At 41.0% G+C, this 57,671-nt stretch carries 61 protein-coding genes (1 of these 61 only partly in view); 46 read left to right on the forward strand and 15 right to left on the reverse strand.

The features are described 5' to 3' along the window. Window positions 1–456, reverse strand: the 5' portion of a protein-coding gene (gene speE, locus ACVIJU_RS02710) for a polyamine aminopropyltransferase (protein ID WP_063389065.1). 393 nt of this gene lie to the left of the window's left edge; 456 of the gene's 849 nt are visible here — the first part of the coding sequence; the start codon lies at window positions 454–456; its stop codon lies beyond the left edge, outside the window. Between the two features lie 150 nt (window positions 457–606). Between speE (ACVIJU_RS02710) and ACVIJU_RS02715 the strand changes: the two genes are divergently transcribed. The 5 genes from ACVIJU_RS02715 to ACVIJU_RS02735 all read left to right on the forward strand — a co-directional run bounded on the left by ACVIJU_RS02715 (window position 607) and on the right by ACVIJU_RS02735 (window position 3,931). Further along, on the forward strand, window positions 607–912 hold the full coding sequence (locus tag ACVIJU_RS02715; RefSeq protein WP_063389064.1) for a YwdI family protein: 306 nt from the start codon (window positions 607–609) through the stop codon (window positions 910–912). A gap of 80 nt (window positions 913–992) precedes the next feature. Further along, window positions 993–1,364, forward strand: a complete 372-nt coding sequence (locus ACVIJU_RS02720) for a DUF423 domain-containing protein (protein ID WP_063389063.1) — start codon at window positions 993–995, stop codon at window positions 1,362–1,364. A gap of 285 nt (window positions 1,365–1,649) precedes the next feature. Then, window positions 1,650–1,805, forward strand: coding sequence for a cytochrome c oxidase subunit 2A (locus tag ACVIJU_RS02725; RefSeq protein WP_117016867.1), 156 nt, complete (start codon window positions 1,650–1,652; stop codon window positions 1,803–1,805). Between the two features lie 15 nt (window positions 1,806–1,820). Beyond that, window positions 1,821–2,294 carry a cytochrome c oxidase subunit II gene (locus ACVIJU_RS02730; RefSeq protein ID WP_063389062.1) on the forward strand — a complete coding sequence of 158 codons (474 nt, stop codon included), beginning with the start codon at window positions 1,821–1,823 and terminating at the stop codon, window positions 2,292–2,294. Further along, window positions 2,291–3,931: a b(o/a)3-type cytochrome-c oxidase subunit 1 gene (locus tag ACVIJU_RS02735; RefSeq protein WP_063389061.1), complete on the forward strand. Its 1,641-nt coding sequence runs from the start codon at window positions 2,291–2,293 to the stop codon at window positions 3,929–3,931. The genes ACVIJU_RS02730 and ACVIJU_RS02735 overlap by 4 nt, the downstream gene beginning before the upstream one ends. A 383-nt stretch (window positions 3,932–4,314) precedes the next feature. On the opposite strand, the gene gerQ is transcribed toward ACVIJU_RS02735, so the two are convergent. The 3 genes from gerQ to hemQ form a co-directional block, all read right to left on the reverse strand. After that, on the reverse strand, window positions 4,315–4,758 hold the full coding sequence (gene gerQ, locus ACVIJU_RS02740; protein ID WP_063389060.1) for a spore coat protein GerQ: 444 nt from the start codon (window positions 4,756–4,758) through the stop codon (window positions 4,315–4,317). A 10-nt stretch (window positions 4,759–4,768) separates the two neighbouring features. Next, complete coding sequence (locus ACVIJU_RS02745; RefSeq protein ID WP_063389130.1) at window positions 4,769–5,146, reverse strand: cell wall hydrolase; 378 nt, start codon at window positions 5,144–5,146, stop codon at window positions 4,769–4,771. A 605-nt stretch (window positions 5,147–5,751) separates the two neighbouring features. Beyond that, window positions 5,752–6,519, reverse strand: coding sequence for a hydrogen peroxide-dependent heme synthase (hemQ, locus tag ACVIJU_RS02750; RefSeq protein ID WP_063389059.1), 768 nt, complete (start codon window positions 6,517–6,519; stop codon window positions 5,752–5,754). Between the two features lie 225 nt (window positions 6,520–6,744). Here hemQ and pta point away from each other — a divergent pair, with 225 nt between their 5' ends. Then, window positions 6,745–7,719, forward strand: coding sequence for a phosphate acetyltransferase (gene pta / locus ACVIJU_RS02755; RefSeq protein WP_311066666.1), 975 nt, complete (start codon window positions 6,745–6,747; stop codon window positions 7,717–7,719). 76 nt (window positions 7,720–7,795) lie between these two features. Here the strand turns inward: pta and ACVIJU_RS02760 are convergent, their stop codons facing one another. The 5 genes from ACVIJU_RS02760 to ACVIJU_RS02780 form a co-directional block, all read right to left on the reverse strand. Beyond that, the gene (locus ACVIJU_RS02760; protein WP_063389058.1) at window positions 7,796–8,302 is read right to left on the reverse strand and encodes a YwhD family protein; all 507 of its coding nucleotides are present in this window, start codon (window positions 8,300–8,302) and stop codon (window positions 7,796–7,798) included. A gap of 15 nt (window positions 8,303–8,317) precedes the next feature. Then, the gene (locus ACVIJU_RS02765) at window positions 8,318–8,980 is read right to left on the reverse strand and encodes a site-2 protease family protein (RefSeq protein WP_144597598.1); all 663 of its coding nucleotides are present in this window, start codon (window positions 8,978–8,980) and stop codon (window positions 8,318–8,320) included. Window positions 8,981–9,080: 100 nt separating this feature from the next. Further along, window positions 9,081–9,599 (reverse strand): YwgA family protein, encoded by a 519-nt coding sequence (locus tag ACVIJU_RS02770; protein ID WP_063389056.1) that lies wholly within the window; start codon window positions 9,597–9,599, stop codon window positions 9,081–9,083. A gap of 17 nt (window positions 9,600–9,616) precedes the next feature. Beyond that, window positions 9,617–10,942, reverse strand: coding sequence for an HD domain-containing protein (locus ACVIJU_RS02775; RefSeq protein ID WP_063389055.1), 1,326 nt, complete (start codon window positions 10,940–10,942; stop codon window positions 9,617–9,619). Window positions 10,943–11,119: 177 nt separating this feature from the next. Further along, a complete protein-coding gene (locus ACVIJU_RS02780) occupies window positions 11,120–11,344 on the reverse strand; it encodes a DUF1450 domain-containing protein (RefSeq protein WP_063389054.1) in 225 nt (74 codons plus the stop codon). Between the two features lie 182 nt (window positions 11,345–11,526). Between ACVIJU_RS02780 and ACVIJU_RS02785 the strand changes: the two genes are divergently transcribed. Further along, complete coding sequence (locus tag ACVIJU_RS02785; protein ID WP_066251351.1) at window positions 11,527–12,204, forward strand: RsfA family transcriptional regulator; 678 nt, start codon at window positions 11,527–11,529, stop codon at window positions 12,202–12,204. A 230-nt stretch (window positions 12,205–12,434) separates the two neighbouring features. Here ACVIJU_RS02785 and ACVIJU_RS02790 read toward each other — a convergent pair whose 3' ends face one another. The 3 genes from ACVIJU_RS02790 to ACVIJU_RS02800 all read right to left on the reverse strand — a co-directional run bounded on the left by ACVIJU_RS02790 (window position 12,435) and on the right by ACVIJU_RS02800 (window position 16,247). After that, window positions 12,435–13,049: a PH domain-containing protein gene (locus ACVIJU_RS02790; protein WP_456687213.1), complete on the reverse strand. Its 615-nt coding sequence runs from the start codon at window positions 13,047–13,049 to the stop codon at window positions 12,435–12,437. 19 nt (window positions 13,050–13,068) lie between these two features. Next, window positions 13,069–13,902 carry a lipoate--protein ligase family protein gene (locus tag ACVIJU_RS02795; protein ID WP_456687214.1) on the reverse strand — a complete coding sequence of 278 codons (834 nt, stop codon included), beginning with the start codon at window positions 13,900–13,902 and terminating at the stop codon, window positions 13,069–13,071. A 284-nt stretch (window positions 13,903–14,186) separates the two neighbouring features. Beyond that, entirely contained in the window at window positions 14,187–16,247 is a 2,061-nt protein-coding gene (locus ACVIJU_RS02800) for a transglycosylase domain-containing protein (RefSeq protein ID WP_456687215.1), read from the reverse strand. A gap of 197 nt (window positions 16,248–16,444) precedes the next feature. Here ACVIJU_RS02800 and speE (ACVIJU_RS02805) point away from each other — a divergent pair, with 197 nt between their 5' ends. The 4 genes from speE (ACVIJU_RS02805) (at window position 16,445) to argS (ending at window position 20,517) form a co-directional block, all read left to right on the forward strand. Next, window positions 16,445–17,275, forward strand: a complete 831-nt coding sequence (speE, locus tag ACVIJU_RS02805) for a polyamine aminopropyltransferase (RefSeq protein ID WP_082829608.1) — start codon at window positions 16,445–16,447, stop codon at window positions 17,273–17,275. A gap of 93 nt (window positions 17,276–17,368) precedes the next feature. Beyond that, window positions 17,369–18,250 (forward strand): agmatinase, encoded by an 882-nt coding sequence (gene speB / locus ACVIJU_RS02810; protein ID WP_063389049.1) that lies wholly within the window; start codon window positions 17,369–17,371, stop codon window positions 18,248–18,250. A gap of 164 nt (window positions 18,251–18,414) precedes the next feature. Beyond that, complete coding sequence (locus ACVIJU_RS02815) at window positions 18,415–18,840, forward strand: DUF1934 domain-containing protein (protein WP_063389048.1); 426 nt, start codon at window positions 18,415–18,417, stop codon at window positions 18,838–18,840. Then, window positions 18,841–20,517, forward strand: a complete 1,677-nt coding sequence (argS, locus tag ACVIJU_RS02820; protein ID WP_066251345.1) for an arginine--tRNA ligase — start codon at window positions 18,841–18,843, stop codon at window positions 20,515–20,517. 518 nt (window positions 20,518–21,035) lie between these two features. On the opposite strand, the gene ACVIJU_RS02825 is transcribed toward argS, so the two are convergent. Further along, on the reverse strand, window positions 21,036–21,560 hold the full coding sequence (locus ACVIJU_RS02825; RefSeq protein ID WP_063389046.1) for an RNA polymerase sigma factor: 525 nt from the start codon (window positions 21,558–21,560) through the stop codon (window positions 21,036–21,038). A gap of 222 nt (window positions 21,561–21,782) precedes the next feature. Here ACVIJU_RS02825 and ACVIJU_RS02830 point away from each other — a divergent pair, with 222 nt between their 5' ends. The 3 genes from ACVIJU_RS02830 (at window position 21,783) to ACVIJU_RS02840 (ending at window position 26,554) form a co-directional block, all read left to right on the forward strand. Next, window positions 21,783–23,900 carry a (Fe-S)-binding protein gene (locus ACVIJU_RS02830; RefSeq protein WP_456687216.1) on the forward strand — a complete coding sequence of 706 codons (2,118 nt, stop codon included), beginning with the start codon at window positions 21,783–21,785 and terminating at the stop codon, window positions 23,898–23,900. A gap of 291 nt (window positions 23,901–24,191) precedes the next feature. Then, complete coding sequence (gene rpoE, locus ACVIJU_RS02835; RefSeq protein WP_063389044.1) at window positions 24,192–24,746, forward strand: DNA-directed RNA polymerase subunit delta; 555 nt, start codon at window positions 24,192–24,194, stop codon at window positions 24,744–24,746. A 203-nt stretch (window positions 24,747–24,949) separates the two neighbouring features. Then, complete coding sequence (locus tag ACVIJU_RS02840; RefSeq protein WP_063389043.1) at window positions 24,950–26,554, forward strand: CTP synthase; 1,605 nt, start codon at window positions 24,950–24,952, stop codon at window positions 26,552–26,554. A 444-nt stretch (window positions 26,555–26,998) separates the two neighbouring features. On the opposite strand, the gene ACVIJU_RS02845 is transcribed toward ACVIJU_RS02840, so the two are convergent. Further along, window positions 26,999–27,517: a DUF2529 domain-containing protein gene (locus ACVIJU_RS02845; RefSeq protein ID WP_456687217.1), complete on the reverse strand. Its 519-nt coding sequence runs from the start codon at window positions 27,515–27,517 to the stop codon at window positions 26,999–27,001. Between the two features lie 178 nt (window positions 27,518–27,695). On the opposite strand from ACVIJU_RS02845, the gene ACVIJU_RS02850 reads away from it, so the two are divergent. The 9 genes from ACVIJU_RS02850 to ACVIJU_RS02890 all read left to right on the forward strand — a co-directional run bounded on the left by ACVIJU_RS02850 (window position 27,696) and on the right by ACVIJU_RS02890 (window position 35,564). Further along, complete coding sequence (locus tag ACVIJU_RS02850) at window positions 27,696–28,067, forward strand: response regulator (RefSeq protein ID WP_063389041.1); 372 nt, start codon at window positions 27,696–27,698, stop codon at window positions 28,065–28,067. A 177-nt stretch (window positions 28,068–28,244) separates the two neighbouring features. Then, window positions 28,245–29,105: a class II fructose-bisphosphate aldolase gene (locus tag ACVIJU_RS02855; RefSeq protein ID WP_063389040.1), complete on the forward strand. Its 861-nt coding sequence runs from the start codon at window positions 28,245–28,247 to the stop codon at window positions 29,103–29,105. Window positions 29,106–29,218: 113 nt separating this feature from the next. After that, on the forward strand, window positions 29,219–29,860 hold the full coding sequence (fsa, locus tag ACVIJU_RS02860) for a fructose-6-phosphate aldolase (protein ID WP_063389039.1): 642 nt from the start codon (window positions 29,219–29,221) through the stop codon (window positions 29,858–29,860). Between the two features lie 286 nt (window positions 29,861–30,146). Further along, window positions 30,147–31,436 carry a UDP-N-acetylglucosamine 1-carboxyvinyltransferase gene (locus ACVIJU_RS02865; RefSeq protein WP_063389038.1) on the forward strand — a complete coding sequence of 430 codons (1,290 nt, stop codon included), beginning with the start codon at window positions 30,147–30,149 and terminating at the stop codon, window positions 31,434–31,436. Between the two features lie 48 nt (window positions 31,437–31,484). Then, window positions 31,485–32,450: a class II fructose-bisphosphatase gene (gene glpX / locus ACVIJU_RS02870; RefSeq protein ID WP_117016861.1), complete on the forward strand. Its 966-nt coding sequence runs from the start codon at window positions 31,485–31,487 to the stop codon at window positions 32,448–32,450. A gap of 273 nt (window positions 32,451–32,723) precedes the next feature. Further along, window positions 32,724–34,001, forward strand: a complete 1,278-nt coding sequence (gene rho, locus ACVIJU_RS02875; protein WP_063389036.1) for a transcription termination factor Rho — start codon at window positions 32,724–32,726, stop codon at window positions 33,999–34,001. A gap of 138 nt (window positions 34,002–34,139) precedes the next feature. Then, the gene (rpmE, locus tag ACVIJU_RS02880) at window positions 34,140–34,340 is read left to right on the forward strand and encodes a 50S ribosomal protein L31 (RefSeq protein WP_063389035.1); all 201 of its coding nucleotides are present in this window, start codon (window positions 34,140–34,142) and stop codon (window positions 34,338–34,340) included. A gap of 85 nt (window positions 34,341–34,425) precedes the next feature. After that, on the forward strand, window positions 34,426–34,998 hold the full coding sequence (locus ACVIJU_RS02885; protein ID WP_063389034.1) for a thymidine kinase: 573 nt from the start codon (window positions 34,426–34,428) through the stop codon (window positions 34,996–34,998). 134 nt (window positions 34,999–35,132) lie between these two features. Continuing rightward, on the forward strand, window positions 35,133–35,564 hold the full coding sequence (locus ACVIJU_RS02890; RefSeq protein WP_066251326.1) for a hypothetical protein: 432 nt from the start codon (window positions 35,133–35,135) through the stop codon (window positions 35,562–35,564). Window positions 35,565–35,652: 88 nt separating this feature from the next. Here ACVIJU_RS02890 and ACVIJU_RS02895 read toward each other — a convergent pair whose 3' ends face one another. Beyond that, on the reverse strand, window positions 35,653–36,147 hold the full coding sequence (locus tag ACVIJU_RS02895; protein WP_066251323.1) for a MerR family transcriptional regulator: 495 nt from the start codon (window positions 36,145–36,147) through the stop codon (window positions 35,653–35,655). A gap of 564 nt (window positions 36,148–36,711) precedes the next feature. Between ACVIJU_RS02895 and prfA the strand changes: the two genes are divergently transcribed. From prfA to ACVIJU_RS03010, 23 genes are all read left to right on the forward strand, one after another. Next, the gene (gene prfA / locus ACVIJU_RS02900; RefSeq protein WP_063389031.1) at window positions 36,712–37,782 is read left to right on the forward strand and encodes a peptide chain release factor 1; all 1,071 of its coding nucleotides are present in this window, start codon (window positions 36,712–36,714) and stop codon (window positions 37,780–37,782) included. A gap of 3 nt (window positions 37,783–37,785) precedes the next feature. Next, window positions 37,786–38,646, forward strand: coding sequence for a peptide chain release factor N(5)-glutamine methyltransferase (gene prmC / locus ACVIJU_RS02905; protein ID WP_117016860.1), 861 nt, complete (start codon window positions 37,786–37,788; stop codon window positions 38,644–38,646). Window positions 38,647–38,760: 114 nt separating this feature from the next. Continuing rightward, window positions 38,761–39,405, forward strand: coding sequence for a stage II sporulation protein R (gene spoIIR, locus ACVIJU_RS02910; RefSeq protein WP_456687218.1), 645 nt, complete (start codon window positions 38,761–38,763; stop codon window positions 39,403–39,405). A 64-nt stretch (window positions 39,406–39,469) separates the two neighbouring features. Beyond that, window positions 39,470–39,901, forward strand: a complete 432-nt coding sequence (locus ACVIJU_RS02915; protein ID WP_063389028.1) for a GNAT family N-acetyltransferase — start codon at window positions 39,470–39,472, stop codon at window positions 39,899–39,901. Window positions 39,902–40,075: 174 nt separating this feature from the next. After that, window positions 40,076–41,119 carry an L-threonylcarbamoyladenylate synthase gene (locus ACVIJU_RS02920; RefSeq protein ID WP_456687219.1) on the forward strand — a complete coding sequence of 348 codons (1,044 nt, stop codon included), beginning with the start codon at window positions 40,076–40,078 and terminating at the stop codon, window positions 41,117–41,119. A gap of 262 nt (window positions 41,120–41,381) precedes the next feature. Next, the gene (locus ACVIJU_RS02925; protein WP_063389026.1) at window positions 41,382–41,927 is read left to right on the forward strand and encodes a manganese efflux pump MntP; all 546 of its coding nucleotides are present in this window, start codon (window positions 41,382–41,384) and stop codon (window positions 41,925–41,927) included. 215 nt (window positions 41,928–42,142) lie between these two features. Further along, complete coding sequence (locus ACVIJU_RS02930) at window positions 42,143–42,595, forward strand: low molecular weight protein arginine phosphatase (protein WP_082829607.1); 453 nt, start codon at window positions 42,143–42,145, stop codon at window positions 42,593–42,595. 16 nt (window positions 42,596–42,611) lie between these two features. Further along, a complete protein-coding gene (locus ACVIJU_RS02935) occupies window positions 42,612–43,907 on the forward strand; it encodes a methyl-accepting chemotaxis protein (protein WP_066251307.1) in 1,296 nt (431 codons plus the stop codon). 16 nt (window positions 43,908–43,923) lie between these two features. After that, window positions 43,924–44,370: a ribose 5-phosphate isomerase B gene (rpiB, locus tag ACVIJU_RS02940; protein ID WP_327856149.1), complete on the forward strand. Its 447-nt coding sequence runs from the start codon at window positions 43,924–43,926 to the stop codon at window positions 44,368–44,370. 12 nt (window positions 44,371–44,382) lie between these two features. Beyond that, window positions 44,383–44,931: a TIGR01440 family protein gene (locus ACVIJU_RS02945; protein ID WP_340882360.1), complete on the forward strand. Its 549-nt coding sequence runs from the start codon at window positions 44,383–44,385 to the stop codon at window positions 44,929–44,931. 502 nt (window positions 44,932–45,433) lie between these two features. Next, entirely contained in the window at window positions 45,434–46,675 is a 1,242-nt protein-coding gene (gene glyA / locus ACVIJU_RS02950) for a serine hydroxymethyltransferase (RefSeq protein ID WP_456687220.1), read from the forward strand. A 188-nt stretch (window positions 46,676–46,863) separates the two neighbouring features. Further along, window positions 46,864–47,493: a uracil phosphoribosyltransferase gene (upp, locus tag ACVIJU_RS02955; protein ID WP_063389021.1), complete on the forward strand. Its 630-nt coding sequence runs from the start codon at window positions 46,864–46,866 to the stop codon at window positions 47,491–47,493. A gap of 175 nt (window positions 47,494–47,668) precedes the next feature. Next, on the forward strand, window positions 47,669–49,915 hold the full coding sequence (locus tag ACVIJU_RS02960; RefSeq protein ID WP_456687221.1) for a S8 family serine peptidase: 2,247 nt from the start codon (window positions 47,669–47,671) through the stop codon (window positions 49,913–49,915). A 182-nt stretch (window positions 49,916–50,097) separates the two neighbouring features. Continuing rightward, on the forward strand, window positions 50,098–50,325 hold the full coding sequence (locus ACVIJU_RS02965) for an AtpZ/AtpI family protein (protein WP_094244712.1): 228 nt from the start codon (window positions 50,098–50,100) through the stop codon (window positions 50,323–50,325). A gap of 2 nt (window positions 50,326–50,327) precedes the next feature. Then, window positions 50,328–50,711, forward strand: coding sequence for an ATP synthase subunit I (locus tag ACVIJU_RS02970; protein WP_063389019.1), 384 nt, complete (start codon window positions 50,328–50,330; stop codon window positions 50,709–50,711). A 6-nt stretch (window positions 50,712–50,717) separates the two neighbouring features. Then, window positions 50,718–51,428, forward strand: coding sequence for a F0F1 ATP synthase subunit A (gene atpB, locus ACVIJU_RS02975; protein WP_327873303.1), 711 nt, complete (start codon window positions 50,718–50,720; stop codon window positions 51,426–51,428). A 69-nt stretch (window positions 51,429–51,497) separates the two neighbouring features. Further along, entirely contained in the window at window positions 51,498–51,710 is a 213-nt protein-coding gene (gene atpE / locus ACVIJU_RS02980; protein WP_063389017.1) for a F0F1 ATP synthase subunit C, read from the forward strand. Between the two features lie 282 nt (window positions 51,711–51,992). Beyond that, window positions 51,993–52,457, forward strand: coding sequence for a F0F1 ATP synthase subunit B (atpF, locus tag ACVIJU_RS02985; RefSeq protein ID WP_082830384.1), 465 nt, complete (start codon window positions 51,993–51,995; stop codon window positions 52,455–52,457). Then, window positions 52,454–52,993 carry a F0F1 ATP synthase subunit delta gene (locus ACVIJU_RS02990; protein WP_117016857.1) on the forward strand — a complete coding sequence of 180 codons (540 nt, stop codon included), beginning with the start codon at window positions 52,454–52,456 and terminating at the stop codon, window positions 52,991–52,993. Before atpF ends, ACVIJU_RS02990 begins: the two co-directional genes overlap by 4 nt. A 15-nt stretch (window positions 52,994–53,008) precedes the next feature. Continuing rightward, the gene (gene atpA, locus ACVIJU_RS02995) at window positions 53,009–54,517 is read left to right on the forward strand and encodes a F0F1 ATP synthase subunit alpha (protein ID WP_063389014.1); all 1,509 of its coding nucleotides are present in this window, start codon (window positions 53,009–53,011) and stop codon (window positions 54,515–54,517) included. Window positions 54,518–54,607: 90 nt separating this feature from the next. Further along, window positions 54,608–55,465 carry an ATP synthase F1 subunit gamma gene (atpG, locus tag ACVIJU_RS03000; RefSeq protein ID WP_066251293.1) on the forward strand — a complete coding sequence of 286 codons (858 nt, stop codon included), beginning with the start codon at window positions 54,608–54,610 and terminating at the stop codon, window positions 55,463–55,465. Window positions 55,466–55,501: 36 nt separating this feature from the next. Further along, on the forward strand, window positions 55,502–56,920 hold the full coding sequence (gene atpD, locus ACVIJU_RS03005; protein WP_066251292.1) for a F0F1 ATP synthase subunit beta: 1,419 nt from the start codon (window positions 55,502–55,504) through the stop codon (window positions 56,918–56,920). 28 nt (window positions 56,921–56,948) lie between these two features. Further along, a complete protein-coding gene (locus tag ACVIJU_RS03010) occupies window positions 56,949–57,362 on the forward strand; it encodes a F0F1 ATP synthase subunit epsilon (protein WP_063389011.1) in 414 nt (137 codons plus the stop codon). The last annotated feature ends 309 nt before the right edge of the window (window positions 57,363–57,671 follow it).

The raw sequence follows: 57,671 nt of genomic DNA on the forward strand, positions 1-57,671 counted from the left end.
TACATATTTCACGCCGTCAATAAATAAGAAATTTACGCGCGGGTCGCTTAAGTTTCCTGACACTTCAGGCAGATGCTCCTTGCATGCGGAAACGACAAGCTCGTCAATTTCCACCATATCGATTTCCTTCACTGAATCATATTTGCATACTTCTCTGGCAACACCGCAGTCTCCGCCGCCGATGATCAGCACTTTTTCCGGATTTGGGTGGAGATTGAGCGGGATATGGGAAATCATTTCATTATATATATGCCCATCAATAGAAGTGGTTTGCACAACTCCATCTAGCACTAGCATGCGGCCAAAATCATATGAATCCAATACCATAACATGTTGAAAAGGGGATTGCTTTGAAAAAAGCACTTCTTTGATTCTATAGCTGATTTTTAAATTTTCTCTTTCATCTTCTGTTAACCATAAATCGCCGTTTATTGTTTGCAAATATTGATTGTCCATCTGCAGGCCCTCCTTGTGCTCAAAAATTCCTTACTTATTGTAACAAGTTTGTTATGAAAAGTGAATGAAGCAGACAAGTTTGTCAATAAGGAAAAAATCAAATATGATAAAAAAGCAAGATCATTATCTTTCAATAAGGAGCGATAGGAGTTGAATATACCGGTCTCAAGCATAATAGGAAAAATGGAGGAGGAACTGAAAAAGGCAAAGGCAGCAGGAACACCTCATGATCTAAAAGCCCGGCTTCTTGTCATCCGTTCTTTATGTGATGTTATTTTGGATCAACAAGAGGAAAATTATGATTTTTCAGCTATTCAAGAGCCAAAAAGCGAAAGTGAAATAACTCCATTAGAGCTGGAAAAAATGATCGGAAATGCAAACAGCAAAACGCTGACAATGAAAGAACGTTTGTTGGTCGAAGACGATGCAAATGGAGAATCTATTTTTGATTTCTAACAAAATCTTGTCATCTGTAAAATCTTCATTTAAAAAAAACGGACGATAAGGTAAGATGAAGGGAAAAAGGGGTGAAGATGATGAAAATATTTTTCATTCTTGGAGCCGTCGGTGCTTTTTTGTCTGTAGCTTTAGGAGCATTCGGCGCCCATGGTTTGGAAGGGAAAATTCCGCAAAAATATTTGGAGACATGGCAAACAGGTGTACAATATCAAATGTTCCATTCGATAGGCCTTTTTGTCACGGCTCTGTTTTTGCAGCAGCATCCGCAGGCAGGCTATGCAAATTGGGCCGGGTGGCTGATGCTCATCGGTATTCTCCTGTTTTCCGGAAGCCTGTATATATTAAGTGTGACGCAGATCAAAGTGTTAGGTGCAATTACGCCGCTTGGAGGCATTTCATTTTTAATTGCATGGGTTCTTCTTGCTGTTGCTGCAGTTAAATATATGTAAATATAAACGTCTGTCTACTATATCGGGACAGGCGTTTTTTGTGCAAAGAAATGAAAGGGTGACCTTCTTAACCGATTCAAAGGTCATAGCCAGAGCTTTATCCAAAAATGTGTCCCGTTCATTTTGGCTCCTAGCTTCCTAATGATAGAAGATTCAGTGTGAATGCAATGTTTTTTTGTTCAACATACTGTCAAAAAGTACTATGGAAAATGTGATTTTTTTCACAGATTGACTAACGTAAGCTAAACTACAATTTTTTTAAAAGAAGAAAAGGTGGTGTTATGGGTGGCAAAAGAATTCATCTCCGATAAAAAAGAGCAGGAAATTGCTCAAAAGAAAGAATATTCGTTATTTGGCACTTTTTTATCCGTTCTTATGCTGGCTCTTTTTTTAATACTTTCTTGGTTTGGAGTTTACTACTTATTTATTCAACGATTATAAAGGAGGGGGATCATCTTGCATTTGCACAGACTTGAAAAGGTTTGGCTATTAATAGGTATAGGTACGCTTGTGATGTTTTTAACAATCGTGGGCATCAGTGCATTTGCACAAGGTCATCATCCGCCGAGTGATCTGACCACATTGGATCCGCAAAAAGTAGACACGACAGAGCCGTTTAATCAACCAGGCTTAAAGAAAATTGGAGACAACGAATACGAACTTGTTATAGTTTCTCAAGCTTTTGCCTTTATGCCGAATGACATAAAAATACCGGAGGGAGCAAAAGTTCATATTATCGTGACAAGCAAAGATGTTGTTCATGGCCTTGAAATCGTTGGCACAAATGTAAACATGATGGTGACCCCGGGACATGTGAATTCGCTTACACATACATTTCATAAACCCGGCAGCTATTTAATAATTTGCAACGAATATTGCGGTACTGGGCACCAAATGATGAGCACGAAAATTGAGGTGACAAAAGCATGAAAAATACAGCGCTTCACCCAAACGATGGAAAGCTGGCGCTCGCCCATATTGCAGTTGGTTATATTGCATTGTTTTTAGGAGCGATTGCCGGGTTATTGCAGGCTTTTGTTAGAAGCGGAACGCTTGAGCTTCCGGCAGGGATCGGATATTATCAGCTTTTGACTGCTCATGGCGTTTTGTTGGCACTTGTTTTTACAACATTTTTTATCATTGGTTTTTTATATGCTTCCATGAGTCGGACGACAGGTGATTTAACTCCGTTTGCCAAAAAGTCGGCTTGGATCGGCTTTTGGCTTATGACGATTGGAACAGCGATTACAACGGTTATGATCTTATTAAATAAAGCGACCGTTCTATACACTTTTTATGCACCACTTAAAGCATCGCCATGGTTTTATATCGGTCTGACGCTTGTTGTAGTCGGCAGCTGGGTAAGCGGAGCTGGCATGTTTAGCCAATACGCTGTCTGGAAAAAGAAAAATGAAGGAAAGCCGTCTCCTCTATTAAGCTTTATGGCAGTTGCCACAATGATTTTATGGATCATAGCAACATTGGGCGTAGCAGTAACGGTATTATTCCAGTTTATTCCTTGGTCCTTCGGGTTAGTCGATAAAATCAATGTGCTGTTAAGCAGAACACTTTTTTGGTATTTCGGCCATCCATTAGTGTATTTCTGGTTATTGCCTGCCTATATGTGCTGGTACGTCATCATTCCAAAAATAATAGGCGGGAAAATTTTCAGCGATTCGCTTGCAAGACTGGCGTTTGTACTGTTTGTTCTTTTTTCCATCCCAGTCGGCTTCCATCATCAAATACTAGAGTCTGGGATCACTCCGTTTTGGAAGTTTTTGCAAATTGTGTTGACGTTTATGGTCATTGTTCCATCTTTAATGACAGCTTTCGCTTTGTTTGCAACATTTGAAATAAGCGGAAGAGAAAAAGGGGCCAGCGGACTGTTTGGCTGGGTGAAAAAGCTTCCGTGGACAGATGTTCGCTTTTTTGCACCGTTTATGGGAATGCTCGTTTTTATTCCTGGCGGAGCAGGCGGAATCATTAATGCAAGTAACCAAATGAACCAAGTCGTTCATAACACTTTATGGGTAACAGGACATTTCCATTTAACAGTGGCCACCACTGTAGCGTTGACGTTTTTTGGTATTTCCTATTGGTTGGTTCCTCATTTAACAGGCAGAACGTTAACACCGCGATTAAATAAATTAGGGATCATTCAAACCGTTTTCTGGTGCATCGGTATGTTCCTAATGTCAGGAGCCATGCATACAGTTGGTCTGTTTGGAGCTCCTCGGCGGACCGCTTATACAACATATGGAGACCATCCGCAGGCGTTGGAATGGATGTCTTATCAAACTATCATGGCGGTTGGCGGAGCCATCTTATTCGTTGCCATTTTGATGATTCTTTATATTGTTATAAATTTGGCAGTGGCTGCTCCAAAAGGAACGGAAGAATTTCCAGTTGGTGAAGTTCATGAAGATGCGGAAAAAACGCCATTGCTTCTAGAAAATTGGAAAATTTGGATCGGTCTGTCTGTTGTGCTAATTGTAATCGCTTATACAGTACCGGTCATCGATATCATTGAAAATGCACCAAGTTCACCGGGATTTAAATTCTGGTAGAAGAAACTGGGCGTGGAATTTTCACGCCCGGTTTTTTTTATTGCTATGGATGCGGAAAATGCCCTAGATGAAATGGGGGAGGTAATCGGAAATTTTTTCTGAATCTCGATTATACGTTTTAAGTCGAAGGGAAAAAAAGCTTTATTGGCCGTTTTTGAAATTTAAGTGCTTTTATTTATATAAGTAAGATCGAAATGAAAATAAAAGCTCATAGAAAAGCTGAATAACCTTGCTTCATTAAAGAAGCAAGGCTGCTTAGACTTCTGTCCTGCTTAGACTTCTGTCTATTTGACAAGGAAGCTAGACAAGGGCAGGGCGCTGTTCAAGAAATTATAAAGCGTCTTGCAGCATTCCTACCGGCCTCTCTCTGTCTAGCGTTTTTCTTATCTTGGTGGATAAGAAGCGAGACTTTGAGGGGATGTATATACGATTTCCTCATCGAAAGTGACGTAATTCAAAAAAACCATCAGCAATAAATATCGCCTTCCTGTTTGCGGGTCGCTTAAAATGAGATGATCTCTTCCGGCAGCTTCAATGACGCCGCGAAATACTTTCGCCGGCCATTCAGGATTGTTTTCAAAGGTCATGTATACGGTGGCCAATTTCCCTTTATTTAAGCGCAAAATGTTTTCGACATAGGATTCTTCAAGCGGAAGCATTCCGGGTACAGCTTGACCGCTGGTGCCGCTTGGTTGAGCTGAGGGAGGGGCGCCGATAACAGACCCGCTGGGCGCGTAAAATCCGTACGGATAGGTTGGCTGTACAGGAGTAACTGCAGGAACTGGATACCCCTGCTGCTGCCGTTGGTTCTGTTTTTTGTTGCTCATGTTCAACCTCCTAAAATCTATATACGCTTGGGCAAACAGATTGTGCAGGAATATAAAAACAATGGGATTTATATCGTCCTGAGTTATATTGGTTATACCATGTAGCAGGGCAATCGCCATATGGCTTAAAAAACCACAAAGCAGTTTCTGCAGGACTGTAGCGGTTTCCTTTCAAAACTTTTCTTGCTAAGTCTATTTCATTTTGCCTTGCAGCCTGATAAAAATATCCTTTCTGTGTGGCTTCGAAGCCTCCGGGGCTTTGAAACACCATACTGCGAACGGTGCGTATATCCTTAAAGTCTAAACAATCTGCAAGGACACGGTTGACACCGACATTGCCTACAAGAAGCATGCCTAAATCTCCGTCTCCTTCTGCTTCAGCTCTCATCAATCTGGCCAATAGCTTTACATCTTCTTCAGTATGTGGGAATTACAGCCATTTTTTCACCTGCCTTTTTCTTTAAAAAGACATTGCCTAAATAGTAATCTTTCATTCCAATGTATGACGATGAAACCTTTTTTATGACATTCGGAAAAATTCCCATTCCGACATCTTTGTTCTGTATAAAAGAAAAAAAGAAGCTTATAAAGTATGAGGGGCTGTCTAATAAGTCTATTTTCCGGCTTATAGACGCCCCTTTAATGTTTTAGAAACACTGATATATCAATGCTTATGATGTTTTATTTTCAGTGGATTTTGACTGGACAGCCCCATATTTTGAGAAGTGGCATATATGTATTCATCCATGGCGCTTGGCATGGTGCATGGTGTTGGGAAAAGTCACCCTCTCGCCCATTCTTTCCATTGAAATTTTTCTTCAAATCTCCCCGTACTTTTATTTTGTTGCACGTAAGAAAGAGATAAATCGTGATTTGTTACACTTCCTGCACAACATGACCTTTTTCCGTACACATTAAGCATGTCAGCTAGGATTTCTTACTCACTATGGGCGCCCTTCAGCAGAAAAAACCAGTACTGAAAGCAGTACTGGTTTATACATGTAAAAATGCTGCAATTTTTTCAGGATGCAAAATGTTGCCGACAAAGAAAGAGCCAAATTCGCCGTATCTGGCGCTTACTTCATCAAAACGCATTTCATATACGAGCTTTTTAAACTGCAAAACATCATCAGAGAAGAGCGTGACGCCCCATTCCCAGTCATCAAATCCGACAGAACCGGTAATAATTTGTTTTACTTTATCTCCGTACTTGCGGCCGATAAGTCCGTGGCTTCTCATGAGGCTCCGGCGCTCTTCCATCGGCAGCATATACCAATTGTCATTGCCTTGACGGCGTTTATCCATCGGATAGAAGCAAACATATTTTGATTTCGGCAAAATAGGATATAGTCTAGATCGGATATATGGATTTTGATACGGATCTTCATCATTTCCGCCGCCTACGTAGCTGCTCAATTCCACAACGGAAACATATGAATAGGCAGGGCTTGTATATTCAGCCAGTTTTGTTTTATTAAATTCCGTTTCAATTTCATTCAATTCTTCCATCGTTGGCCGGAGAATCATGATCATCAAATCTGCTTTTTGTCCAACGATCGTATATAAAGCGTGGCTGCCTTGTTGGTCTTTTTCCACTGCACTCCATTTTTCTAACAAATTCAGAAATTCATGAATAGCTTCCTGGCGTTCATCGCTAGATAAAGTTTTCCAAGCGCTCCAATCGATCGAGCGGAAATCGTGCAAACAATACCAACCATCGAGCGTTTCAACGGCTTCATTTGAACGAACTTCTTCACTCATTTTCGTCACCTCTCATATTGGCTATGTACAAGTTTACTATACCACAGTTTAGGGGAGAATATCCGGGTAAAACAGTATGACAATTATGTGACAGAAAAAAGTGCTGTTGAAAGCGCTATGATGAAATTTTTCATTTTAAATTTAAGAGCAGGTGGGGTATGCTAAAAGTGAATGGAACAATTCATGTTAAAAGAATGTTTTAAGATTAAGGAGGCTGACTTTGTTTTGGCAGACATTTTTGCAGCATTGAAAAATAAAATATCGGGAAAAAATATTAAAATTGTTTTTCCTGAAGGATTGGATGAGCGAATTTTAACAGCAGTTTCCCGATTAACAGAGGAAAATTTGTTACAGCCCATTTTAATTGGGGATGAAACAGAAATTGAAGAAAAAGCAAAGAGTTTAAATATTTCTGTTGCAGGTGCAAAAATATATAATCCTGCCAATTACAGTGGAATAGAAGAGCTTGTTCAAAGCTTTGTTGAACGCCGCAATGGAAAGGTGACAGAAGAAGAAGCACGGAAGCTTCTTTTGGATGAAAATTATTTTGGCACGATGCTTGTTTATAAAGGGGAAGCGGACGGGCTTGTGAGCGGTGCTGCACATTCAACCGCAGATACAGTGCGGCCGGCTCTTCAAATCATTAAAACGAAACAAAACGTGAAAAAAACATCAGGCGTATTCGTCATGGTTCGTGGTGAGGAAAAATATATATTTGCTGATTGCGCGATCAACATCGCTCCAACCAGTCAGGAGTTAGCAGAGATCGCTATTGAAAGCGCGAAAACGGCAAAAATGTTTGATATCGACCCTCGCGTTGCTATGCTCAGCTTCTCGACAAAAGGTTCAGCAACATCCCCGGAAACAGAAAAAGTGGCAAAAGCAGTTGAATTGGCAAAAGAAATGGCTCAGGACTTAATATTGGACGGAGAGTTTCAATTTGATGCAGCTTTCGTGCCGTCTGTTGCGGAAAAGAAAGCGCCGGGATCTGTAATTAAAGGCGATGCCAATGTATTTATATTCCCGAGCCTTGAAGCTGGAAACATCGGCTATAAAATTGCACAGAGACTTGGAAACTTTGAAGCGATCGGACCGATTCTCCAAGGATTGAATGCTCCAGTGAACGATCTTTCTCGCGGTTGCAACGCTGAAGATGTATATAAATTAGCGATAATCACAGCCCTTCAGGCGCTTGCATAAACAAAAAGCAGGGAATTTTCCATCAAAAATTCCCTGCTTTTCACATTTTTTGCTGAATCAACAACACCTTCCGCTTCTAAACAGAAAGGCTTTGCTTTAATTCATCGCTTGAGCGCTCCCACATGCCTTCATCATGGTTTCGAAGAAAATCGGAAAGAACTTTTTTCGAGCTTTCATCCATGTGGTCGACAATGATGTTCCGTTTTAGCGATTTATCCATGCGGTTTACGTGTTCAGGCAATGATTTATAACCTCGTCTTGCCTCGCGATCAACAGTCATATAACAGGCAGCAACCCCGGCATAATATGGCCCATCTTCTTTTCTGTCAATTGTTACCCATACAAGCCAATACGGTTTTCCGTTCGGAACGTCTTCTTTCACATGAGTAAATTTAATGCCGCGTTCTACCTGGCTCCTTGCATGCATTGCGCCGATATCTACAAATGCCGTTTTTTCCTCGATGTCAATGAAGACAGGGGAAACATTTTCCAGGCTAAGGGTGCCTGCTCCAAAGCCGCGATGGCCGTCAGTTGGATCGTTTTTAATAATTTGGAACTCGACCTTTTTCTTTTTTTCTGTCATGTAAACATCCCTCCTTTAAAAGAACGGTTGTAAAACGAAATGAAAAAGAGTGATAACGGCTCGGCTTCCCCAATTAAATATCGGATGAATAATATATTGATCCAAAGGGGTGATAACAATAATTAAAAAAATAAGCACTCCGTAATTTTCATATTGAGTAAGCTTGGCGCGGATGTCCGGCGGGGCTAAATCTTCAATGATGCGATAACCGTCAAGCGGCGGAAACGGCAATAAATTAAAGATAAACAACATAATATTTAATGATATAAGAATATTAAAAAATTGTTCAACCATTCTGGCTCCATCATAAGATAAGCCAGCAAATAATCCAAACGAAAAGAAAAAGTTCAGCAGCAAAAAAGCGAGAAAGGCAATGAATAAATTGCTCAATGGACCAGCTACAGATACTAATACCCCGGATAAGCGGGGATTTTTAAAATAGAAACGATTCACCGGAACGGGTTTTGCCCAACCAAACCCTGCCAAAAATATTAAAAGAGTACCGATCGGATCTAAATGGGAGATCGGATTAAGGGTCAGCCTCCCTTGATTTTTCGCTGTCGGATCTCCGAACTTATAGGCAACAAATGCATGTGAAAATTCATGGATAGTGAAGCCGACGATCAAAGCAATAATGACAAACGGTATAACTTCTAAATCGTAATATAAAAACGGCAAAAATGCGCCCTCCTATTCTAACGATTTCCTTTGCTTACAGTATACTATAAAAAGGTTGAAATACATAAAAAGGATTTTCTTCATTTTTTTAGGGGAAAATTCAGCTGATTTTTGCACTGAATTTGTGATCTTGCAATCGTTGAATAAATTGATAAGCTTCCTCCACTTCCTCATCCGTATAACGCTGCTTTTTTTTGAGCGTGAATACTTTTTCCTTCACTTCTTCCTTGTCCAAATGATCAAAATATAAAATGGTTGATACAAGTTCTAAAAAACGTGCTGATTGGGCGTTTAATTCATTTATGCAATTCTGCAGTTCGGGCATGTCCAAATCGTAATGGCTTAAAAATTCCTGCCCCGACTTTGTAAGGGAATATTTGTATTGATAATAGCCGCCTTTTTTTTCTTTTACTTCATTGATAAAGCCCATGTTGCAAAGCTCTTCAATGCGAAGCGTCAACTCTTCTGAATACGGCCCGTAAAAATGGAATTCGTATTTTTCATAAAAGGGATAATTAAGTTTTTTTGCTATAAATATAATTTTTTGCAGTTTTTTTCGTCCGATGATCTCTTTCGAAGCGGACAGCACTTTCATTAATTTTGCGTGTTCGGTTAACACACCCTTCATCTCCTCACCTACAGAATAAATCCATCTTTGTCAGTTAGCTGCAAAATTTCTAAAATTTGTTTTTTCAAGTTTCGTTTCTCCGAGAAATCTTTTAAAAAATCAAGAGGAAAATATAATTTATGATCCGTTCTCCGCTTTCCGGTAATGGCGTCCACAATTTCCGACTCTCTTGAAAGCTCCCGTATTTCCCCGTTTGGCATGAGCAAATGGATCGGCAGCCGTTCTTCTTCCTCGCCCGGTCGGTAAAAATCGTACGGAAGATCTGAAGACGAGTCGACAACAAGATAATATTCCGGATCAATGCCTGCTTTTTTGAACAAATTCGTTAGTTCAATCAGCTTCATCAATTGTTCATTGGACGGTTGAAACTCCACATATTTAAACAGGCGCCTGTTTATAAATCTGTTGCACAGATCGCTTAAAATCGGATCCTTTTCCTTTTGCCATTCTTGGAAATAATAAAGGATGATGGATTCGTCTAATTTTAAATAATCTTCGACTGTAACATCTCCTTTGAAAATCGAATAAAAATGGACTGGATCTGCTTGGAATGAATAATTATTTTCATACAGAGCTTTTGCTCGATGGAGAATTTTGGACAAAATGACTTCAGCGCTTCTCGTTACTGGATGAAAATATACTTGCCAGTACATTTGATATCGGCTCATAATATAATCTTCGACAGCATGCATGCCGCTGTATTTAATGACGACTTGATCCTCTCTCGGCCTCATCACACGCAAAATGCGTTCCATGTCAAAATGGCCGTACTGAACGCCTGTGTAAAAAGCATCTCGTTGCAAATAATCCATTCGGTCGGCGTCAATTTGGCTGGAAATTAAGCTGATAACCTGCTTATTTTTGTATGTTTTCGCAATGACCTCTGCCACTTTTTTCGGGAATTCCGCCCCTGCATTTGAGAGAACACGGTTTATTTCTGTATTTCCTAAAATAATGGCTTGGGTAAAATCTTCGTGATCCAGATGGAAGACCTTTTCAAACGAATGAGAAAAGGGACCGTGTCCGACATCGTGCAAAAGGGCAGCGCATAAGCTTAGCAGCCTCTCATCTTCGTTCCATTCCGGTCTCCCGCGAAATACGTCATCAACAATTCGGCGGACGATCTCATAAACGCCTAATGAGTGGTTGAATCGGCTATGCTCCGCACCGTGAAAAGTTAAAAAAGTTGTCCCGAGCTGGCGGATGCGGCGCAGCCGTTGAAATTCTTTTGTCCCGATCAAATCCCAAATGATTTTATCGCGAACGTGGATGTAACGGTGAACCGGGTCTTTAAAAACTTTTTCTTCTGGCAGCTTTTCACTTGCATAGGTCATTTTCTTCCCTCTTCCGTTTTGACATGATTATATTATAACTTGTTTAAATTCAGGTGAACACCTCGTTTTTTAAAGTGCGATTCTAAACAGACACAAAGGAAAATCGGGTCCATGTCGTTCAACAACCTTAAATAAAAAACCGCCTCAGGAAGCATTCATTCCTTAAAAGGCGGTTTCTTATTTTTTAAGCTTTGCTTTCACTTTTTCTATTAACTCTTCTTCCGTTAACGCAGCGACCGGACGGTTGTTCACAAATACAAACGTTTTCTTTCTTCCGGGCCCGCAGTACGATTGGCAGCCGATTTCAATTTTAGCATCGGGATCCAAATTCTTTAATTTCGGAATAAGCGATTTTAAATTTGGCGCTTTACAATCGTCGCATACACGGAACTCATTTGCCATCCTTTTGAACAATCCTTTCTTCATGAATAAGCACTATCGGGTAGTATACCTTGTCTGTTTTTTGAAATCAAGTACAGCGCTTTTCTGTAAAAATCTACTATCCTTGTATATATTTTTAATCTTTTGGGAAAAATGATGCTAGAACAAATAGTATTATTCAAGAATAAGGGAGTTGAGAGTGAATGAAAACAAGACAGGATGCTTGGACAGAAGAAAACGATCTGCTATTAGCAGAAACCGTTTTGCGGCATGTCCGTGAAGGAAGCACGCAATTAAACGCTTTTGAAGAAGTTGGTGATAAGCTGAACCGCACGTCGGCCGCCTGTGGCTTCCGCTGGAACGCCGTTGTGCGCCATAAGTATGAAAAAGCTTTGCAGCTTGCAAAAAAACAGAGAAAGCAGAAAATGAGAGCGCTTGGGAAAGGCCAGACTGCAAAGAAGCGATTGCTTTATACGCCGCCTGAAGCGTCGCCTGGTGATTTTACTGAAGTAAATGCGGTGCAAAATTCAAAGAATTATAATCATCCAGAGCTTGCAGCCAATTCAAAAGTGGAACTGACAATGGATAGTGTAATTGAATTTTTAAGAACTTACCAAGGGAACAGCGAACATATCGAGGCTTTGCAGCAAGAAAACGAGCGTTTGAAAAAAGAAAATGAAGAACTGATTAAGAAAAACGAAGAGTTGGAGAAGAAGGTTGCCAAGCTTGAGGAAGAATCGAAAACAGTTCAAGAAGACTATGAAACACTTATGAAGATTATGAACCGCGCTCGAAAGCTAGTTCTCTTTGAGGAAGAAGAACGTCCGACAACAACGTTTAAAATGGATCGAAACGGCAATCTAGAAAAAATGGCGGAATAGCGGAAGACGCTCCGCCTGCGTTTTTTAAAGGACAAAGGGCGGCAGCCTGATCTTATTCAATATTGGAATAATAGCCATACAAAAAATAAAATGGGATTGCGGCATTATCCGCAACATACTAAAAAGTAGCAAGCATTCGCCAGCTACTTTCAATCAAACATACAAAATCAAGTAGAGAAACGGTTTGTTTTTCTCTGCTTGATTTATTTTTTAGGCACTTATTTAGTGTTTTATTGCTGGATAAAAAGGTCAAACACAAACCCGTAATCTTTTAAATTGTATTGCTTTTTCGCATTCATCAGCCAATTGAACGCAATATCGTTAATTTCTTTAAATTGCTCGGAAATATTGCTTTCATTTATGCGGTTGTTGGTGAAAACAGAGGCGGCCATTTGCAGGCTTTGTTTTGCATACTCCATATAATTGTCATGATCGTTTGAAATTTCTTCTATTTTAATCAACGCTTTATACAAATCTTTTAGCTCTTCTAAATGTTTTTTATGAACATCAATGGAAAAAGGCGTGTTTCCAATTTGGAATTTGATTTCTACATCTAAATCAATAGTCCCTGCCGTTTCAAGCAAAACGTTTGAAATGCGGTGGGTATAGTAGTCATACCGCTTTAAAGTTCGTTTTTTGCTGACAGCGCTTGTGCCGTCAACATGGATTAACGCTTTGTTTGTGAAACAATACTCGTCGGTTTTCGACTTAATGAGGAAGTAGATTTTTTCCCCATCCTCATGCATGACATAATCATCCGCGTCCACTTTATCATAATCCTCCGGCTTGATCACCGTGCCGATATCACTTAATCCTAAAACATCAGAAGCTACTTTTTTAAACATAACATTCTCCCTTCCCGATTTAAATATTAGGCAAAAATTTTTCATTCCGCTCTATCATTCTTATGAAGTTTGCTTCATACAATTCCAGTTCAAAGTCGGTTAAATTGGAGGAATAAATGCGGCCGCTCAAATGTTGTAAAGCTGCAAAAAGGTCGTGCACCACATCCTGGACGGTTAACTTCACCTTTAATAATTCATGTAAAGACGCCATCGTGCTCGGATTTACGTTTGGGAACTTGAAATGTTCGGCTTCTCCTTTTGCCGCCTTGTCATAAAACTGTTTAATCACGTTTGCGCGCGCTGCTCCGCTTCCTGTGATGCATAAATAAATTTGAACCGCTACGCCTCTCTTAAGACGGCGCTGAGAAATGCCGGCAAATTTTTTGCCGTGAATGCTGAGGTCGTAGCTCCCGGGACAATATGAACCGACAATTTCTCCTGCTTCGACTTCTGCACCATACGGTTTCAAGATGAAACAGATTAAATCCTTCATTGCATCATAACCACGGTTAATGTCAATTCCTTTTTCCTTTTCCGGTAAAATGATCGATACGTTTAAAATCCCTTCATCCAAAACAACAGCCAACCCGCCGGAATTTCGAACGATGACTTTATATCCTTGTTTTTTTAAAAAATCTACTCCATCTTTTAAAAACGGGGCTCTTGTATCTTGAATGCCGAGAACAATCGTATCATGATGCACCCAAGTGCGGACTGTCGCGGGGGACATGCCGCTCCCGACTGTCGTGCACAACGTATCATCGTAAGCGAATGATTGCTTGGCATCAAAAAAGAGTCCTAAGCTTGAATGATCGATGATTCTCCATTCCGGCTGTTTTAATAATTCGTTCATTGCTGTGATAATCCTTTCAGTCGTGTGTTTTTAAGCATGAAAAGGATAGTAGAAATCGGCTATTTCGTTTATTTTTCCTCAGATTCTTCGCTGAAGCTTTCGAAAAATATAAGAGCTGTAGCATACATGTAATCGGTCGATTTCTACAAAGACTGGCCTCTTGTTATGACATCTGAATATATATCGTCCTTTTTTATAGTATATCATAGGAGCTGCATCTTCTTTGAAAAATAAATAAGGGCTTGCGTCAAGACTATGCGCAAACCCTTATTTTGCCTATATGTCTAAAACCACGGCATAAGCCTTCTCCATAATGGTTCATCCTTTTTTTTCCGCCCGCTGTTTTTCGGCTCTTCCATATTGTCGAGGTGCTCCATGCAATATTTTGTTGGTTCCGTGCCTTTCACATAATACGCAAGGCGGGAGACGGGACATTCTTTCGTCGCTAAAAGCCCGTTTTCCGGATTGACATAAACACCGACAACTCCTTCAGGCGGCTTAAATTGTTTTACAGGTTCATGTTTCAACGCTTCTTCCATAAAGCCGGCCCAAATTTTTTTCGAATAGGCTCGTTCCTCGACCATGTCAATCGTCTTTCCTTTGTCATAACCTGTCCATACACCTGCTACGAGCTGCGGGGCAAATCCGATCATCCAGCTGTCAGTCTTTGTCGTCCCGGATTTCCCAGCAAAAGGCCTTGATAGTTGATCGATAATGTTTTCCCCTGTAACAGTTGTATAACTGTTTAGCTTTCGATCAAACATGCCGGTCATTAAATGTGCGGTGATAAAGGCTGTTTGTTCATTTAGAATTTGCTCCTTTTTAACATTTGCCTCATACAAGACTTTTCCATTTTTATCAATGATTTTACGGACAAATATCGGTTTTATTTTTTGACCGCCGTTCGCTAAAATGCCGTAAGCGTTCATGAGATCGAGCGGCCTTACGGGAGAAGTTCCTAAAGCTAGCGACGGAACCATTTTAAAATTTTCTCCGATTCCAAAAAGCTTTCCCATTTTTATTAATTGATCCATACCGATAAACATATGGGTTTTAACAGCATAAATATTATCGGACAAAGCAAGGGCTTCTATTAATGTAATTTCATCATTTGCGTAGTAGCCATTGTAGTTGCCCGGGGAATACGTGTTTGTTCCATTTTGAAAATGGAACGTTGTCGGCTCGCTTTTCAGCGTTGTGGACGGCGTAAATCCATTTTCCAAGGCTGCATAATATAGAAACGGCTTAATCGTTGAACCAGGCTGACGTTTTGCCTGAGTCATGCGGTTAAAAGGGCTCTCTTTATAATTCCGTCCGCCGATTAGAGCTTTTACCTCGCCTGTTTTCGGATCGATTGCCGAGAAGGCAACTTGGATATCCGAGTCTTTCCTCATGACTTTTTCTACGGTCGATTCAGCAATTTTTTGCAGATTTGGATCAAGAGTAGTAAAAATTTTCAGACCGGCTGTTTCAATTAATTGGTGGTCCTGCAATATTTCTTTTACTTCTTTCATAACCTCATCTTGAAAATAGGGGGCAAACTTTTCTGTTTTGGTGTTTTCGTTCGTTTTGAACGTTAATTTTTCCTTTGCAGCCAGTTCACTTTCTTTTTTTGTAATTAACCCTTGTTTGACCATTGTCTGCAAAATCATCTCTTGTCTTTTTTTTGATAAATCATAGTTCACCATCGGTGAATAGGAGTACGGTCCTTTCGGAATGCCGGCAAGTAGAGCGGCTTCGGCGAGCGTCAAGTCCTTTGCCTTTTTGCCGAAGTAATAACGGGAGGCCGCCTCGACCCCGTAGGCTCCGTGTCCATAATATATTGTATTTAAATAGCCTTCTAAAATTTTTTCTTTCGAGTAGTTCATCTCGAGCCGAATGGTATAAAAAGCTTCTGTCATTTTCCGAGCCCACGTTTTTTCAAATCCAAGATATAAATTTCTTGCGTATTGCTGGGTGATCGTGCTGGCTCCCTGCACCTTTGCCATCGCTTTGAGATCGGCAACGGCAGCACCTGCTATTCGTTTAAAATCAAAACCGTGATGATCATAAAAATTTTTGTCCTCAATAGCGATTGTCGCATTGATTAAATAGGGTGAAATTTCATCAAGCTCCACCCAAAAACGGCGGCCGCCGTGATGCTCCTCACCGATTTTCGTTCCGTTGCTTGCGTACAATACAGTTGATTGCGGCACAACAATGGAAGGAGCGCCTTGTACTTTAGCCGCAATCAAAACAACCGCAATACAAATAGCTGCCGCAGCAAAAACAAAAAAATGAATAAAAAATAATGCCCGGATTGTTTTGATGGTAAGACGAATGCCTTTTGGCGTCATCGCTTCCATTTCCATCACCTCTTAAGCCCGTTCGTTTTGTTATTCAGTATGAGGTGATTCGCAAGTTTTTAAACTTCCACCTATGAAAAATGAAATTTATTCTTTGCAATTTTGATAGATTCCACTATACTTTTTTTGAGGTTTACGTGTTGTCTGTTCAAATTAGGGAAAGATATTGGAAAAACATATGAAAGGAAGATTAAATCTTGGGAGGACTTTGGTATACAGAAAAACAGACAGAACATTTCGGGATTACGATGAAAATTAAACGCACTTTACATACAGAACAGACCGAATTCCAAAAATTGGAGGTAGTGGAGACAGAAGAATTCGGCAACATGCTTTTCTTGGATGGAATGGTAATGACATCGCAAAAAGACGAATTTGTCTACCATGAAATGATGGCCCATGTACCGTTGTTTACTCATCCGAAGCCAGAATATGTGCTAGTTGTCGGAGGAGGAGACGGAGGCGTTATCCGTGAAGTGCTGAAGCATCCAAGTGTAAAAAAAGTAACACTTGCAGAAATTGACGGCAAAGTGATCGAGTATTCAAAAAAATACTTGCCGGAAATTGCCGGAAAACTAGATGATCCACGCGTTGAAGTGAAAGTTGGCGACGGCTTTATGCACATTGCACAAAGCGAAAATCAATATGACTGCATTATGGTTGATTCAACCGAGCCTGTCGGTCCTGCGGTCAACCTCTTTACAAAAGGGTTTTATGCAGGAATATCCAAAGCTTTGAAGGAGGACGGCGTTTTTGTCGCGCAAACGGATAATCCTTGGTTTAAGGCAGATTTGATAAAAAATGTCTATCATGATGTGAAAGAGATTTTCCCGATTACAAGGCTATATACTGCAAACATCCCGACATATCCTAGCGGGCTGTGGACGTTCACGATCGGATCGAAGAAATATGATCCAATTGAGGTAAGTGACGATCGTTTCTTTGACTTGGATTCTAAATATTACACGAAAGAAATTCATAAAGCTGCATTCGCTTTACCGAAGTTTGTTTCCGAAATAATTAAATAGCCTTTAGGAAAACTGAACAAAAAGCGAATAGCATGATACAGTTTAAGCAAGAGGGATCAGCCTCTTGCTTTTTCAGACAGGAGGGTGATGTCCATGCGATTTGATGAAGCTTATTCAGGAAATGTTTTTATTAGAAGCCATCCAAGCTTTGAGGAAAGTGAAGCAGTCATTTATGGAATGCCGATGGATTGGACAGTCAGCTACCGGCCAGGCTCCCGTTTCGGTCCGGCCCGCATTCGGGAGGTTTCCATCGGATTGGAAGAATACAGTCCTTATTTAGATCGTGAGCTTGGGGACGTAAAATATTTTGATGCAGGCGATATTCCTCTTCCGTTTGGAAATGCAAAGCGGAGCATTGAGTTGATTGAAGAGTTTGTGGACAAAATTTTAAAAGCGGATAAATTTCCTCTCGGAATTGGAGGAGAGCACCTTGTAACATGGCCTGTCATTAAAGCGATGCATAAAAAATATCCAAATTTAGCGGTCATTCATATCGATGCGCATACAGATTTGCGCGAGCATTATGAAGGCGAGCCTCTGTCTCATGCCACTCCGATCCGGAAAGCAAGCGATTTGATTGGCCCGGAAAATATTTTTTCATTCGGCATCCGATCTGGGATGAAGGAGGAGTTTGAATGGGCGAAAGAGGCTGGACTTTACATTGCCAAATTTGAAGTGCTCGAGCCGCTCAAAAAGATTCTTCCGAAACTTTCACAAAGACCTGTATATGTTACGATTGACATCGATGTGCTGGATCCTGCTCACGCGCCGGGAACCGGAACAGTCGATGCTGGTGGCATTACATCAAAAGAGCTGCTTGCTTCTATTCATGAAATTGCCCGTTCTGATGTGAAAGTTGTCGGCGCTGATTTAGTTGAAGTCGCACCTGTATATGACCATTCAGAACAAACAGCGAATACAGCGAGCAAATTGATTCGCGAAATGTTATTAGGCTGGGTGGCAAAAAGAAAGTAAAGTCATTTTTCTGCCATAGTGCTTCTGCTATGGCTTTTTATTATTCAAAAGCTGAACAGCTTGGATCGAGCGTCAAGCGGCAGGCAGGCCAATATAAAGCTTTTAACAGCAAATGATTTCCACTAAAATATAGAATAAATCCCTAAAAAGGATGATATAAAGACATGCGCGTACCTGTTCAAATTTATGTTCAAAACAAGATTTTTCAAAATCAAACAGAAGAAGAGCGGATTGAATTTTATACAACCGGGGAATTTTTCAAAAAGCAGCACACTTTTTATTTGGTTTATGATGAGATTCAAGATGATGAAACCGTTAAGACGTTAATCAAAATCAGCGAAAAGGAAACGACTCTCATACGTTCCGGAGGCATTCGCTTAAGACAGCGCTTCAAGCAGGGACAAAAAACGTATGCCAATTATGAAACACCGTACGGGACGCTGAAGCTCGCAGCAGAGACAAAATCGCTTATCTGGCATACAGATGAAGAAAAACATGGTACACTTAGCATAGAATATTTGCTCGAAATAAATGGAGATACCCCTCGTTTACACAGTTTAAGCATTCAATTTAAGAAGGAGGAGCATTGAATGAACATTGTAGATGAAGTAAAGGAGCAGCTGAAACAAGAAATAAAAAATGCTGTATTGAAAGCAAACATCGCAGAAGAGGAGCAAATTCCGGAAGTTATTTTAGAGGTGCCGAAAGAAAAAGCACACGGCGATTACTCAACAAACATGGCCATGCAGCTTGCTCGCATAGCTAAAAAAGCGCCTCGGGCGATTGCAGAGGAAATTGTTCAACATTTTGATCGAGCGAAAGCATCCATTGAAAAAATTGATATTGCTGGTCCGGGCTTTATTAATTTTTTCATGAATAATGAATATTTAACTAAGTTGATTCCAGCCATTATTCAAGCGGGTGACAAATACGGCGAATCAAATGTTGGGGAAGGTAAAAAAATCCAAGTGGAGTTCGTTTCTGCAAACCCGACGGGAGATCTTCACTTAGGGCATGCGCGCGGAGCAGCATTCGGCGACTCTCTTTGCAACATTTTAGAAAAAGCGGGGTATGATGTAACCCGGGAATATTATATTAATGACGCTGGAAATCAGATTCACAATTTAGCTCTGTCCGTAGAGGCAAGATATTTAGAAGCGCTTGGAAAAGAAGCGGAAATGCCTGAAGACGGATACTATGGACAAGATATTATTGAAATCGGAAAAAAAATTGCTGATGAATATGGCGACAGTCTGCTTGAAAAAAGCGAAGAAGAACGGCTGCAATTTTTCCGTGACCTCGGTCTGAAATATGAGCTTGAGAAAATTAGAAAAGACCTCGAAGAATTTCGCGTTTCCTTCGATGTTTGGTATTCTGAGACATCCCTATACAAAAGCGGCAAAATTGATGAGGCGCTCGACATGCTTCGGAAAAACGGCCACATTTATGAACAGGACGGGGCAACATGGTTCCGCTCTACTGCATTTGGCGATGATAAAGATAGAGTGTTGATTAAGAAGGATGGGTCTTATACGTATTTAACACCAGATATTGCTTATCATAAAGATAAATTGGATCGCGGCTTTGATAAGCTGATAAACATTTGGGGCGCGGATCATCATGGCTATATACCGAGAATGAAAGCAGCCATTCAGGCGCTGGGGTATGATCAAAATATTCTTGAAGTGGAAATTATGCAAATGGTCAGCCTCTTTAAAAACGGCGAAAAAGTGAAAATGTCAAAACGTACTGGCAAGGCTGTCACGATGAGAGAATTGATCGAAGAAGTCGGCTTGGATGCCGTTCGTTACTTTTTTGCTATGAGAAGCGGCGACTCGCATATGGATTTTGACTTGGATTTGGCTGTATCGGAATCAAATGAAAATCCTGTCTATTACGCACAATACGCTCATGCGCGTGTATGCAGCATTCTCCGCCAAGGAAACGAGCAAGGCCTGTCTTACAATGCAAACGAAAGCGATCTTTTGAATGAAATTCAATCTGAGAAAGAAATAGAGCTGTTAAAAAAGCTTGGTGAATTCCCTGGCGTTGTCGCTGAAGCCGCAGAGAAAAGAATTCCGCATCGGATTACGAATTACATTTTTGAGCTGGCATCTGTGCTACACAGCTTCTACAATGCAGAAAAGGTGCTTGATGCAAGCAATGAAATGAAATCTAAGGCGCGGCTTGCTCTTATGAAAGCAACGCAAATCACGCTGAAAAATGCCCTTACCTTAATTGGCGTTTCCGCTCCTGAAAAAATGTAACGAATTTAGATGTGGGAAATGATTCGAGTAAAAGGGAAATAGGAATGCTTTCCGATTTCAACCTAATCGCACCTCATTTTCCAGGATGTTAAAACGAAGAGAGCAGAAAAAGCCTTTTTTCAACAAGTTATTGTGTGAAAAAGGGCTTTTTGCTTTTTTGTTTGCATATATTTGAAGGAGACATGCTATTTATTTTCCGACAGCTGTGCTGTTTGTTGAGTTATAACCCCTTTTGTATTTTGTTTATTATAGGGAAGAGCTTATTCATTTTTTGCTGTATTAAACAGGATCCATCATACTGCTTTTTGAAATGAGGCTGAACCAGCTGAGACTATGGAAAAGCAGACAATGAAAAAAGCGAAAAACAAAAAACGCGATCCAAAAGTAAATTGCAGGCTCTATTTCTAGGTCAAGAGAGTTTTCCACAGCGATGTGAACGCTGTTTGAGTTGTTCAGCAAACGCCCGGCAGTCGTTGCAGAGATTATTGGTCGCTTAGTTATATTGAAAACTAACATCCTCATAAATCATTTTGAAAAACCCCGTTCTTTTGCAGAAATGTCATTAACTGTTTTCGGCCGCGGAAAATTTTTGTTTTCACCGTATTTTTAGGCAAATTCATCTGCTGGGCAATTTCTGTATAGGATAATCCCTGCTGCCGCAATAGAATAATCTTTTTTGTATTAGGATCCATTTCGTTTAATGCATTTTGCACATATTCAATCATTTGTTTTAATAAGGCCTCGGATTCGGGATTCCATTCTGAGCAGTTGTGAAAAATTGCTTCTTGCTGCAGATGGTTTAGCAAATGATTGTTTCGTTGAATTTTTCGAAGATGGTCGGTGGCTGTATTTTTTGAGACAGTCGTAATCCAAGCGCTGATATTGGTAGGCATATCATTCGTTTGAAAATATATATATATTTTAATACAAACTTCTTGGACGATATCATCAACAAGAGATTCGTTTTTCACAGTCCTTTTGACAGTTTTTTTTATTTGATGATGGTGTTGTTTAATGAGCCCGACAATGTCAGTCGTATCCATTTTTCCGGCACTCCTCTAGCAAAATTAACAAATAAATTTTGGAATTTGTTCAATATTTTAGAAATAAATAACTGTCATTATATACGAAACAAAGGAAAAATGGTTCCGATTTTCAACGATTTGGTGAATTGACTGAACGTTCATTCATTATATAATATAATTAAGAAACGTCCGAAATTTCAGTCAAATACAACAGGGGGATTTTATGAATGGGGGAGAATAATGAATACACTATTATGGATTAATTTTTTTGCGTTTTTGCTTGTAACCGTTTACGCGGTGTATTTGTTTATTTATTTAATTCAAACTAGAATTGCTTATATCAAACTTGGAAAAAAAGAAGAATTCGACGGGAAGGTAAAAGAACGTTTCGAACGGATTTGGGTCAATGTGTTCGGACAGAAAAAACTATTAAAAGACAAGAAAATGGGCTGGGTTCATGTTATTTTTTTCTACGGCTTTATTCTTGTCCAATTCGGTGCGATTGATTTCATTTTAAAAGGGCTGATTCCGGGGAGCCATTTGCCTTTCGGACCGTTATACCCGATTTTCACCTTTTTCCAAGAAATTGTTACCCTCCTTATTTTAGTAGCGGTAGTTGCTGCTTTTTACCGGCGATACATTGAAAAGCTTGTCCGTTTAAAACGAGGGTTTAAATCCGGACTTGTCCTTATTTTTATCAGCGGATTAATGCTGTCTGTACTGCTTGGAAACGGTATGTACATGATTTGGAGGGGATATGAACGAAGCTTTAGTGAACCTGTTGCCTCATCGGCTGCTTTCCTGCTGGGCTTTGTCGGTGAAACAGGCGCCGCTGTTATTTTTTACGTTTTTTGGTGGGTGCACCTGCTCATTTTGCTCACATTTTTAGTGTATGTCCCTCAGTCTAAACATGCCCATTTAATTGCAGGACCTGCCAATGTTTTTTTAAGTCGTTTGTCAAATCCAGGGAAGTTGGAGAAAATTGATTTTGAAGACGAAACTCAAACATCATATGGAGTCGGAAAAATTGAAGATTTCCGGCAAACGCAGCTTCTCGATTTGTACGCCTGTGTTGAATGCGGACGGTGTACAAATATGTGTCCGGCGACTGGTACTGGAAAAATGCTTTCGCCGATGGATTTAATCATAAAGCTTCGGGATCATTTAACAAATAAAGGGGCTGCCATCACTTCCAAGTCCCCTTGGGTGCCTGCCTTGGCATTTCAAAATACGATGGGAAATCAGTTGGCTCTTCAGTCGCTGCAAAAGGGAACAGGTGAAGCGGCGGCGGCTCTCGACTACAATCCAAGCCTCATCGGGGAGGTCATTTCAGAGGAAGAAATATGGGCATGTACGACGTGCCGGAATTGTGAAGACCAATGTCCAGTAATGAACGAACATGTCGATAAAATCATTGACCTGCGCCGCTACCTTGTATTAACAGAAGGAAAAATGAATCCGGATGCGCAGCGGGCGATGCAAAACATTGAGCGGCAAGGAAATCCGTGGGGCCTAAACCGCAAAGATAAGGAAAATTGGCGCAAATCACAAGAAGATGTCTACGTGCCAACGGTGAAGGAATTGAAAAAGCAAGGCGAGGAGTTTGAATATTTATTCTGGGTCGGTTCCATGGGATCATTTGATAATCGCAGCCAAAAAATAGCTTTATCGTTTGCTAAACTTTTGAACGAAGCAGGTGTGAAATTTGCTATATTAGGAAATAAAGAGAAAAATTCAGGTGACACACCGAGGCGCCTCGGCAATGAGTTTTTATTTCAAGAGCTTGCTGCAAGCAACATAGCCGAATTTGAAAAATATAATGTGAAGAAAATTGTTACAATCGACCCGCATGCTTACAACATATTTAAAAATGAATATCCGGATTTCGGTTTTGAAGCCGAAGTATACCATCATACAGAACTTTTAGCAAAACTGTTGAAAGAAAAGAAGCTCGTTCCGAAATATGAAGTGAATGAAACGATTACTTTCCACGATTCTTGTTATCTTGGAAGATACAACGAAATTTATGATCCACCCCGTGAAATTTTGGCATCCATTCCAGGTGTAAAAGTTGTTGAAATGGAACGGAATCGGGAAACGGGCATGTGCTGTGGAGCCGGCGGCGGTCTTATGTGGATGGAGGAAGACACGGGAGTGCGCATCAATGTTGCGCGCACCGAACAAGCACTGGCTGTCAATCCAAGCGTGATCAGCTCCGGATGTCCATATTGTCTAACAATGCTGACAGATGGAACGAAAGCAAAAGAGGTTGAAAATAAAGTGAAAACGTACGATGTAGCGGAGCTGCTGGAAAAAGCTGTTTTTGGCGAATCGAAGGAGCAAGAGCTCATTTCATAAAGATATGATTAGATAGAAAGCAATTTTAAAAGGCGCCACAAGGGCGCCTTAAGATTTTAAAAAATAGAAAGATAGACAATGGAATTTGACGAAAAAATTTAAAATCAAGACACAATACGGTAGCATAAAGTTGTAAAATTTGTTTATAATGAATGGTATGCAAACGTATCATATGGTACATCACTGAAAGGGCGGCATTCATCATTCGGAATTATATCATGCTTTATTCTATTTTCGTTGCCCTTTCATTTAATAAAGATAGATGAAAGACGAGAAAGGGAGTGCCTGACCTTGAGCTTAACGCAATACTCGCAGGAGCAGCTGAAAGAAATGTCGATGGTGGATATCGCTTACCTTATTCTTTCCGAAAAAAGGCAAGCTATACCGTTTGAAGAATTAATGAAAGAAGTTAGCAGTTTATTAGGGCTTTCGGAGGAAGAAGCGACCGAACGCATTGCACAGTTTTATACGGATTTAAATATAGATGGAAAATTTATTTGCATTGGGGAAAATAGCTGGGGCATTAAGAGCTGGTATCCGCTCGATCAAATTGAAGAAGAAACCCAGCCGACGGTTAAAACGAAGAAGAAAAAAGCGAAGATTGCATACGATGAAGAAGATCTTGACGATTATGAAGACTTGGTTGAAGACGATCTTGACTATGACGATCTTGACGATTATGTAGATGAAGAAGAGCTTGATCTTGATGAAGAAGACGATGATTTTGAGGACGAAGAAGATGATGAAGGCTTTGATGATGAACTAATTGACGATGATTACGATGTAGAAGATGACGAGTTGGATGCTGATTTCGATCTCGATGAGGAAGAATTGGACGAACAATAATGTCCTAAATTTAAGGGTTGACTTTCATAGTTTTCCTCGCTAATATTTTAATTGGGCTTTAAAAGTACGGAAAACAAATTACAATATGAAAGCTCCCTTTCCGAAAAGGAAGGGAGCTTTCATATTTTTTTGTTGATGCCTTCTGACGATTTATTTTGTGCAAATTAACTAAAGGATAGATTGCAACTGGAGGGAATTTTTGCATGACCAAGTATATTTTTGTAACCGGTGGCGTTGTTTCATCTTTAGGGAAAGGAATTACTGCCGCATCTCTTGGCAGACTTCTAAAAAACCGCGGGTTGAATGTGACGATTCAAAAATTCGATCCATATATAAATGTTGATCCGGGAACAATGAGTCCGTATCAGCACGGCGAAGTGTTCGTGACGGATGACGGCGCTGAGACTGACCTCGATTTAGGCCATTACGAGCGCTTTATTGATATTAATTTAAATAAGTACAGCAATGTCACAACAGGAAAAATTTATTCGGCCGTCATTAAAAAAGAACGGAGAGGCGATTATTTAGGCGGAACCGTTCAAGTCATCCCCCATATTACGAATGAAATTAAAGACCGCGTTTTTCGCGCTGGCAGAGAAACAAATGCTGATGTCGTTATTACCGAAATCGGCGGTACCGTCGGAGATATTGAATCATTGCCGTTTTTGGAAGCCATCCGCCAAATGAAAAATGAAGCAGGCCGCAAAAACGTCATGTACATTCATTGTACTCTTGTGCCATATATTAAAGCAGCAGGAGAAATGAAAACAAAGCCGACACAGCATAGTGTGAAAGAATTGCGCTCATTGGGAATACAGCCAAATGTGATTGTAGTGCGCACAGAAATGCCGATTTCCCAAGAGATGAAAGATAAAATTGCTTTGTTCTGCGACATTGAACCGAAAGCTGTCATTGAATGCCGTGATGCCGATATTCTTTACAGCGTCCCTTTAGCATTGCAAGAACAAAATCTTGATCAAATTGTTTGCGATTATTTGGATCTTCAATGCGGACAAGCTGATATGACGGAATGGATCGAGCTTGTCAATAAAGTCCGCAATTTATCAAAAACAGTCAAAATCGCCTTAGTCGGCAAATATGTCGAGCTTCAGGACGCCTATATTTCCGTTGTGGAAGCTTTGAAGCATGCCGGATATTATTATGATGCCGATGTGGAAATTGATTGGATCAATGCGGAGCATGTTACGAAAGAGAATGTGGCAGACTTGCTTCAGGGAGCTGAAGGTATATTAGTTCCTGGCGGATTTGGAGACAGGGGAGTGGAAGGGAAAATAATCGCGACTCAATACGCCCGCGAACAAAAAATTCCTTTCCTTGGCATCTGTCTTGGCATGCAGGTAGCTTCGATCGAGTTTGCCCGCAACGTTCTAGGATTAAAAGGTGCGAATTCATCTGAAATTGATCCAAACACTCCATATCCGATTATTGACTTGCTTCCGGAGCAAAAAGAAGTAGAGGATTTAGGAGGAACGCTCCGTCTTGGTTTATATCCTTGCAAATTGAAAGAAGGAACAAAGGCTTATGAAGCCTACAACGATGAAGTAATTTATGAACGTCATCGCCATCGGTACGAATTTAACAATGAGTTCCGTCAGCAAATGGAAGAGGCCGGATTTGTATTCTCCGGAACAAGTCCAGATGGACGGTTAGTAGAAATCATTGAGTTACAAGACCACCCTTGGTTTGTTGCGTCCCAATTCCATCCGGAGTTTACATCACGGCCAACTAGACCACAGCCCCTTTTCCGGGAGTTCATTCACGCTTCTCTAAACAAGAAAAATCAATAAGAAATGAAAGAAAAGGTTGTCTGAACGATTGGTTAGACAGCCTTTTTTTTGCTCGTAATACAAATTTTTTTATTACGACAATAGCAAAAAATCGCCTCTTTCACTGATTTCCGAAAGCAGCGGCTTTGTTTTTCATTTTGAAGAAAGAATCGGCCGGGAAATCGACGCTGTTCTAAATTTAAAAACCATCCCTATAAACGGCGTCGCATTTTTCATAAAATTTTATTAGAGTATCGCAAAAATGACTAATACGCGATTTTTCATAAAAACGCATTGTAAATCATGAAACAGGTCATCAGCCTCTCTGCTCTACAAAATGTATTGATAAAGGTCTAAAGTCTGTATAAGAGAGGACTAAATTTGAAATCAATGGGTTTCTATGCTAATTCATATAAAAAGAAATTGGCGATTTGCCAATTTCTTCGCATTTCTTGCATGTAAAGTTTATTCTTCATGTTCCTCCAATATTTCTTTCACAGTCAAAAATAAGCAGTAGTAAACATATAATGAAGTCATGAGCACAGGGAAGCCGATTCGTTCATTATGTTCAGTGGGAATAATGGGTTTTGTTAATTTGGAATCTACATGTATATCGACAAATTGCTGTAAGCTTTTTTTGCCGTTAACAGCTGCGGAAACCCCAACGGTTGGAATCCCTTTTTCGGCCAATTGCTGCGCAGTATCAATCGCATCAAGATCAGTCGAAAACGGGGTGAAAAGGAGAACGCGGTCTGCTGCGGTTACGTTATCCACATCAGGCAAGGGCTTGCATGCCGGAAAGGATTCTCCTTTTTCAACTTGGGCATAAATTCCTTCAAGAATTCCCCATCCTTTTACATAAATGGCGCCTTCTCCGATTGCAGCTTGCGCCAGAAGACGTGCGGCATCTTCTATTTGGCTGTTTTCTTTCTCTTGAATTCTTTGGAAAAACCCTGTTAATTGTGTCGTAAAAATTTTTAACATTCAATCATCAGCCACCTTTATACAAAGTTCTCTGCTTATATAATAAGAAAAAGCGGCGAAGAATCAAAATATGAATAATTTGTGAACCGGTTGGCAGGAAATTGTAATTTAATCGAGAATACATAACTAAATAAAATTTTAAAAAGTATTGCATTTGTTTAAGTTAAGAGGTGTAAAAATGGATGGGAAAATTTTAATTGTCGACGATCAATACGGAATTCGGATTTTGCTGAATGAAGTGTTCAATAAAGAGGGTTATCAAACTTTTCAAGCTGCTAACGGTTTTCAGGCATTAGAAATAGCCGAAAACCATTCCCCTGATCTCGTTTTATTAGACATGAAAATTCCTGGGATGGACGGGATTGAAATTTTAAAAAGGCTAAAAAAGGTTAACCCTGATATACGAGTCATTATCATGACCGCGTATGGAGAATTGGATATGATTCAGGAAGCGAAAGATTTAGGGGCATTAACACACTTCGCCAAGCCGTTTGACATTGACGAGCTGCGAGATACAGTGAGAAAATATTTGCCTTCCCGAGCGAAATAAAGTGTATAATCCATGAATTTATCGGGATAAAGTTGCCGAAATCCTCATAAGTTGGTATTCTATTTAGTAAGAAAAGATGATTGGCATCATACATACATTTTTCTTGCTCAGGTCATGCTAGATTTGAGCTTTTCGCTAATCGCAACATAGGCTACTTAATTTAAGGAGGATTTTTCGATGCCCTTAGTTTCAATGACTGAAATGTTAAATCGTGCAAAAGAAAACGGCTATGCTGTAGGACAGTTTAATTTAAACAATCTCGAGTTCACACAAGCGATTCTGCAAGCAGCAGAAGAAGAAAAATCACCGGTTATTTTAGGCGTTTCTGAAGGCGCTGGTCGCTATATGGGCGGTTTTAAAACGGTTGTGAACATGGTAAAAGGTTTGATGGAAGATTATAAAATTACCGTTCCAGTTGCCATCCATTTAGATCACGGCTCAAGCTTTGAATCATGTGCAAAAGCTATTCATGCCGGCTTTACTTCTGTTATGATCGATGCCTCTCATCATCCTTTTGAAGAGAATGTCGCTTTAACTTCCAAAGTAGTGGAGCTTGCTCATCTACATGGTGTTTCTGTTGAAGCGGAATTAGGTGTTGTCGGCGGACAGGAAGATGACGTAGTAGGAGAAGGAATTATTTACGCTGATCCAAATGAATGTGAAGAGCTTGTAAAACGGACAGGTATTGATTGCCTAGCTCCTGCATTGGGATCTGTTCACGGTCCGTATAAAGGAGAGCCGAACCTAGGCTTTAAAGAAATGGAGGAAATCAGCAACCGGACTGGAGTTCCATTAGTACTGCACGGGGGAACAGGAATTCCGACAAAGGATATTCAAAGAGCAATTTCTTTAGGAACTGCGAAAATTAACGTTAATACAGAAAACCAAATAGCATCTGCTAAACGCGTACGCGAAGTTTTGGCAGAAAATCCGGATATGTATGATCCGCGCAAATATTTAGGTCCTGCCCGGGAAGCCATTAAAGAAACAGTTAAAGGCAAAATGCGCGAATTCGGTTCATCCGGAAAAGCAGAATAAATAGATAAGGTTTCATATTTCTTTATGCAATTTACGGCCGCCTTTCTTTTATGAAGTATGGCGGTTTCGTTTCTTGTTTTTGAGAAAGCGATCACATAAGGGAGGTACCAGGCATGTTATTTTTTATTGATACAGCAAATATCGAAGAAATTAAGGAAGCTCAATCACTAGGCGTTTTGTCAGGAGTAACAACTAACCCTAGCTTGGTTGCAAAAGAAAAAGGCGTAACGTTTGAAGAAAGATTGAAAGAAATTACATCCATTGTTTCCGGGTCTGTCAGCGCGGAAGTCATCTCAACTAAAGCGGAAGAAATGATTGAGGAAGGTCAAGAATTAGCTAAAATTGCACCAAATATTACGATAAAAGTTCCTATGACGCCTGATGGTCTAAAAGCGGTCAAAAAATTCTCAGAATTGGGAATTCATACAAACGTGACGCTTATTTTTAACGCCAATCAAGCGCTACTAGCTGCAAGAGCAGGTGCTACATATGTTTCTCCTTTTTTAGGTCGGTTAGATGACATCGGTCATAATGGATTGAATCTCATTTCAGAAATCTCCCAAATATTTGATATTCATGGCATTGATACGAAAATTATTGCTGCTTCCATCCGTCATCCGCAGCATGTAACTGAGGCAGCATTGCGCGGAGCTCATATTGCCACGATTCCTTATAAAGTGTTGATGCAGCTATTCAAACATCCGCTGACTGATCAAGGTATTGAGAAATTTTTAGCAGACTGGAACAATCGATAAATGATAAAACGGGGGGATTTCCCCCGTTTGAAAAATCTTTTGCCGTCGAATCCGGTCTTTTGAACTTGCTGTAACGCCTGAAGGAGTAGATCTGCTCGTTTTTCTGATGAACGTTTTGTCATGCCCTATCTATTTGTGTACAATAAAATTACCGCCTTTTCGTATGTATTTTTCAACAAATGGTAATCAATGTGTAAAGAGGGCTTTTCATCATGACAGTTTGTTAAAGAAAATCTGGATCCCGTTTTCTTTAGCAAACTGTTAGGTCACAAGAAGGGAGACTGCTATGGAAAAGTTAAAAGTTGCAGGCGGGCAGAAGTTGAAAGGTACGGTGAAGGTAAGCGGTGCCAAAAATAGCGCAGTAGCATTGATTCCGGCAACAATTTTAGCAAGCTCATCCGTTACGATTGAAGGGCTTCCGGATATATCTGATGTACATATTTTGGGCGATTTATTGGAGGAAATAGGGGGCAAAGTTTCGTTTCACCAAAACGATATTACAGTCGATCCGACAAGCATGCTTTCAATGCCGCTTCCAAACGGAAAAGTGAAAAAGCTGAGAGCCTCTTATTATTTAATGGGAGCGATGCTTGGCCGGTTTAAAAAAGCGGTGATCGGGCTTCCCGGCGGCTGTCATTTAGGCCCGAGACCAATCGACCAGCACATAAAAGGGTTTGAAGCTTTAGGTGCTTCTGTAACAAATGAGCATGGTGCCATTTATTTGCGTGCGGATGAGCTTAGAGGAGCTCGGATTTTTCTTGATGTTGTAAGCGTGGGTGCCACCATAAACATCATGCTTGCAGCGGTCTTGGCAAAAGGGCGGACAATTATTGAAAATGCTGCAAAAGAACCTGAAATTATTGATGTTGCAACTTTATTATCCAGCATGGGTGCAAAAATAAAAGGGGCCGGAACGGACGTCATCCGGATCGATGGGGTTGAAAAGCTGCATGGCTGCCGCCATTCGATTATTCCGGATCGAATTGAAGCAGGGACGTATATGATTATCGGTGCCGGCATTGCAGAAGAGCTCATCGTTGACAATGTCATACCTCTTCATCTTGAATCCCTTATTGCGAAGCTTCGGGAAATGGGGGTCCATGTAGAAACGAGCGATGATCAAGTTTATATCGCCCGTCGAAATAAAGAATTAAAGCCTGTCGATATAAAAACTCTCGTTTACCCGGGATTTCCAACCGATTTGCAGCAGCCTATGACAACGCTTTTGACACAGGCGAACGGAACGAGCATGGTGACGGATACCATTTACTCTTCAAGATTCAAGCATATTGATGAATTAAGAAGGATGGGTGCTCAAATCAAAGTGGAGGGTCGGTCTGCGATCATAACAGGTCCGTCAACTCTTCAAGGTGCAAAAGTAAAAGCGAGCGATCTTCGGGCAGGGGCATCGCTTGTAGCAGCGGGTTTAATGGCCGATGGAATAACAGAGGTAACCGGCATCGACCATATTGATCGCGGATACAGCCATTTGGAAGAAAAACTTGCCGGGATTGGTGCCAAAATATGGAGGGAGAAATTAACTGACCAAGAAATTCAGCAATTGCAAAATTCATAAGAATCACCAATTTTGCATGAAATGACATCAAAGGGGGAGGAACACAAAATGGAAAGAAGTTTATCAATGGAACTTGTACGTGTGACAGAAGCAGCTGCCCTTGCGTCTGCACGTTGGATGGGCCGCGGCAAAAAAGATGAGGCGGATGATGCCGCGACCTCAGCAATGCGAACCGTTCTAGATACGATCCCGATGAAAGGAACAGTCGTGATTGGAGAAGGAGAAATGGACGAGGCTCCGATGCTGTATATTGGGGAGAAGCTTGGCAACGGCTACGGCCCGCGTGTCGATGTCGCCGTAGATCCATTGGAAGGAACCAATATTGTGGCGTCAGGCGGCTGGAACGCACTTGCTGTTATAGCGGTAGCCGACCATGGGAACATGCTTCATGCGCCAGATATGTATATGGACAAAATTGCAGTAGGGCCTGAAGCTGTCGGGTGCATAGATATTGATGCTCCGATTATCGACAATTTAAAAGCTGTTGCAAAGGCGAAAAATAAAGATATCGAAGATGTTGTAGCAACTGTTTTAAATCGAAAAAGACATGAGCATATTATTCAAACCCTTCGAGAAGCGGGTGTTCGCATTAAACTGATCAATGACGGCGATGTCGCTGCGGCAATTAATACCGCCTTTGACCATACGGGCGTTGATATTTTGTTCGGATCTGGAGGGGCTCCTGAAGGAGTGTTGGCAGCAGTTGCTTTAAAATGTTTAGGAGGAGAAATACAAGGGAAGCTGCTGCCGCAAAATGACCAGGAGCTGGAACGATGTCAAAAAATGGGGATTGATGTCAACAAAACTCTTCGAATGGAAGATTTAGTAAAAGGCGATGATGCGATTTTTGCTGCAACAGGTGTAACGGATGGCGAGCTGTTAAAAGGTGTGCAATTCAAAAGCTCTATTGCAACGACTCATTCTGTTGTGATGCGTGCGAAATCCGGAACAGTTCGCTTTATCGATGGCCGCCATTCTTTGAATAAAAAACCGAATTTAGTTATTCGATCTTAGTAAGAGGAGACGAATAGATCTCCTCTGCTTTTTAAAAATAATACCCTTCAAAATACTTTCCGCTGTTTTTTAGCTTGAAATGTATTGCGAAAAGTAAAAAAATAAGGTAAAAATAAAGAGGTTGTTATAAAAAGATTTCTGCTTTTAAGCTTCCTACCTTCCTGCCTCCTTCTCAATCCATTTGTCCTTACATTTTCAAACAACATAATTTTAATGGATGGAAGAACGAAACGTGAGACATTTTGAATATGGTAAGAAAAGCGTGGTGTAAGTATGAGCGAGATTTCCATTTCAACTCTTGAAAATATGAAATTAAAAGAGTTGTATGAACTAGCACGGCAATTTAAAATTTCATATTACAGCAAATTAACAAAAAAGGAATTAATTTTTGCAATATTAAAAGCAAATGCGGAGAAAGAAGATTTGCTATTTATGGAAGGCGTCTTAGAAATCATTCCTTCTGAAGGATTTGGTTTTCTGCGTCCAATTAACTATTCTCCCAGCGCAGAGGATATTTATATTTCAGCCTCGCAAATCCGCCGTTTTGATTTAAGAAACGGCGATAAAGTATCTGGAAAAGTCCGCCCGCCAAAAGAAAATGAACGATATTACGGATTGCTTCACGTTGAAGCGGTAAATGGCGACGACCCCGAATCTGCGAAAGAACGCGTCCATTTCCCGGGCCTTACTCCTCTTTATCCAAATAGACAAATGAAATTGGAAACCGAACCTAAAAATTTATCAACAAGAATTATGGATTTAATTACACCAGTCGGCTTTGGACAGCGCGGTTTAATTGTGGCACCCCCTAAGGCAGGAAAAACAATGCTTTTAAAAGAAATTGCCAATGCCATTACGACGAACCATCCTGAGGCTGAACTGATTGTGCTGCTTATTGATGAACGTCCTGAAGAGGTAACCGATATTGAACGTTCTGTAAAAGGGGATGTCGTAAGCTCAACTTTCGATGAGGTGCCGGAGAATCATATTAAAGTCGCTGAACTCGTTCTTGAACGAGCGATGCGTCTTGTGGAGCATAAACGGGATGTCATTATTTTAATGGACAGCATAACCCGGCTGGCCCGCGCGTATAACTTAGTAATTCCGCCAAGCGGCCGGACGCTGTCAGGAGGGATTGACCCTGCCGCATTTCACCGTCCGAAGCGGTTTTTTGGGGCGGCGCGGAACATTGAGGAAGGCGGCAGCTTGACGATATTGGCAACTGCGCTTGTAGATACGGGATCGCGAATGGATGATGTCATTTACGAAGAATTTAAAGGAACGGGAAATATGGAGCTTCATCTTGATCGTTCATTAGCGGAAAGGAGAATATTCCCTGCCATTGATATTCGCCGTTCCGGTACACGAAAAGAAGAATTGTTAATTCCGAAAGAGCATTTAGAAATGTTATGGGCGATTCGAAAATCTATGTCGGATCAGATGGATTTTGCTGAACGCTTCTTAAAGAAAATGCGCCAAACGAAATCAAATGAGGAATTTTTTGAAATGCTAAAAGAAGAATGGAAAACAACTGGCATAAAAAGTTTCTAACTATGTTGCATTTCTTGTAAACCCTTGTTATAATTTTTTCATGTGTGTTTAAGAATGTTGAAGCGTGAAATAATTGCACGTTTCCGAATAGATAAACTCTGTTTCGAAATGATTCAGGGCGTAAAGGAGTTGAAAACTATGAAACCGGGAATTCATCCAAATTATAAAAGAGTACTCGTAAAATGTGCATGCGGAAACGAATTTGAAAGCGGTTCTGTTAAAGATGAGGTGCGCGTTGAAATTTGTTCTGAATGCCATCCGTTCTATACAGGCCGCCAAAAATTTGCAACTGCAGCCGGACGTGTAGACAAATTTAACAAAAAATACGGTCTTAAATAATTATGTAAAACAGGCAGTCTTTTCATTCTGCCTGTTTTTTCACTTATTTGACATGTTTTTATAAAACGGGGAGAGATTTTTAAATATGGCGCAATTGTTTTTTAAATACGGGGCGATGAACAGCGGCAAATCCATCGAAATTTTAAAGGTTGCTCATAACTATGAGGAACAAAACAAATCGGTGCTGATTTTCACGTCTGCCATTGACACTCGTGATGAAGTTGGATATGTATCAAGCAGAATTGGCTTCAGACGAAAAGCGATACCGATCTACGATGATACGAATATTTTCCAAATTGTGAAGGAGTATCAGCCTAAGCCGTACTGTGTGCTAGTGGATGAGGCACAATTTTTAAAGAAAAAGCATGTACTTGAGCTTGCGGATATTGTTGACAAATTGAATATTCCCGCAATGGCGTTTGGATTGAAAAACGATTTTCAAAATGAGCTTTTCGAAGGAAGCAAATATTTGCTGCTTTTTGCGGATAAAATTGAGGAAATGAAAACGATTTGCTGGTTCTGCGAAAGGAAAGCAACAATGAATTTACGGATTGACGACAACGGCAAACCGGTATATTCGGGCGAGCAAATCCAAATCGGAGGAAATGACAAGTACTATCCTGTCTGCCGAAAGTGCCACGCGAATCCGCCGTTATGAATCATTGCTTATTTGCATTAGATGGGAAGAAACGTTGTCGGCAAGGTGTGATGAAGAGAATCTTACGATAAGGAAATATTTTCATTTAAAAGAGCTGATCCTTTTGGGCACCTTAAGAACAGGAGGTGCTTTTTATGCGAATATTGATACCATTCATTTTGGCAGCAATATATTTACTGTCAGGGTGTGGAACGGCGGATAAAATATCAGATAATCGCTCATTAAATCTCGATCATAATGGATCCAACCTGATGACGAGGGACGTTAAGCCTGAAAATACAGGAGATGTGGTCGACCAGCAAACACAAAATCCAAACATAAATATTGCGAACAGCCCCTTGACGATCAGGGAGGCAAAAGAACAAATCGTCCGTACACTGGAAACTGAAAAAGGTTTAGAGCTCGATTCTTTTTGGACAAATGGGGACGATGCTTGGGCGGTTATTTATACATCACAAAAATTGACGGAACAACAACGCGAAAACCGGCAAAAGGAGCTGTATGACAAGTTGCAGCGCGCACTGCCCCGATACAACTTGCATGTTCAGTTAATCAATAAAAAATAAAACTCGTTCACCGATTGAGCGAGTTTTATAAAGAACTTATAAATCGAAAATTGATTTCGTGTATCGAGTGTGTGTCATGAAGACGGGCTTATAAACCGAAAATGGAGCTGAGCAGCGTTTTATATACTGCCTTCTTTTTTCGGGGTTTATCAATCGAAGACATTTGAAGTTCAGGCATACTTTTTTTGCTTTCAAGCTCTTTTATTTTTCTTTCGAGCGTCTCGATCCTTCCTGTCAGCTCTTCAATTTCCTTTCTTTGCACTAAAAGCTGATATGACACGACATCGTCAGCTTTTGAATAGATCATTTGCTCCAGATCCGCTATTTTTTTCAACAATTCGTTCGAAACCGTTCCACCAGCATTTTTAGCCGATTCTTTTCTTTTCGCTTTTACTATTACTTGTTGCATTGGAACTCCTTGTTTTATTTGATTGTGAACTTCTTTGAGCAAGGCGATATCCTCGTCAGAAAACATATAATGTCCAAGTTCGTTCCGTTCCATTGGAAGATTAAGCTGTTTGATCCAGCGCTGAACTGTTTTCGGAGAAACACCGATTTTTTTGGCAGCATCGGTTGTATTCATCGAACCTCCCCTTTCAAACGATCATAATATACATATTCAGCTTTTTTATAGGAGAACCCTTCCTGTTTGACAAAACAAGCGGTCATCCGGCAAAAGTTCTAGAATATCGACAGAGGAGCCGGCAATTATCCGAACGTTTGAAACTGCGAGAGCTTCAAAAAATATATTCTGTTCCATTCGGCCGCTGATTCTATTTCATGGCAGAATCATTCGTCCGCATACATCTGGTTTTGTCTGTCAGCCGACTTGATTTTGTCCTGCACTCTAGATCAAAAACGTAAAAATTTTAAAAGGTTGCTAGTTTTGTACAAATGATGGCAGCATATTGGATTGATTAATCGCTTTTTAACAAAACCTTGATGTGATTATAAAAGCCGTCCGAACCTGTAAAATCGACTTTGCAGTATCGCATATCGAAAAAAGCTTTTTTGCTTCCCAATTGTTAAAAACGGTTGTTTTTGACTGGTACAGTTTCCTATACTATAATTTAGAAAGTTACAAACGGTGCACCACATAGGAGTTTCCCTATGAGTGGGCTATGACTAAAAATAGAGGTGAAATTCCGTGTTAGAACGTTTGCAAGCGGTTGAAGACCGATATGAAAAATTGAATGAGCTTTTAATGGATCCGGAGGTTGTCAACGATCCGAAAAAGCTGCGCGAATATTCGAAAGAACAATCTGATCTTCAAGAAACGGTTGAAGTTTACCGTGAATATAAAAAGGTAAGAGAGCAGCTAGAAGATGCAAAAAGCATGCTTGAAGAAAAGCTTGATCCAGAAATGCGGGCAATGGTAAAAGAGGAACTGGCAGAGCTTGAAGCGCGGGAAAGCGAGCTGATTGAGCAATTAAAAATTTTATTGCTTCCAAAAGATCCAAACGATGAAAAGAACGTTATCATGGAGATCCGCGGTGCAGCAGGCGGAGAGGAAGCAGCGCTTTTTGCTGCAGACCTTTACCGCATGTATACTAGGTATGCGGAAGATAAAGGCTGGAAAATAGAAGTGATGGAAGCAAACACGACCGGGACTGGCGGCTATAAAGAGATCATTTTTATGATTACAGGAAAAGGAGCCTATTCCAAATTAAAATTTGAAAACGGTGCCCATCGCGTGCAGCGGGTACCGGAGACGGAATCGGGAGGCAGAATTCATACGTCAACTGCAACAGTCGCCTGTTTGCCGGAAGCGGAAGAGGTAGAAGTAGAAATTAACGAGAAAGATATCCGTGTTGATACATTCGCATCAAGCGGTCCTGGAGGACAAAGCGTTAACACTACGATGTCAGCTGTACGTTTAACACACATTCCAACCGGAATTGTCGTATCCTGCCAGGATGAAAAATCGCAAATAAAAAATAAAGAGAAAGCCATGAAGGTTTTGCGTGCCCGCATTTTAGATAAATACCGCCAAGAAGCGCAAGCGGAATATGATCAAAACCGAAAGCTTGCTGTTGGAACCGGTGATCGATCGGAACGCATTCGTACGTACAACTTCCCGCAAAACAGAGTTACAGACCATCGCATCGGTCTCACATTACAAAAGCTTGATCTCATCCTAGAAGGAAAATTGGATGAAATTATCGATGCTCTCATTTTAGAAGATCAAGCGAAAAAACTGCAATCCCAAGGGGAGTAAACTATGCCGAAAGTTTTCGAAGCCCTCAAATGGGCTTCTTCTTTTTTAAAACAAGCGGGAAGAGATGAGAATGCGGGAGAATTGCTGCTTTTGCATCATATGAAGAAAAGTCGGGCGAGCTTGCTTGCCGATTTAAGAATGGATATTGACAAACAAGTATGGGAAATCTTTCAGCAGGACGTGCAAAAACATGCTCAAGGGATGCCTGTGCAATATATTATCGGTTGCGAACAATTTTACGGCCGCCCTTTTAAGGTGAACGAGCATGTATTGATTCCGAGACCGGAAACGGAAGAGCTAGTTCAAGGCGTGCTGCTCCGCTCTGAACGTTTATTTTCTGAAAGGGAGCAAATCGATGTTGTAGATATTGGCACGGGGAGCGGTGCTATTGCCGTCACATTGGCTCTTGAAAATAAAAAAATGCGCGTGTCTGCCACCGATATTTCCGAAAAAGCGCTTGCAGTGGCAAAAGAAAATAGCGAAAAGCTTTGTGCTAATGTGCATTTTTATCAAGGCGATTTGCTGAACCCTATTATAAATGCGAAGCAAAAAGCGGATGTTGTTGTGTCCAATCCGCCGTATATTCCGGATGAAGAAATTATGGAGCTGTCAACGGTTGTAAAGGACTGGGAGCCGACATTAGCGCTTTCAGGAGGAGCGGACGGCCTTTTGTATTATCGAAAAATTGTGGAGCAGCTTCCAGATGTGATCCGCTACCCTGGATTAATCGCATTTGAAATCGGGCACGGGCAAGGAAAAGATGTGAAAAGCATGCTAGAGAATAGGTTTCCAAAAGCAGAGGTACAAATTGAATACGATATGAATGGAAAAGAACGGAAAGTATTTGCTGTCCTTTCGTTATAATAAGCTTTTCGGGCCATTCCCTCCTTTTCTAGCAAACTTCAAATCTGAACCAATTTTATGTTTAAGATCTCTCTCTTCTGTCGATAATGACGTACTGAAGGGAGAGGAAAAACGATGAAAAAGAAATTATCTGTTATATATATTTTTTTAATGCTGTTTGGCAGCCTATTAACAGCTTATGAAATGCCGACAGACGCAAAACAAAATAAGACGGTGATCATTCCTGACGAAGCCATTCGTCTGCGAATTTTAGCAAATAGCGATTCTCCGGAAGATCAAGCTTTAAAACGGAATGTTCGGAATGCGGTCAATGAAGCAATTAATCAATGGGTTCAGGATCTAACTTCGATTGATGAGGCGCGTAAAATCATTCGAGCAAAAATACCAGAAATTAAGGATATCGTCCAAAGCGTTTTAAAACAGGAAAACAGCAGCCAATCCTTTACAGTGGAGTTTAAAAAAATTCAATTTCCGACAAAGCTTTATGGAAATTTCCTTTATCCGGCTGGAAACTATGAAGCCATATTGATCACTCTTGGAGAAGGAAAAGGAGCCAACTGGTGGTGTGTGTTGTTTCCGCCGCTTTGCTTTGTCGACTTTTCAAGCGGTGAAGCTATTCAACAGGATGAAGAAAAGGATAAAGTAAAAGAAGAAAAGAAATTAGAGAAAACAAAAAACTTATTCGCTCCTGAAGAACATGATGAGGAAGTAGAAGTGAAATTTTTCTTAGTAGAATGGTTTACAAATCTGTTTTCATAGGTCTAATTCAGCTTTTGCCTCATACATTGATTACTAGATTTGTCCGAATAAAAGGGGTGAAAGCGTGTATTATTCATTGCGGTTTGCGGAAAGGGAAGACTTAAAAACCATTCAACAATTTGCAGATCAAGCGGGCGTTTCCACGGAAGGCTTCGACAACAGCCATTTTATTATTATGGAGACTGATCATGGTGAAATAGCGGGATGTCTAGGAATGGAAGTCATCAATCAGGATGGTCTCCTCCGCTCTTGCGTTGTGTCCAGCAATTTGAATCAAGGACATATCATTTCCCTATTAAAATCGGCAGACTTATTAATGGAACAGTTTCGTTTGAAAAATATTTATTTTGCAGTCAACAAAAATTCTGTAGCAGAGTTATTAGAAATATTGGGATTCAAGAGGATTCAAGCGGATGAATTGCCTTCCCACATGCTTGCGTCAAATCTGATGAATCAGTTGGTATCCGTTCCAAATGTAGAGTTTATGGTAAAATAACGCTAAGGATACGTATAAATTATACACAATATCCACAATATTTATCCACTGCAATCAACAGCTTTATCCACAATTTGTGGATAAAGCTTGTTCTTGAAAAATAATTGAACAGTTTCACTATTGCTTAGAAAGATTCATAACACTCGTTCATGTATTAGCAAAGGAGTAAACGAAATGAAAACGAAGCATTGGATTGTGGATAATTTAGAGCATGTTACAAAAAATTCTCCACAAATTGTTCAGGCAGCCGAACTATTGAAAAAAAATGAATTGGTTGCCTTTCCAACAGAAACAGTCTATGGACTAGGAGCAAACGCGAAAAGCGATGAAGCAGTAGCAAAAATTTATAGCGCGAAAGGAAGACCGAGCGATAATCCGTTAATTATCCACATTGCTAAAAAAGAACAGTTAACAGAGATTGTGGATAGCTATCCCGATTGGATTGATCCATTAATTGACCGTTTTTGGCCAGGCCCTCTTACCCTTGTTTTGCCAAAAAAAGAAGGTCTGTCGAATCTTGCCACAGCAGGATTATCAACAGTAGCAGTGCGCATGCCGGATCACCCTGCAGCATTAGCATTAATCGAAGCAGCAAATCTGCCGATTGCAGCTCCGAGCGCCAATCTTTCCGGAAAGCCAAGTCCAACTTCTGCTAAACATGTCATGGATGATCTCGAAGGGCGAATCCCGGGAATTGTCGATGCAGGCTCTACTGGACTTGGCGTAGAATCAACAGTACTTGACTGCACCGAGGATATTCCAGTGATCCTGCGTCCAGGTAGTGTTACAAAGCAGCAATTAGAAGAAGTCATCGGTTCGGTGCGCATAGATGCTGCGCTGCTGAATCAGGAGGAATTGCCGAAAGCGCCGGGCATGAAATATACACATTATGCACCTGATGCTCCTTTAACGATTGTTGATGGAAGCAAAGAATTTATTGAACAATTAATACAAAAAGAGAAAGAAAAAGAAAAAAAAGTCGGGATGTTGACAACAGAAGAAAATAGTCGTTTTTACAGCGCGGATAAAATTGTTGTCTGCGGGAAAAGAAGCGATTTGCGAACAGTTGCCAGCGCACTGTATGATTCGCTCAGAAAATTTAATGAAGAACAGCTGGATGTATTATTCAGCGAAGCGTTTCCTGCGGAAGGCGTTGGACAAGCTATTATGAATCGCTTGTTAAAAGCTGCATCCCACCGGATCATAAAAGAACGGTAAACTTTTAATGCCTTGAACAAAAATCGGCGCTCAGGCCGGTTTTTTTGAGTCCAGACTTTCTGATCCTTTGTTTAACAGGCGGAATTGACAGATCAAAAGCAAATATAAAAATGGTAAAGGCTCATCTGCCATCGCACGCATAGGCAGAAACAGATCGCGCAGTTAAATAAACAGAGATCAATGAACCGGGCGCCATTCTTTGTCATAATGTCCCTCTGACGTGCATATCGTTCAATATGCGTGTCCGGGGGAGGTTATCTATATGGCTGCAGAAATAGTAACTTTATTTTTAATGGCATTTGCATTAGGGATGGATGCCTTTTCAGTGAGCCTTGGGATGGGCTTAGTTCGTTTGCGATGGAAGCAAATTTTTGACATCGGTATATATATTGGGATTTTTCATATGATCATGCCGCTTATCGGAATTGTCTTGGGGAAAGTACTATCGGAAAAGTTTGGTTTAGTTGCCATGTATATTGGAGGATGTCTGCTCACTCTTTTAGGAATTCAAATGATTTATTCGTCTTTTAAACGCGATGAATCGCCTTTCATTGCACCGGTCGGCATCGGCCTGTTCCTTTTTGCGCTGAGCGTCAGTTTAGACAGTTTTTCGGTAGGATTAAGTCTAGGTATCTACGGAGCGGAGGTTTTGTTAACCGTCGTAATGTTTGGTTTTATGAGCATGGTGCTCACTTGGAGCGGGTTATTGATCGGCAAACGGGTTCAAGATTGGTTCGGCACATATAGTGAAGCTTTTGGCGGCAGCATTTTGCTTGTATTTGGCTTGAAATTATTATTTTCAATGTAGAAAGCTGTATTGTCTAAACCAATCGTTTGAGCACAGTCATTGGACGTGCTTTTTTTTGTTAATTTTTTTGGTTAAATATGCCTATTATGCAAAAAAATTGTGACTTTTTGTCGATAATAAAAATAAAAAAAATTCCTCATGGTTTCCATTCTTTCGAACTTTTTGATTATAATGAAGGTAACATCAAAAGGGAGAGATAGAAGGGAGAAAACCTTGTGACAAACATTTTATTCGTTTGCACCGGAAATACATGTCGAAGCCCGATGGCGGAGGCTATTTTTAAGCATTTGCAAAAAAACGGCCGATTTAACGTTCGTTCAGCAGGCGTGTTTGCATTGGATGGGCAGAAAATTTCAGAAAATGCAAAAAAAGTGCTGGAGGAAAAGGGAATACATGTTGAGCACAGTGCTTCAAAACTTACGGAAGAACATATCGATTGGGCAACATATGTATTTACGATGACTAAAGATCATAAAAACATATTATGCCAATTTTTTCCTAAAGCAGCCGAAAAAACATTTACGGTAAGCGAGTTCGTTGTTGGAAAAGATGAGGAGATACGTGATATTACCGATCCGTTTGGCAGTTCCGTGGAAAAGTACAGAAAAACAAGGGAAGAGCTGGAGCAATTGCTTCAAAAGCTTATTTCAAAATTAGAAACAAATTAGCAGGCAGGTGGACTCTGTGAAAAACAAGAATCGATACAAATTCAGCATCCGTTTAAAAATCGTCATCTTTATTACGATTGTTGCTCTTATTACATATTCAACAAGCGGATTTTTCATTTATGTTGTATACGAGTATGTGAAACAATATATTGACCGAACATCTTTTACCATTTTGACGCTGACTCTTGGAATCATATGGTCAGGGATTTTAACAGCTATTGCAGCTGGATTTCTTATTTCTCCGCTAAAGCGGCTTGAAAAGGCTGCTCTTATAGCGGCCGATGGCGATATTTCCGTAAATGTTCCTGACATCAAATCAGATGATGAAATTCGGTCCTTAAGCAGAGCCTTTAATGAAATGCTTTCCAATTTAAGACATATGGTGAAAAACATTGAAATAAATTTTGAGCAAACAAATGAGCAGGTGAAACAAATACATGCTGCAACAGAACAGGCAACAAGACAAGCTGAAAGCATTTCATATACGATTAAGGAAATTTCAACAGGAGCCGACCAATCGGCGGCTGCTATTCAGGAAACAGCAGAAGCGGTGGAAGATACGGTAGAGCTTGCTAGTCAGGTAAAAGAAAAAGCAAAAGTATCCGAAAAAATGGCGAATGAAATGGTTCAATCACTTGACCAAAGCAAAAAGATATTTCAATCTTTAATTAAAGGGATTCAATCGTTGGCCGAAAAAAACGAGCAATCTATTTTGGCGGTACAGCGTCTTGAAGAAAATGCCAAAAAGGTGGAGACTATTGTATCCCTTGTCGGCGATATTGCCGATCAAACAAACCTGCTGGCGCTGAACGCGTCAATTGAAGCGGCAAGAGCAGGTGAACACGGCAGAGGGTTTGCTGTCGTTGCGGAAGAAGTTCGAAAGCTTGCTGACCAAAGCGCCAAAGCTGTTCAAGGAATTTCCGAGCTGATCTCTAACATTCAAAAAGAAGTAAGCAATGTTGTTGAACAGATTGGAGATCAAGTGAAAACAGCTCGACAAGAAGCGCAAAGAGGGAAAGAAACAGAGAAAATTCTTGTGGAGATGTCGAAATCGATTTTGCATGTTGCCGAAGCGGTTAAGGTGATCAGCGAGCTGATGGACGAACAGCAAAAAAGCATTCAACAAACAGGAGCGCAATCTGAAGAAGTGGCAGCGATTGCCGAAGAAACATCTGCTGGTGCACAGGAAGTGGCCTCATCTGTACAAGAACAAGCTGATAATATTTCTAACATTAATCAATTAACGAGAGAGCTTGAAGCAAGCGCTCAGCAGTTAAAGAAAGTAATCGATCGATTTACTTATGAAAAATAAAAAGGAGGAGCATCTAGTGAAAGTCATAATTGCCTCAGATCACGGAGGGGTCAACATACGTGAAGAAATCAAAAAATTGCTTGACGAGATGAATATCGAATACGAAGATATCGGCTGCGACTGTGAGACATCAGTTGATTATCCTGATTACGCATTGCCGGCAGCTGAACGAGTTGCGAAAGGCGAATTTGACCGCGGAATTTTAATTTGTGGAACAGGGATCGGAATGTCAATAGCGGCCAATAAAGTAAAGGGTATTCGCTGCGCCCTTGTACATGATGTGTTTAGCGCAAAAGCAACCCGGGAGCATAACGACAGCAACATGCTTGCAATGGGTGAACGTGTCATCGGGCCGGGACTTGCCCGCGAAATTGTGAAAACGTGGCTGACAACAGAATATGTGGGAGGCAGGCATGCGAATAGAATAGAAAAAATTTCAAAATATGAAGAAACCCATTTATAAGGTGATGATCGAATGCCGGAATTGCAAAAATACCGGGAACAGCTTTTAACAGTGTTGGCCGATTTTAAAGAAAAAGCACCAATTCAAAAAGGGCAGCTGATTGTCATAGGGTGCTCAACGAGCGAAGTAATCGGAGAAAAAATCGGCACTGCCGGAAATACGGATGTTGCCGAAATGATATTTTCTGCATTATCGGAATTTCAAAAAGAAACAGGTGTAGAGCTCGCTTTTCAATGCTGTGAGCATTTGAATCGCGCTCTTGTCGTTGAACGGGAAACAGCAGAAAAGCGCAATTACGAAATCGTTTCTGTCATCCCAATCCCGAAAGCAGGCGGTTCCATGGCAGCGTTTGCTTATGAGCATATGAGGGATCCGGTTGTTGTTGAATTTATTAAGGCAGATGCAGGCATTGATATCGGAGATACACTTATTGGCATGCATTTAAAGCATGTCGCTGTTCCTGTTAGAAGCTCGGTCAAGCAAGTCGGACAAGCCCATGTAAACTTAGCTTTTAGCCGGCCGAAGCTTATCGGCGGTGCGCGGGCAGTTTATACAAAATAAACATTCGAAGATTAGCAGTGCGAACTTACGTCATGGTTTGTGCTGCTATTTTTTTATAAAAGAAGTGGAGCGGAACGAAAAAATCATGCACATCATTTCTTTGAAGTATAGGGGCCCCTCCATCTTTAGAAATTGTAAGCAAAAGTCGTATCAAACTTTGATGCGATTTTGTTAGTGAAAATACAGGTTGCCGATCATTTCCTGCTTGACGACCCTGTGCATTGAGCTAGGTATAGAAGCTCCGTTGGTCGAGTTGTACAAGACATGATTCATTTTACGAACTGATAGTTTAAGAATACAGGCAGAATCGAGGTTTTAAGAAATTCCGAATTAAAAACTATTCATGCCAAAAAAAAGTTTGGGAAGAATGCGCTTACATAAAAGAAAAGGGTTGCCAAAGGATGATCAATACGGTTATTCTGATTAATAAGTAGATCGGCATGACGATTTTGTCGCTCGCCTGTGCCGTTCAATCGATGAAAGACTAGAGGGGGAACATTTCATGAAATATATTCAACAACAGGATCCTGAAGTATATGAAGCGATGCAGAACGAATTAAAGCGCCAGCGTACGAAAATCGAACTGATTGCGTCAGAAAATTTTGTCAGTGAAGCGGTAATGGAGGCCCAAGGTTCTGTATTAACAAATAAATATGCAGAAGGTTATCCGGGACGTCGCTACTATGGAGGATGCGAATATGTTGACGTTGCGGAAGATTTAGCTCGCGAACGGGCGAAAAAAATTTTTGGAGCTGAGCACGCAAACGTTCAGCCGCATTCCGGTTCTCAAGCCAATATGGCTGTTTACTATGCTGTCTTAAATCATGGGGACACTGTTCTCGGAATGAATTTGTCTCACGGCGGCCATTTAACGCATGGAAGTCCGGTAAACTTCAGCGGAATGCAATTTAATTTTGTTGAATACGGTGTTGATCCTAACACTCATCTTATTGATTATGATGATGTTCGAGCTAAAGCTCTTGAGCATAAACCGAAAATCATTGTTGCTGGTGCCAGCGCTTATCCTCGTGAAATTGATTTTAAAAAGTTTCGGGAAATCGCTGATGAAGTGGGAGCTTACTTAATGGTCGACATGGCTCATATTGCCGGCCTTGTTGCTGCAGGTCTTCATCAAAATCCTGTGCCGTACTCCCATTTTGTAACAACTACGACGCATAAAACACTTCGCGGTCCAAGAGGCGGAATGATTTTATGCAAAGAAGAATTTGCAAAACAAATTGATAAAATCATTTTCCCGGGCATTCAAGGCGGTCCGTTAATGCATGTTATTGCGGCAAAAGCGGTAGCATTGGGAGAAGTTTTACAAGAAGAATTTAAAACATATGCGCAAAACATTATCAACAATGCGAAGCGGCTGGCAGAAAAATTAAAAGAAGAAGGACTGACTTTAGTATCTGGAGGAACAGATAACCATTTGATTTTAGTTGATGTCCGCAACTTGCAATTAACCGGAAAAGTTGCTGAACATGTTTTGGACGAAATCGGCATTACTGTGAATAAAAACGCGATTCCATACGATCCTGAATCGCCTTTTGTTACAAGCGGAATCCGTATTGGAACGGCAGCTGTCACAAGCCGCGGTTTTGGTTTGGAAGAAATGGATGAAATCGGATCGATTATTGCATTTGCATTGAAATTCCATCAAGACGAAGCTAAATTGGAAGAAGCGAGAAAACGGGTGCAAGCTTTAACAGAAAAATTCCCGCTCTACCCAAATTATTAAGGAAATATTGAGTGTTCGAAGCCACATGCTTCGGACGCTCTTTTTTTATTTTAATTTTCTGCCTCTTAAAACTATTTAAAATGGATTTCATCGTTTGGAATGTTGGCGAAAAAGGTTGATGAAAATGTTGAAACTCAAAAATTTTTTCTGTAAAATCTATTGAGGCAAAAGAAAAGGAGATGTGAAACTTGGGCAAAGTGTTTGTATTTGATCACCCGTTAATTCAGCATAAGCTATCCTATATTCGCGATAAAAAAACCGGAACAAAAGAATTTCGAGAGCTTGTGGATGAGATTGCTACATTAATGGCGTTTGAGATAACACGAGATCTTCCGCTGGAGGAAGTGGAAGTAGAAACCCCGGTAGGAGTAGCGAAAACAAAAATCTTGTCAGGAAAAAAACTTGGGGTTATTCCCATTTTGCGTGCGGGGCTAGGAATGGTTGACGGCATTTTGAAACTGATTCCTGCCGCAAAAGTCGGCCATATCGGGTTATATCGGGATCCGAAAACATTAAAGCCTGTAGAATACTATGTAAAACTTCCTTCTGATGTGGAAGAGCGGGATTTCATCGTTGTTGACCCAATGCTGGCTACCGGCGGTTCAGCAGTTGAAGCAATAGAGTGTCTAAAAAAACGCGGTGCAAAAAATATCCGTTTCATGTGTCTAGTAGCTGCTCCTGAAGGGGTAAAAGCAATGGAAGAAGCTCATCCAGATGTCGATATTTACATTGCCGCTCTTGATGAGAAATTAAACGACCATGGCTATATCGTACCAGGTTTAGGAGATGCAGGAGACCGTTTATTTGGTACAAAATAACAGGAGAGGGCGAAGTGAAGTGCCCTCTCTTTCTTTTTAACATAGTATGAAAAATTCATTAATATAAGGAGCAGCATATTCCCGCTCCATCAATTTCTCACTTTTCCCTTAAAACGACTTTTTTCATGCAATAAACTGATGTTCATAGCGAACAATAAGTGCTGAGGTGATAGAAATGGGAAACCCTTCAGTGCGAATTTGTTTGCTTTTTGTCTTCATTTTCCACGTTTTTGATGTAACTGCTTTTGCAAAGACCTTCCCCGAACATCCACAAATCCCTGAAGAGAATGCTGATGAACAAGTCACAATGATCATTGTTTTGTCAGATCAGAACCTTTCAAAAATAAAAGAGTTGATTCAAAAAAAATATCCGGAAATAAACATTTGCTGGGAATATAAAAAAACGTTTACCGGGTTTTCCGTAAAAGGGAAAAAAAGAGACCTAGATCAGCTAGTAAAAGAGCCTTACATTGAACATGCAGAGCCTGTAACGACTTTTCAAGCAACGGTTGAAGAAAGTGTTCCTTTTATAGGCGGCATCGATGCACGCGGCTATTTTGACGCGAAGGATGAAAGATTGACGGGAAAAGGAGTGAAAGTAGCTGTTATAGATACGGGGATCGACTACAACCACCGAGATTTACAAAAAAATTATCAAGGCGGATTTGATTTTGTAGATCTAGACAAAGACCCAATGGAAACAGTCGCGAAAGACAATTCGAGGACAATTCACGGCACTCACGTAGCAGGAATTATAGCCGCAAATGGAAAATTGAAAGGGGTTGCTCCGGATGCCTCCATCATTGCCTATAGAGCGCTTGGCCCTCATGGATACGGGACGACAGACCAAGTTATTGCAGCGATTGAAAAATCGATTGAGGATCAGGTAGATATCGTAAATCTTTCTCTTGGCAATGATGTGAACGGCCCGGATTATCCGACAAGCCTGGCGTTAAACCGAGCCGTTGAAGAGGGGATAACTGCAGTTGTATCAAGCGGAAACTCTGGTCCTAACATTTGGACCGTCGGTTCGCCTGGCACTGCAAGCAAAGCAATTTCCGTCGGCGCATCGACACCGCCGCTTGACGTAAAGTATTTAACCCTTTCAGGATTTCAAAAGAAAATACCAGCTGAATCTTTGTTCAATTCTGCCCCTTGGACAACAATTAGAGGACGAATAGAATATGCAGGCTTAGGGGAGAAAAAAGACTTTAAACCTTCTGTTAAAGGAAAAATAGCCTTGGTGAAGCGCGGGGAAATCACGTTTGCCGAAAAAGCGAAAAATGCAAAATCAGCCGGAGCCCAAGCGTTGATTATTTACAACAACATGAAAGGAAGATTTACCGGCAATTTAGAAGAAAAATTGGACTTTCCTGTTGTCTCCATCTCAAAGGAAGATGGCGAATGGCTGCTGAAACAATTGAATGAAAAATCGTTCATCAAAACAACCATTCAGATAGAACAAGATCGCCTCGCACCCTTTTCATCAAAAGGGCCGGTAACAGTCACATGGGAAGTGAAGCCCGATCTTGTCGCGCCTGGTGTAGCAATTGACAGCACAATACCTAAAGGGTATATGTCTCTTCAAGGAACAAGCATGGCTGCTCCGCATATAGCAGGTGCAGCGGCATTGATCAAACAAAAGCATCCAGATTGGTCGCCGGAACAAATAAAAGCAGCTATGATGAATACTGCTAAACCGCTTTATGATCAAAATGGAAGGCTGTACAAGGTGTTTGAGCAGGGGGCGGGAAGAATCGATATTTTATCGGCTGTTCAGACAAGAGCTCTCATTTATCCGGCATCTCTATCATTCGGTCAATTTCACAAAAATATCGGCAGGAAAAAGAAAGAGATCACGTTAACTCTTGAAAATCTCTCCGATCAAGAAAAAACGTTTGTTTTTTCTAAACCGCATTATCAAAAAGGGGTTCAATGGCAGCTCCCTATTTCCGTAAAGGTTCCTGCTAACGGGAAAAGAGAAGTATCCGTCTCGATTGATGTTGCACCAAAATCATTGAGGGAAGGATTGTATGACGGGACACTTGTTGTGACAGCCGGCAGCCAGACAATCCGCCTTCCATATTTATTCGTTGTTGGCGAACCGAATTATCCAAAAATCATGGGATTTGAATTTGGGCTTGCCGATCAAGGGAATATGTACCATTATGAGCTTTATTTGCCGCAAGGGGCGGATGAATTCGGGATTGCCCTGTATGATCCGGACACTTTAACATTCAAAGGCTTTTTAGACTGGCAAAGAAATATTCCGGGAGGTTTGTTGAAAAGAGACATTTCCGGGCAATTTAAGGACATTCCAAACGGCGTTTACAAAGCGCTTATTTTTGCAAAAAAAGACGGGGAAGAAAGCAGCTATGAAACGACAATCATTTTAGATAAAAAAATATTAAAAAGTCAATAGAAACACCAAAAATATTTGTGAACAAATTGTGATATTATTAACAAATAGCTCAACTTTTGACGTGAAACAGATTGACATTGATTGGTGCCTATTGTATGCTAAACGGGGTGGGATGATAAGGTTTTCAACAGCCTTTTAACATAATGAAAATAAGGTAATTTTATATTGTGAGGACATACCCAATGCGGCAAAAAGAGCACCATCCGCTCCGAGCATACGCTTTAATGACCGCCATTCTTTCCTATTTGGCAGGGTCAGTGCTCGTTGGGATTTTTGCAGGAAGATGGCTTGATCGACATTTGCATACAGAACCCGTTTTTTTGATCATCGGTCTTCTAATTGGACTGGCTGCGGGAATAATTGCGATGCTGAGATTAGTCCAACATTTTTTTCAGGAGAATGAACGGTAACTATGGATCGTATAGAAAAATTGTTTGTGCGCAGCAAAAAATATTTGCTGTTTTTGCTTGCCATCTATGTGTTAGCGTGGGGGTTTACTCCTTATCAAGATATTTTCCTCGGTCTTGCCCTTGGTACAAGCTTTAGCCTCTATAATTTATGGATACTAGTGCGTAAATCAAAGCAAATACAGCAAGCAATTGAAGAAGGCCGTACAGCACGTTCGCTTGGAACGGTTTCAAGGATGGCAGCCGCAGGATTGGCGGTATTAATCGCACTTAAATTCCCTGAACATTTCCATTTAATTAGCGTGGTTATTGGTTTAATGACAATCTATATTGTCATTATGATAGATTCTATTCTATACATTTGCGGACAAGCTTGGGAAGAGAGGTGAATTTTGTTGGGTCACGAAGCGCCGATAGTAAAATTATTAGGGCTTGAATTTAATTTGTCCAATATTTTAATGATTCTTGTATCTAGCGCAATTGTATTTATCATCGCCGTATTGTCGACCCGCTCTTTGGCAATGAAGCCAACGGGTATGCAAAACTTTTTGGAATGGGTCATGGATTTTGTGAAAAACATTATTAACAGCACGATGGACTGGCAGACAGGAGGCCGATTCCTTACTTTAGGAATGACGCTCATCATGTACATTTTTGTTTCCAATATGCTTGGTCTACCATTCGCTATCGTTGTTGACCATGAGCTTTGGTGGAAATCGCCTACGGCTGATCCTACCATAACGCTGACACTGGCCATTTTAGTCGTCGGTTTATCGCATTATTACGGGATTAAATTAAAGGGCTTTTCCGCCTATGGAAGCGACTTTTTCAAGCCACTGCCGTTTTTGTTCCCGCTTAAAATTATTGAAGAGTTTGCAAACACGTTGACGCTTGGTCTTCGTCTTTACGGTAACATCTATGCTGGGGAAATTTTGCTAGGTCTGCTTGTCAGCTTGGCAACTAGCGGAGCATTCGGCTTCATCGGGGCAATTATTCCGATGATGGCGTGGCAGGCATTCAGTATTTTTGTAGGTGCAATCCAAGCTTTTATCTTTACAATGTTAACAATGGTTTATATGGCGCATAAAGTTAGCCATGACCATTAAAAATAAATGACTTCATCATAATTTTTGTGTAAAAAATTATTTTTAAACAAATAAAGGAGGACTTTATTCATGAATTTATTAGCAGCTGCAATTGCAATTGGTTTAGCGGCACTTGGTGCTGGTATTGGTAACGGACTTATCGTATCTCGTACAGTAGAAGGTATTGCTCGTCAACCTGAGGCGCGCGGTATGCTTCAAACTACTATGTTTATCGGGGTTGCGTTGGTTGAGGCGATTCCGATTATCGCGGTTGTTATTGCATTTATGGCTTTTGGTGCGTAATTTGAAAATTTCAAAAGAGCCTTGCCCAGATTGGTGTTGAAAAAGGCTTTTTAGAAATCGGCATGCAATCAATTTGCGTGAAGTCCGAATCGAAAGGACAGCAAGTGAAAAAGAGGAAATGGCGAAGTTATTTAAGCATCTTCGCCATTCCTTTATGTTGTGAATGGTAACAGAGTCCCAATATAGCCGGTAGTTGGAAAACGGAAGTTTTGAAGGGAGTGAAACGAAGCCGTGTTAACAGTTGAATTTGCCCTCGGAGCTGGAGGCTTCGCAGCAGGAGATATGCTCGTTCAGCTCGTTGTATTTTTAGTTTTGTTAGCATTGCTCAAAAAATATGCTTTTGGTCCGCTTATGGGCATTATGAAACAGAGGGAAGAATTTATTGCAAATGAAATAAACGCTGCGGAAGAAAAGCATGCGGAAGCCAAAAAGCTTGCCGAAGAGCAGCGTGAGCTATTAAAGCAAGCCCGCATCGAAGCACAGGAGCTTGTTGAAAATGCGAAAAAACTCGGCGAACAGCAAAAAGAAGATATCATCCAAGCGGCTCGTGCGGAGGCAGAAAGACTGAAAGAAGCAGCCAAGAAAGAAATCGAACACGAAAAAGAGCAAGCCGTTGCTGAATTGCGTAATCAAGTGGCATCATTATCCGTTCTTATTGCTTCTAAAGTGATTGAAAAAGAATTGAATGAAGCTGAGCAAGAGAAGCTGATCAATGATTATATTAAAGAGGTAGGAGAACAGTTATGATTGGCGGAGTGGCAAAGCGCTATGCGTCAGCTCTTTTTCAAATTGCAAAGGAAAAAAATCAAGTGAAGCAGTTTGAAGAAGAATTGCGGATTGTAAAGCAGGTGTTTATTGAAAATCAAAAATTGCTGCAAATTTTAGAGCATCCGAAGGTGTTGCTCGAAAATAAAAAATCATTGGTCAATGAAGCGTTTTCTTCATTGAGTGCTGAAATTATCAATACTCTTCTTCTGCTTATCGATCGCCATCGCATCCGCTTAGTTCCTGAACTTGTAGATAACTTTGTGGAGCTTGCAAATGAAGAACAGCAAACAGCAGAAGCAACGGTTTACTCCGTCCGTCCGTTGAAGGATGAAGAAAAGCAGGCTCTTTCAGAAGTATTTGCGCAAAAGGTCGGAAAAAAATCGCTTAAAATCACAAACGTCATTGATCAGAACTTAATTGGCGGACTGAAACTTCAAATCGGCAATCGTATTTTTGACGGTAGCATCAAGAGTAAGCTCGAACGCATCGGGCGGAATTTAGCGAAAAGTTCGTAGATAGGGGTGAAACTCATGAGCATCAAAGCTGAAGAAATTAGTGCACTGATAAAAAAGCAAATTGAAAACTATCAGTCTGAAATAGAAGTTAGCGATGTCGGCACAGTTATTCAAGTAGGTGACGGGATCGCACGTGCTCATGGCCTCGACAATGTCATGGCCGGTGAGCTTGTCGAATTTTCAAACGGCGTTATGGGATTAGCCCAAAACCTTGAGGAAAATAACGTCGGTATTGTTATTTTAGGCCCTTTTAAAGACATTCGTGAAGGCGATGAAGTGAGAAGAACAGGACGGATTATGGAAGTTCCTGTTGGAGAAGAGCTGATCGGCCGCGTTGTAAATCCGCTTGGACAACCAGTGGACGGGTTAGGCCCGATTGAAACAACAAAAACACGTCCGATTGAAAGCCCTGCCCCAGGCGTCATGGACCGGAAATCTGTTCATGAACCGCTGCAAACGGGTATTAAAGCGATCGACGCTCTTATCCCAATTGGCCGCGGACAACGCGAGCTCATCATCGGTGACCGTCAAACAGGTAAAACACAAATTGCGATCGACACAATCATTAACCAAAAAGAAGAAAACATGATTTGTATTTATGTTGCGATCGGACAAAAAGAATCAACAGTTCGAAATGTTGTTGAAACACTCCGTAAACACGGTGCATTAGATTATACGATCGTTGTAACGGCATCTGCGTCTCAACCGGCTCCATTGCTTTATTTGGCCCCATATGCCGGTGTATCTATGGGCGAATATTTTATGTACCAAGGAAAACATGTCCTTATCGTATATGATGATCTTTCAAAGCAAGCTGCCGCTTACCGTGAGCTTTCTCTATTACTACGCCGTCCACCTGGACGTGAAGCGTTCCCTGGGGATGTCTTTTACTTGCACTCCCGTCTATTGGAACGCGCAGCAAAACTTAGCGATGCAAAAGGCGGCGGATCTTTGACGGCATTACCATTTGTTGAAACACAGGCTGGCGACATCTCAGCTTACATTCCTACGAACGTAATTTCCATTACAGACGGACAAATTTTCTTGCAATCTGACCTATTCTTCTCAGGTGTGCGCCCTGCGGTAAACGCCGGATTGTCCGTTTCCCGCGTCGGCGGTGCAGCGCAAATCAAAGCGATGAAAAAAGTTTCGGGTACGCTTCGGTTAGACCTTGCAGCATATAGAGAGCTTGAAGCATTCGCTCAATTCGGTTCAGATCTAGATAAAGCAACTCAGGCGAAGTTAAACCGCGGTATGCGTACAGTTGAAGTATTGAAGCAAGGCATCAACAAGCCGATCCCAGTTGAAAAACAAGTCATGATCCTTTACACCTTAACAAAAGGATTTTTAGATGATATTCCTGTTGAGGATATTCGCCGCTTTGAAGAAGAATTTTATGCTTATTTAGATCAAAATGAAAAAGAGCTTCTTGAAGAAATCCGTTCGACAGGAAATCTGCCTGAAGACGAGAAAATGGAAAAAGCCATCAAAGGATTCAAAAAAACTTTTGCAGTTTCTGAATAAAGAACGATAAGGCTGTGAAAATACGGGGATTCTTTTCACAGCCGTTTTCAAAACATGATCGGCTATTTTTCAAAAAGGTGGTGAGAACCTTTGGCATCGTTGCGCGATATTAAAACACGCATCAATTCGACGAAGAAGACAAGCCAAATTACAAAGGCGATGGAGATGGTTTCAGCTTCGAAGCTGAATCGGGCGGAAACCAGCGCCAAGTCATTTGTGCCTTATATGGAAAAAATTCAAGAAGTTGTGGCAAACATCGCCCTTGGGAGTACGGACGTAAGCCACCCGATGCTTGAAAAGCGTCCGGTCAAAAAGACAGGATACGTTGTCATTACATCAGATCGCGGGCTTGCCGGTGCGTTTAACAGCAACGTGCTGCGCGCCGTTTATCAAACGATTCAAGAACGGCATCGTTCGACGGATGAATATGCCGTGATTGCCATCGGAAAAGTCGGCCGCGATTTTTTCAAAAAACGCGGTATGCCTGTCGTTGAAGAAATTGTCGGATTAGGCGATGATATAAGCTTTTCGGATATTAAAGAAATTGCTTCCAATACAGTCAAGCTGTTCGAGGATGGAAAAGTAGATGAAATTTATATGTTCTACAACCATTATGTCAGCGCCATCCAGCAGGAAGTAACGGAGAAAAAGCTGCTGCCGCTTTCGGACATCGCTGCGAATAAAAAAATGACGTCTTATGAATTTGAACCGTCTCAGGAAGACATTTTGGCAGTGCTTTTGCCGCAATATGCTGAAAGTTTAATTTACGGCGCCTTGCTTGACAGCAAAGCGAGCGAACATGCTGCGAGAATGACGGCAATGAAGAATGCAACAGACAACGCAAAGGAACTGATCAATACGCTGACTCTTTCCTACAACAGAGCTCGTCAGGCAGCGATTACGCAAGAAATTACAGAAATTGTTGGCGGGGCATCAGCGCTTGAATAGATCACTGAAACAGTACGTTAGGAGGGAAACAGGAACATGAAAGGACGCGTAGTTCAAGTAATGGGTCCGGTAGTGGACGTAAAGTTTGAAAGCGGACATTTGCCGGAAATTTATAACGCCCTAAAAATTTCACATAAAGCGCGCAATGAAAACGAGGTAGACATTGATTTAACGTTGGAAGTAGCGCTTCATTTAGGGGATGACACCGTTCGGACAATCGCTATGGCTTCAACGGACGGCGTAACGCGCGGAATGGAAGTCGAAGACTTAGGCGCTCCAATCTCCGTGCCAGTTGGAGATGTCACATTAGGACGGGTATTCAATGTGTTAGGGGAACATATTGACCTTGGAGACCCGATTCCAGCGGAAGCGCGCCGGGATCCAATTCATAAGCCTGCTCCGAAATTTGAACAGCTGTCAACACAAGTTGAAATTTTGGAAACAGGAATCAAAGTTGTTGACTTGCTTGCTCCATATATTAAAGGTGGAAAAATCGGCTTGTTCGGCGGTGCAGGAGTTGGAAAAACGGTTTTAATCCAAGAGCTGATCAATAACATTGCACAAGAGCACGGCGGTATTTCCGTATTTGCTGGAGTTGGGGAGCGTACTCGTGAAGGAAACGACCTATACTTTGAAATGAAAGACTCCGGCGTTATCAGCAAAACAGCAATGGTGTTCGGACAAATGAACGAGCCGCCTGGAGCGCGTATGCGCGTTGCATTAACAGGTTTGACAATGGCTGAATATTTCCGTGATGAGCAAGGGCAAGACGTTCTCTTCTTCATCGACAACATCTTCCGCTTTACACAAGCTGGTTCCGAAGTATCTGCGTTGCTTGGACGCATGCCTTCTGCTGTTGGATACCAACCGACGCTTGCGACAGAAATGGGACAATTGCAGGAGCGGATTACATCAACAAACGTAGGTTCTGTTACATCGATTCAGGCGATTTACGTGCCTGCTGACGACTATACAGACCCTGCTCCGGCTACAACATTCGCACATTTAGATGCGACAACAAACCTTGACCGTAAGCTGTCAGAGATGGGTATTTATCCAGCGGTGGATCCACTTGCTTCAACGTCACGTGCATTGGCTCCGGAAATCGTCGGTGAAGAGCATTACAACGTTGCCCGCCAAGTTCAGGCAACATTGCAAAGATATAGAGAGTTGCAAGATATTATTGCAATCCTTGGTATGGACGAGCTTTCAGATGAAGATAAGCTTGTTGTACATCGTGCTAGAAGAATCCAATTCTTCTTATCACAAAACTTCCACGTTGCTGAGCAGTTTACGGGACAGCCTGGTTCATATGTGCCTGTAAAAGAAACTGTACGTGGATTTAAAGAAATTCTTGAAGGTAAGTACGACCACATTCCTGAAGATGCGTTCCGCTTAGTGGGCACAATTGAAGATGTCCTTGAAAGAGCGAAGCAAATGGGCGTTGAAGTATAATATTTTGGGACCCTAGGAGGAACTGAATATGAAGACCGTACAAGTCAGTGTCGTCACTCCCGATGGCCCAGTTTATGATGCGGATATAGAATTGGTCAGCGCCAAAGCTCAAAGCGGCGAGCTTGGAATCTTGCCTGGTCATATTCCAATGGTTGCGCCGCTTGCAATTGGCGCAGTTCGGCTGAAAAAAGGAAATAATACAGAACTCGTGGCTGTCAGCGGAGGTTTTTTGGAAGTTCGCCCTGATAAAGTCACGATCTTGGCACAAGCAGCTGAAAGAGCTGAAGATATCGATGTTGCCCGCGCGGAAGCTGCAAAGAAACGTGCTGAGGAACGCTTGCAGCGCAAAGGCCAAGGGCAGGAAGACATAGATTTTAAACGTGCTGAGCTGGCGCTGCAACGTGCCATCAATCGTATTAACGTGGCGAAGAAGAACTTCTAATTTCTCATTTAAGACGTCCCGGCGTTTAAGTTCGGGCCGTCTTTTTTGAAAAAACTAAGAAATCATGATCATGGCTATTTTGCAATGTTGGCTCTAGCCTGGATGCAAAAAATCGGCAACTTACTTTTATTGACAGCAAAAAATGGACAACATGTAATCGCATCATTCAACTCTAAAACTGCAAATCCAAAAATAACGAATTGACCTCCTATCTACATTCCACATCAATGAATGCTTCATTTATAAGAAATAACAACATGAAAAAACTGCCTAACCATTGTTTTTCACAAAATCAAATAAAAAGTGTGC

This window comes from Aeribacillus sp. SP014 (assembly GCF_054055575.1).

Bases quoted from the DNA above. Each gene is read 5' to 3' on its own strand.
- fsa (WP_063389039.1), top strand. From the start codon at position 29,219: ATGTTATTTTTTATTGATACAGCAAATATCGAAGAAATTAAGGAAGCT.
- prmC (WP_117016860.1), top strand. From the start codon at position 37,786: ATGCCGAAAGTTTTCGAAGCCCTCAAATGGGCTTCTTCTTTTTTAAAA.
- atpF (WP_082830384.1), top strand. From the start codon at position 51,993: ATGCTCGTTCAGCTCGTTGTATTTTTAGTTTTGTTAGCATTGCTCAAA.
- ACVIJU_RS02965 (WP_094244712.1), top strand. From the start codon at position 50,098: ATGCGGCAAAAAGAGCACCATCCGCTCCGAGCATACGCTTTAATGACC.
- ACVIJU_RS02800 (WP_456687215.1), bottom strand. From the start codon at position 16,247: ATGGAAGCGATGACGCCAAAAGGCATTCGTCTTACCATCAAAACAATC.
- ACVIJU_RS02925 (WP_063389026.1), top strand. From the start codon at position 41,382: ATGGCTGCAGAAATAGTAACTTTATTTTTAATGGCATTTGCATTAGGG.
- argS (WP_066251345.1), top strand. From the start codon at position 18,841: ATGAACATTGTAGATGAAGTAAAGGAGCAGCTGAAACAAGAAATAAAA.
- glpX (WP_117016861.1), top strand. From the start codon at position 31,485: ATGGAAAGAAGTTTATCAATGGAACTTGTACGTGTGACAGAAGCAGCT.
- atpD (WP_066251292.1), top strand. From the start codon at position 55,502: ATGAAAGGACGCGTAGTTCAAGTAATGGGTCCGGTAGTGGACGTAAAG.
- ACVIJU_RS02795 (WP_456687214.1), bottom strand. From the start codon at position 13,902: ATGAACGAATTATTAAAACAGCCGGAATGGAGAATCATCGATCATTCA.
- rpmE (WP_063389035.1), top strand. From the start codon at position 34,140: ATGAAACCGGGAATTCATCCAAATTATAAAAGAGTACTCGTAAAATGT.
- ACVIJU_RS02760 (WP_063389058.1), bottom strand. From the start codon at position 8,302: ATGACAGAAAAAAAGAAAAAGGTCGAGTTCCAAATTATTAAAAACGAT.
- ACVIJU_RS02855 (WP_063389040.1), top strand. From the start codon at position 28,245: ATGCCCTTAGTTTCAATGACTGAAATGTTAAATCGTGCAAAAGAAAAC.
- ACVIJU_RS02845 (WP_456687217.1), bottom strand. From the start codon at position 27,517: ATGTTAAAAATTTTTACGACACAATTAACAGGGTTTTTCCAAAGAATT.
- gerQ (WP_063389060.1), bottom strand. From the start codon at position 4,758: ATGAGCAACAAAAAACAGAACCAACGGCAGCAGCAGGGGTATCCAGTT.
- ACVIJU_RS02815 (WP_063389048.1), top strand. From the start codon at position 18,415: ATGCGCGTACCTGTTCAAATTTATGTTCAAAACAAGATTTTTCAAAAT.
- ACVIJU_RS02945 (WP_340882360.1), top strand. From the start codon at position 44,383: ATGCCGGAATTGCAAAAATACCGGGAACAGCTTTTAACAGTGTTGGCC.
- ACVIJU_RS02885 (WP_063389034.1), top strand. From the start codon at position 34,426: ATGGCGCAATTGTTTTTTAAATACGGGGCGATGAACAGCGGCAAATCC.
- atpE (WP_063389017.1), top strand. From the start codon at position 51,498: ATGAATTTATTAGCAGCTGCAATTGCAATTGGTTTAGCGGCACTTGGT.
- ACVIJU_RS02865 (WP_063389038.1), top strand. From the start codon at position 30,147: ATGGAAAAGTTAAAAGTTGCAGGCGGGCAGAAGTTGAAAGGTACGGTG.
- ACVIJU_RS02890 (WP_066251326.1), top strand. From the start codon at position 35,133: ATGCGAATATTGATACCATTCATTTTGGCAGCAATATATTTACTGTCA.
- ACVIJU_RS02960 (WP_456687221.1), top strand. From the start codon at position 47,669: ATGGGAAACCCTTCAGTGCGAATTTGTTTGCTTTTTGTCTTCATTTTC.
- ACVIJU_RS02790 (WP_456687213.1), bottom strand. From the start codon at position 13,049: ATGTTTAAAAAAGTAGCTTCTGATGTTTTAGGATTAAGTGATATCGGC.
- ACVIJU_RS03010 (WP_063389011.1), top strand. From the start codon at position 56,949: ATGAAGACCGTACAAGTCAGTGTCGTCACTCCCGATGGCCCAGTTTAT.
- ACVIJU_RS02850 (WP_063389041.1), top strand. From the start codon at position 27,696: ATGGATGGGAAAATTTTAATTGTCGACGATCAATACGGAATTCGGATT.
- ACVIJU_RS02830 (WP_456687216.1), top strand. From the start codon at position 21,783: ATGAATACACTATTATGGATTAATTTTTTTGCGTTTTTGCTTGTAACC.
- ACVIJU_RS02720 (WP_063389063.1), top strand. From the start codon at position 993: ATGAAAATATTTTTCATTCTTGGAGCCGTCGGTGCTTTTTTGTCTGTA.
- hemQ (WP_063389059.1), bottom strand. From the start codon at position 6,519: ATGAGTGAAGAAGTTCGTTCAAATGAAGCCGTTGAAACGCTCGATGGT.
- speB (WP_063389049.1), top strand. From the start codon at position 17,369: ATGCGATTTGATGAAGCTTATTCAGGAAATGTTTTTATTAGAAGCCAT.
- ACVIJU_RS02920 (WP_456687219.1), top strand. From the start codon at position 40,076: ATGAAAACGAAGCATTGGATTGTGGATAATTTAGAGCATGTTACAAAA.
- ACVIJU_RS02825 (WP_063389046.1), bottom strand. From the start codon at position 21,560: ATGGATACGACTGACATTGTCGGGCTCATTAAACAACACCATCATCAA.
- ACVIJU_RS02780 (WP_063389054.1), bottom strand. From the start codon at position 11,344: ATGGCAAATGAGTTCCGTGTATGCGACGATTGTAAAGCGCCAAATTTA.
- ACVIJU_RS02735 (WP_063389061.1), top strand. From the start codon at position 2,291: ATGAAAAATACAGCGCTTCACCCAAACGATGGAAAGCTGGCGCTCGCC.
- ACVIJU_RS02970 (WP_063389019.1), top strand. From the start codon at position 50,328: ATGGATCGTATAGAAAAATTGTTTGTGCGCAGCAAAAAATATTTGCTG.
- ACVIJU_RS02990 (WP_117016857.1), top strand. From the start codon at position 52,454: ATGATTGGCGGAGTGGCAAAGCGCTATGCGTCAGCTCTTTTTCAAATT.
- atpA (WP_063389014.1), top strand. From the start codon at position 53,009: ATGAGCATCAAAGCTGAAGAAATTAGTGCACTGATAAAAAAGCAAATT.
- ACVIJU_RS02840 (WP_063389043.1), top strand. From the start codon at position 24,950: ATGACCAAGTATATTTTTGTAACCGGTGGCGTTGTTTCATCTTTAGGG.
- ACVIJU_RS02785 (WP_066251351.1), top strand. From the start codon at position 11,527: ATGAAAACAAGACAGGATGCTTGGACAGAAGAAAACGATCTGCTATTA.
- ACVIJU_RS02895 (WP_066251323.1), bottom strand. From the start codon at position 36,147: ATGAATACAACCGATGCTGCCAAAAAAATCGGTGTTTCTCCGAAAACA.
- glyA (WP_456687220.1), top strand. From the start codon at position 45,434: ATGAAATATATTCAACAACAGGATCCTGAAGTATATGAAGCGATGCAG.
- ACVIJU_RS02775 (WP_063389055.1), bottom strand. From the start codon at position 10,942: ATGACCTATGCAAGTGAAAAGCTGCCAGAAGAAAAAGTTTTTAAAGAC.
- ACVIJU_RS02745 (WP_063389130.1), bottom strand. From the start codon at position 5,146: ATGAGAGCTGAAGCAGAAGGAGACGGAGATTTAGGCATGCTTCTTGTA.
- spoIIR (WP_456687218.1), top strand. From the start codon at position 38,761: ATGAAAAAGAAATTATCTGTTATATATATTTTTTTAATGCTGTTTGGC.
- rho (WP_063389036.1), top strand. From the start codon at position 32,724: ATGAGCGAGATTTCCATTTCAACTCTTGAAAATATGAAATTAAAAGAG.